Here is a 57,671-nt window from a genome sequence, read left to right on the forward strand (position 1 = left end):
CCGGCAACGGGGCGCTGGATATACAAGCCGGCGAACTGATCAACCGCACGGGTACGCTCAGCGGCGCCGGAACGGCTGACAGCGCGCTGCAGATTGACGGTGCGCTGGACAATCACGAAGGCACGATCGCCAGCAATGCCAACCGCCTGACGGTCACATCCGCACGGCTGGACAACAGGGGCGGCAGCATCCGCCAGGCCGGCAACCAGGGCCTGGACATCACCACCGGCCGCCTGGACGGCAGCAAGGGCACGCTGGTCTCCGCGGCCACGCTGACCCTGCGTGCTGGCGACGTGGATCATCGTGACGCGACGCTGGGCGCCGATCGCCTCGACCTTGAAGCAACCACGCTCGACAATGCCGGCGGCCGCATCATCGCCAGCGGTGAAGGCGTCAGTCGCATCAAGGCCACAACGCTGGGCAATGCCGGTGGCACGCTGGCCAGCAATGGCGACATGGCCCTGCTGGCACAGACGCTGGACAACCGTGCAGGCAGGATCCAGCACGCCGGCAGTGGCCGGCTGCAGGTCTCGGCGCAGACCCTGCTGGGCAACGGTGGCAGCGTGCTCAGCAATGGCAGCTTCGTGTTCGATGGCACCGCCCTCGATCTGAATGGAGCGACCACCTCTGCGCGGCGGATCGACATCGCCGCCGACACCCTGACCACTGCCGGTGGCACGCTCACCGCAACGGGTGAAGACGCGCTGCGCCTGCGCGTACAGGGGGTTCTGGACAATCGCGGCGGTTCGCTCGCCAGCAATGGCGCGCTGGATGTCATCGCGCGGCAGTTGATCAACGCGCAGGGCACGCTGCAGGGCGCAGGCAGCGGTCACTCCACGCTGGCGATCAGCCAGGCGCTGGACAACCAGAAAGGCCGCATCCTGCTCGGTGGTGCCGGCACCATCACCGCAGCCCGTCTGGGCAACCTGGGCGGCACCGTGCACGCGGGCGGCAGCGCGCTGGTGCTGGGCGTTGGCGGGCGCCTCGACAATGGCGAGCAGGGCCTGCTGTCCAGCACCGGTACGATGACCCTGGACGTCGGCAGCCTCGACAACCGCCACGGCACCCTGGTCGCTGGCCAGGACCTGACGGTCACCACGGCGGCAGGCGTGGACAACAGCGACGGCGCGATGCAGGCCGGCGAACGGCTGCAGCTGCAGGGCAACGGCCTGGACAACCAGCGTGGCACGCTGCTGGGTGGCCAGCTGGACATCGATACGCACGGCCAGCGGCTGGACAACCGCGCCGGCACGCTGGGCACGCAGAAGGGCGAACTGATCGTTCGCAGTGGCGCGATCGACAACCAGGGCGGTCGCGTGCAGTCAGCGGCCGACCTGACCATCAACACGGCCGGGCAGGACATCGACAACCGCGCCACCGCCGGCAGCGGTGGACTGCTGGCGGCCGGGAAGCTGCAGCTGGAAGGCGGTGTGCTGGACAACCGTGGCGGTGCAGTAAATGCACAAGGCGATGCGCGCCTGCTGCTGGCCCGCGTAGACAACAGCGCTGGTGGAACATTCGCCAGCGCTGCGAATTTGTCCTTGCAGGCGACGACCCTGGCCAATGCCAGTGGTCGCGTGCAGGCCGGGCGCAACCTCGACGTGGCCCTGGGCGGGCACCTGGACAACGCCGCCGGCGCGATCGCGGCTGGGCAGCGGTTGAGCCTCACTGCCGCCAGCGTGGACAACCGCAACACCCGTGGCGGCGACGGCACGCGGGGCCTGCAGGCGGGCCAGCTGCAGTTCGGCGCACAGTGGCTGGACAACAGCCAGGGCCAGGTCGTCACTGATGGCGGAGCGCGGCTGGAGATCAATGGCCAGCTGCAGAACACCGGCGGCGTGATCAGCACCGGCGGCAACCTGGACAGCCAGGCGGACAACGTCGCCAACAGCGGTGGCCTGCTGCGCGCCGATGGCAGCCAGACCCTGGTGGCACGTGCGCTCAGCGAAGACGGCCAGGTGCAGGCGCAGCGTGACCTCGGCCTTACCCTGCAGCAGGGCATGCGCCATCGTGGCGAATGGATCGCCAACGGCACGCTGTCGCTGAACCTGTCCGGCGACCTCGACAACCAGGGTGTCGTGCGCGGTGGCAACCTCGACCTCAACGCTCAGAACATCACCAACGCGACCTCGGGTGAGATCTCCAGCCAGGGCACGACCCACCTCAATGCCCGTGGCCAGTTGACCAACCGCGGCCTGATCGATGGCGCGCTGACCCACCTGGAGGCCGGCGAGATCGACAATCTCGGCACCGGGCGCATCTACGGTGATCGCGTGGCGATCTCCACCGGCGTGCTGAAGAACCGCGCCGAAGAGACCGGTGGTGCAACCCGCGTCGGCACCGTGGCCGCACGCGAGCGGCTGGACCTGGGCGTGCGCGAGTTGCAGAACACCGGCAAGGGCCTGATCTACAGCGACGGCGATGCGGCCATCGGCGGCACGCTCGGCGCCGATCGCATCGCCAGCGGCATTGCAGGGCGGATCGACAACATCAGCTCGGTCATCGATGTGAGCGGCAACCTGTCCATCGATGCGCAGGTGGTCAACAACATCCGCGAGAACGTGGTCGTTTCGCAGACCAGGACCGTGATGGATCCGGTGCGGCTGGACCGCCCGGCATGGTGGCGCAACGGCAAGAACGGCACCGAGAACATCCGCAGTACCAGCCACTACTCCGCGCACGAGGTGTACTACCTCGACCCGGCCGACATCCTCGAAGACACGCTGCACATCACGCCTGACGGCTTCACCGTGCATCGCGCGGTGGTGCGCCTGAGCTCGAAGACCAGTGCCTACTTCTTCGGGCGCGGTGGCCTGTACGCCGGCCTGGGCGAGCGCGCGCGCCTGAACGTGCAGGATGGCACGGTGGTGATGTACTACGTCGGTCGCCAGGACAACCAGGTCAATCCGGACCAGGTGCGCGTCGGCGCGGATGATCCGTTCGCCGAGCTGAGCGCCCTGCATCCCGATGCGCCGGCTTTCCGCTATGTCGACGACAAGCTGACCTATTCCAGCAACTACGGAACCTGCACCACCAACTGCGTGCAGTTGTGGACCTACAAGGACTACAACGATCCGGATCATACGCTGACCAATCCGCGCGGCTCCGGTGGCAACAACGTCAGCAGCAACGAGCAGTACCGCATCGCCACCCGGACAGTGACCGAGGATGTGCTCGGCGCCGGGGTAGGCGCCGATGCGGTGATCCGCTCCGGCGGTGCGATGCGCATCGGCACCGACACTCTGAAGAACCACTACGGCAGCATCGCCGCAGGGGGCAACCTGAGCATCGTGGGACTGACCGCGACGGCGAAGGTCGAGAATCTGGCGCAGACGCTGTTCCGCACCCATGAATTCAACAATGTGGGCCACACCTACAGCAACGAACGGGTGGCCTGGAGCAATGAGACGATCTCCGAGGAGATCGGCAGGATCGGTGGCAGCATCACCAGTGGAGGCACGCTGGTCATCGACGTCGGTGACCTGAGCAACCTCAACCAGGGGCGAAACGCGCCGAACGTGCAGAACGGTTCGGCGATGGCCAACCTCAACGTGCAGGGTCCCAAAGCGCTGCCGGATGGGCCGGGCCACGGCGGTGCGCAGGGGCCGGGCCAGTCCACCGGCACCGGTGCCGAACGCGCGCTGGCGCAGGCGGCCGATGCCGCCGGTACCCAGCAGAGCGGCAGCGTCGGCGGCGTGAGCGGCAACAGCGGCACGTCCGGGCCGCGCGTGGTCGCGGCCAGTGGCGGATCGCCGGACCGCATCGCGATGAGTGCACCGGACACGCGCGCGCCGAGCGCCAGCCTGTTCAACGTCAACCCCAACGGCGGCCACTATCTGGTCGAGACCGATCCGCGCTTCACCGACCACAAGACCTGGCTGAGCTCGGACCACCTGCTGGGCCAGATGGGCTACTCGCCCGATACCGTGCAGAAGCGGCTGGGTGATGGTTACTACGAGCAGAGGCTGGTGCGCGAGCAGATCGGCCAGCTGACCGGTCGCCGCTTCCTCGACGGCTACGCCAGTGACGAGGCGCAGTACCGCGCGCTGCTGGAGGCCGGTGCCACGGTCGCCAGCGAATGGGGCCTTCGCCCCGGCGTGGCGCTCACCGAAGCACAGATGGCACAGCTGACCAGTGACATCGTCTGGCTGGTCGAGCAGACCGTCACCCTGGCCGATGGCAGCACCACCACCGCGCTGGTGCCGCAGGTCTACCTACGCCTGCGCCCGGGCGACCTCGACGGCAACGGTGCATTGCTGGCCGGTGCCAATGTCGATATCAATCTGGGCAATGGCCTGGTCAACACCGGCAATATCGCCGGCCGCAAGCTGGTGACCATCGATGCCGGCAACATCGAGCACCTCGGCGGCAGCATTTCCGGCCAGTACGTCGGGTTGTCGTCGGACAAGGACATCCGCGTTGTCGGTGCCGCCGTGACGGCCACCGATGCGCTGTCGGTCAAGGCCGCGGGCAACGTCACGGTGGCCTCCACGGTGGAGACACAGCGGGGCGGTGGTACCTACCAGTACGAGACCAACCGCATCGATCGGGTCGCCGGCCTGTATGTAACCAACCCCAGTGGCGACGGCATGCTGTCGGTCGTGGCCGGCGGTGACATCAGCCTGCATGCCGCACAGCTCCGCAACGCTGGCACTGACGGCCTGACCCAGCTGGCCGCAGGCGGCAATCTGGAGGTTGGCGCGATTGCGCTGGAGGAACGCCGCGACGCCACCTTCGACGAGCGCAACCACCAGCGCAGCAGCAGGACGACACATGCCGCCTCGTCGGTGCAGGGCGCTGGCGACGTGGTGCTGGCCGCTGGCAAGGACATCACCCTGGCCGCCGCGCAGATCAAGGCGGGGGGCGGCCTGGCATTGCAGGCCGGTGGGGACATCAACAGCCAGGCACTCGTGGACGGCGAGAGCCGCGATCTTGCCAATGCGGGCAAGCGCAGCTCGCTGCAGGTCAGCCAGCGTGATGAGACGGTGCGTGGCAGTACGTTGCAGGCAGGGGGCAATCTGCTCCTGACGGCTGGCCGGGACGTCAACCTGACCGCCGCGTTGGTCGACAGCAATGACGGCACGGTAAGCGTGGCTGCGGGCCGCGACGTCAACCTGCTCTCAGCCAACGAGACGCACGACTACAGCCTCGACAGCTACGACAAGAAAAAGAAGACGCTCTCCAGTACCACTACCACGCGCAGCGTCGACGCCAGCGACAGCTATGCCATCGGCACGGCGATCCAGGGCGAGCGCATCAACATCACGGCTGGCCGCGATCTGACTGCGGTAGGTGCGGTGGTCGATGCCACCGGCAACGTGATTCTGGGGGCGGGCAACAATGTGCTGATCACTGCCGCCGAGGACCATCACAGCAGTGAGTCCAGCGAGAGCAAAAAGAAATCCGGCGTTACCGGAGGCTTCGGCAACGGCGTGGCATCGGTTGGCTACAGCAGCGCGAAGAACAGCAGCACCCGTGCCGAGCAGTCCACCACCCAGGTGGGATCGGCGATCGCCTCGCACGACGGCAATGTGCTGATCAACGCTGGCAACACACTGACGATCGAGGCCTCGGACGTCGCTGCAGGCGAGAACCTGACACTGGTGGGTAAGGATATTGCGCTGCTTGCGCGACAGGACACCACGAACAGCCAATCCAGCCAGGCCAGCAAGTCCAGCGGCTTCTCGGTGGGCGTGACCTACGACCCGACCAAGGCCTACCGCAGCGCCCGCGATTCGACCACCGACGGCATGGCCGACAGTGGCTCGGCAATGGGGCGGATCACCCGCACCGCTGAAGGCGCAGCCTCCGGCCTGCGCGCGGCCACCACGTCGACCGTGGTGACTGCGGGCAGCCAGCGCACCAACAGCGAGCAGAGCCATTCGACCAGTGATGCCCGTGTCAGCCAGTTGGCTGCAGGCGGCGATCTCACGTTGATTGCCAACGGCGGCTCGATCCTCAGCCAGGGCACGCAGATGTCGGCCGAGGGCAACGCTGTGCTGCTGGCCACCCAGGACATCGTGTTCGACGTGGCCCACAACACCGAGCGCAGCGACAGCAGCAGCCGCGGCAAGGGCTGGGGCTTTGCCAACAACACCAGCGGCCTGCCGTTCGGTACCAACAACGCGCAGAGCCAGGGCAGCGGCAGCAGTGACACCATCACCGGCACGCAGTTGTCGGTCGGCGGCGGCGTGCGCATGGCCACCACCGAAGGCAACATCCGCCTGACCGCAGCCAACATCGCGGCCGAGAAGGACGTCAGCATCCGTGCGGCCGGTGATCTACTGGTGCGCAGCGGGCAGGATACGGTCAGCAACGCCAATACGTCGGACAGCAAGGCGATCGGCACGGTACAGATATCGGATACCGAGAAGTTCTCTGGCTGGCACCGCGAGCAGCACCAGGACGACAGCGCGCAGGTGTCACAGGTGGCCAGCAGCATCGGCAGTCTGGGTGGCAGCGTGAACCTGACCGCCGGTGGCAAGTACACGCAGACGGCCAGCAACGTGGTGGCCGCCAAGGACGTGAACATCACCGCCGCCGAGATCGAGCTGCTGACCGCCGACGAAAGCGGCCACTACTCGCAGAGCGACAAGGACCTGAAGATCGGCGTGTTCGCGCGGGTGAAGTCGCCGTTGATCGATCTGATCAACAACGTGGACGCGGCCCGTCAGTCCGATGATCGCCTGCAGAAGATGCAGGGCATGGCGGCGGGCGCCAACGCGTACCAGGCAGCCAGTGCGATCTCGGCACTGTCCGGCCGTGGCGGCAGTGGCGAACTGTTCCGTGCTGAAGCAGGCATCGGCTTCAAGACTGCCAACAGCAGTGCCGATGGCAGCAGCATGGTGTCGCGTGGTTCCACCATCCAAGGCGGCGGCAACGTCAACCTCGCCAGCACCCAGGGCGACATCCATGTGGTGCAGGGCAACCTCAGCGCGGGCAACACCCTCAGCCTGGATTCGGCCGGAGATATCCTGCTGGAGGCTGGCAAGGCGCATGTGGCCGACCGCAGCAAGAGCAGCAATGCCGGCGCCGAGGTGGGCGTAGGCGTCTCTGTAGGCGCGCAGACCGGCGTGTATGTGTACGCCGAAGCGAGTGTTGGCAGCAGCAAGGCCAATGCCGAGAGCAGCACCTGGCAGAACACCACGCTGACCGGCAAGAACATCTCGATGAAGGCAGAGGGCGATACCACGCTGCGTGGCGCCACAGCGACCGCTGATCGCATCGACGTCAAGACCGGCGGCACGCTGACCATCGAGTCGTTGCAGGACATCGCCGAGAGCATGTCCAAGAACAGCCAGGTGGGTGGCCGCGTGCAGGTGTCGTTCGGCACTGCGTGGAATGCTGATGGTTATGCCAGTGCAGGCAAGGCCAGCGGCAGCTATCAGGGTGTTGGTCAGCAGAGCGGCCTGTTTGCCGGTAATGGCGGGTACCACGTCGACGCCGGCCACGTGAATCTGGTGGGCGGTGCGATTACCAGCACCAATGCGGGCAATAGTGATCTGACTGCGGGCTCGCTGACGTTCACTGACCTGCGGAACCACATGGACTACATGGCCAGCTCCGGCAGCATCAGTGGTGGTGCGGGCGGGGAGATGGATGGCTGGACGCCCAAGCCGGGAACTGCCGCACCCCGAGGTGGTCCGGGCCTGCCGATGATGGAAAAGGGCAGCGACAGCAGCTCCACTCTTGCCACCTTGACCGAGGGCAACATCACCATCGGTGGCAGACAGACGTCGGCGGCCGAGCTGGGCATCAACACAGATGCCAGTGGAGCGCATCGTGCGCTGGAGGCACTGCCGGATGCGAGCAAGCTGCTGGCGGACCAGCAGACGATGGCGGCTGCGGCGGGGACGGTGATGGCCACCAGCCAGCAGATTGCCTGGGATATTGGCAGTGCGGATGCGAAGAAGATCACGGACAAGTATCGGGAAGGGATGAGTCCCGAAGAGAAACGGGCATTCGATGCGCTTTCTCCGGACGAGCGATTCAACCGTCTGGTCGCGTTCGATGCATCCTACCCGGAAGCGCTGGTGACCCAGCAGAAGTGGGCCCCTGATGGCGTCTATGGTCGCGCACTCGGCGCAGTGACCAGCGCGTTGGTCGGTGGTGTTGAAGGGCAGGGGCTGGTTCAGCTGGGTTCCAACGCGCTGGCGCCGTATGCGGCAGAACTGATCGGCAAGACGTTTGACCCGAACAAGCAGAGTGCTGCGCCTAGCGAGGCCATGCAGATGCTGTCGCACGCGCTGCTGGGCGCGCTGTTGGCAGAGGCCAATGGTGGCAAGGCGGGGACTGGGGCGTTGGCGGCCGGTGGTGGTGAGCTGGCGGCGAAGGTTCTGGGCGACTACTACGCCAAACAGAATAACGGGCAGTTGTCGCCCGAGCAGGCGGAGCAAGTAAGGGTGCTCGGACAAGCGGTCGGCGCAATGGCGGGAGGACTTTCCGGTGCAGGAATTTCTGGCGCGACATCGGGCATGGGTGTCGCGAAAAATTCCGTTGAGAACAACTACCTGAATCACGACGAGCGGATGGAGTACCTTCAGGCGACTCTGATGTGTTTCGACTCTGGCAAAGATTGCGATATCAAAGAGAACTTCGAGCGGCTCTCCGCGGAGCGCGATTACAAGTTGTTGATGGCGTGCCAAGTGCCAGGGTCTATCGCGTGCAGTGAGCAGCGATCACTTGCGAAGATTGCGTTGGAATCGCATAACTCTCCTATATATAAGGGGGAGTACGACGCGTGGATGGCGGAGAACGCCAATAAGCTCATCGCTGCGAGCAAGAATGCCGGATCTGGGGTCAACCTTGAAGAAATTGCCATTCACTCTTCTACCGAAGATCTGCAAAGGAAGGTGTACTGTTCGCTGGTTGGTGAGTGTGGTTCGAACACTGTCGATCTATTGCGTGATGCAGGCTACGGTGCGGAAGCCGACTGGCTGTCGTCGACGAATCGAGCAGTCGCTGGTGCTGCCTTCGTAAACGGGCTCTGGAACGGGGGGGCGGGCCTGATAGCGGGTGCCGCAAGCATGAACCAGATCGGTCTTCTGTCGGGTTTGGTCTCGGATTACAAGGAGATGGACAAGCTTGGCTTGCAGGCCTTCTCCCAAAAGCGCAACAGCGCGATAAGTCAGGCCATCAATGAATACATGGAGAAGACCGCAGGCCTTGCGTATTACCTGACTGGTGGTAGGAACTCGTGGAATTTTGAAGATGTAGATCAAGCTGCTGACATTGGTGGAAAGCTCACGTTTGACATCGGAACTTCCTTGGTCGGGCCGGAGGCATTCCTCGCCAAGAGGACCACGGCGGCGGCTTCGGAGGTCCGACTTATCGCCGATGCGGAACAGCAGCTCATAAAGTACATCGCAGGTATTGGAAGGAACGCGCCAGCGACCGCAATCGGTGCTGTTGATCCTATAACTGGTAGAATTGTGACTATGTCGAGTGGCCCTGTTCCTGATGTGATCGCGCCGGGCCTGAAGGCGTACGCTGATTCGCTAGGAGGCCTTGGCGTCAAGACAGCATGTGGGAATACTATTGGTCGTTGCGCAGAATTCAGAGCTGCAAACGAACTGATGCTGGCAAATCCACGTCTAAAGCTTGAGGATATCAAATTTACTGCTGCTGTTCGGCCGAGAAGTGGGCTTCCTGTTCCTAGGTGTGATAATTGCAAAAATATATTTGGAGATGAGTAATGTATGGAAATGGATGAAGAATTTCTTGAGGTAAATGACATTGATTGGTTTGCGGTTGGTGCTGATGGGTATGTTTGTCATTTTGCTACGGGAGGGCGTGGTGTCGTTCCGCGTCAAGTTGCGTCGTCCATCGAGAGCTGGCAATTGGCGTGTGATTATATTTACTCGCTTCCTATTTGCTCGGGCGTTATCGTGGTTGAAGAGAGCTTGCCTGATTTCAGTGGGCTCGCTCAGCGCGAGGCCTATCTTGGCTCTTTCCTTGAAATGGCGAGTCGCGGGATTTTCAGTCATGACGTAAGTGGGGGGGGGTATCGCCTTATCGCCAAGCCGGAGCTTGCGCTTCGCGAAGGCGACCTCCCCGAGCGCATTCGAAATCATATTCCAAAGATCGCCATCGGTTCGGACGATGATCTGCTTCATTTGATGCGCTGAATGCGGCTTTTATGGGAGTGTGTGAAACGGGTGGTCGATGCCGGGCTAGGCATGTAGCACGATCTCGTTCATCCTTTCGCCGTTGCTGATGATCACCTTCGTGCTGATGGGGCTGCCATGATTGTCTTTGCTCTCATTCGTGGTGTTTCGCGTACCTGCTGGAATCCTGGCGAATCCGCTGTACCTGGCGCACTGCCGAAGGATTATCCGCAAGGTTGATGCCGAGCATCGCGGGGCACATCGGCGGCACCTTGAGCTGCAGAAGGCTGGCGGCGTCAGCTACACCGCTCTGGTGATCGCCTTGGCGGTAACGGACTCACAGAACACCCTGATCAATCTGATCGTTGGTTCGATATCAGAGCCAACGTTCCAACCGAGGGCAATGCCTGCATTGTCGAGCTGCGTCTGGCGCCCCCGGGGCGCGTGCTGGAGGCCACTGTTCTGGAGCCCTGCACGTTGAACGACGCCCAACGCGAGAGGATGCTGGGTGAAATCAGGCGCACGGACTTCACGATCGAGGGGAAGATGCGGTTCTTCAACCGGCATACCCTTATCGGCTTGAGTAAACAGTGAGCATTTCGCTGTTTCTCGAGGTCGAAGCCGGTGCCGACCTGGCTGCCGTGCTACACGCTCTGGATTCGATCCAGGCCGAGTACGCCGACGGTACTGACGGTCTGCACGGATATCTTCCAGCGTCCAACACCGGCTTTGGGTTCGGCATCGTCGATCCGCCGGAGGCGCTCGTAGCGGAAGGGATTGGAGCCGAATGGCAGGTGGGCCTGGTGGGTTCGTTTCATTTCCGCGCGAGCGGGTTTGAAAGCGCCTGGGAGGGAAACTGCCGCTTCATCAAGCGCTACGCCGCGACGTGCGGGTTCCGGTTTGTGCTCTCCTTCCAGTTCGAGAGCGTCTATGCGGCAAGGCTCGGGAAGGATCTGGTCTTCCCGGGGCCTGCTGCTCTGTAATGCTGGATACCGGGGCGGCTGGCCCCGGCCTGATCCCATTCTCGCTACCCGTGGCGATATACCTTGTGGATATGACGCCTTCGTGGGTTGTCTGATTTCACACCTGTCTGCACAGTTCCAGGGTTTTGGATCGATATAATAATATTGGCCCATAAAGTTTCCCCTGGCTGCGCCGCCATCGATCGTACGGCCATGATCAAGGGAATTGAGATGCTCGCCTTACGCAACCTCCGAGTGGGATCCCGGCTGGGTGCCGGGTTTGGATTGCTGCTGCTGTTCATCGTGGCCATCGTTGGCCTGGCGCTGTACGGAAATCATCTGAAGTCCGCCCAGTTCGAGAAAGTGGTGGACGTCAACATGGTGAAGATGCGGCTGTTGAACGACATGCTGGATACCAACAACGCGGTGTTGATGCACCGCCGGCTGATGGTGATCAAGCGCGGCGAGGATTTCGACAGGGATTATCAGAAGGCGCAGGAGCTGTCGCAGACCTACGACGGTATCTGGGCCCGGTACATCAAGATCCCGCGCGATGCCACCGGCGATACCCTGGTGGCGAAAATCGACGCGGCACGCAAGGCCACAGACGCCTCCACCCAGCATCTGCATGAGCGCATGAAGGCCGGTGATTTCGACGGTGCGGCCAAGGAACTGCTGGCCGAGCAAGGGCTGGCAACCGCGTGGAACGAGGCCATCTCGGCCCTGCTGCGGCATCAGGAGGCACTCACCGAGCGCAGCCGCGAGGAATACCGTTCAACCGAATCCTGGACCGGCACGTTGTCGATCGTGTTCGGTGTGCTGAGCCTGATACTGGGTTCGCTGGCCGCATGGGCCATCACCCGCAGCCTGACCCGCCCGCTGGAGGGTGCGGTGAAGCTGGCCGACGGCATCGCCAATGGGCGGCTCGACAACAGCATCGACGCGTCCGGCAACGATGAGGTGACGCAGCTGCTCAGGTCCATGCAGCGCATGCAGGCGCAGTTGCAGTCGGTGATGGCGGCGCAGGGCGAGCTGGCCCGCCAGCACGATGCAGGCAGCCTCAGCTATCGCATGGACGAGAGTGCCTTCCCCGGCGACTACGGGCGCATGGTGCACGAGACCAATGCGCTGGTCGGTTCGCACGTGCAGGTGCAGAACCGGCTGATCGAGGTGATGAAGCACTACGCCCGTGGCGACCTGTCGGTGGACATGGATGCGCTGCCGGGCGAGAAGGCGGCGATCACACAGGCCATGGACGAGACCAAGACCAGCCTGTCGGCGATCAACGGTGAGATTCGCCGGCTGGCGACGGCAGCGGCGGCGGGTGACTTCAGCCTGCGCGGCGATGAAGATCGCTTCGCCTATGATTTCCGCGACATGGTGGCCGGGCTCAATCGCCTGATGCAGACCACCGACGAGAACCTGCTGCAGGTGTCGACCCTGCTGCAGGCGATCTCGCGCGGTGACCTGACCGTGCGCATGCAGGGCGACTTCCACGGTGTGTTCGCCCGCATGCGCGATGACTGCAACGCCACCGTCGATCAGCTCACGCAGATTGTAGGCCGCATCCAGTCCAGCGCATCCAGCATCAACCTGGCAGCAGGCGAGATTGCCTCGGGCAACACCGATCTGTCACGGCGCACCGAGCAGCAGGCGGCGAACCTGGAAGAGACGGCTGCGTCGATGGAGGAACTGACCTCCACGGTGAAACAGAACGCCGAACACGCACGCCAGGCCAACCAGCTCGCGATCGGCGCGCACGGTGTCGCCTCGCAGGGCGGCGAAGTGGTCGGGCAGGTGGTCACCACGATGTCGGCCATCGAAGCTTCGTCGAAGAAGATCGCTGAGATCATCTCGGTCATCGATGGCATTGCATTCCAGACCAACATCCTGGCCTTGAATGCGGCGGTGGAGGCTGCGCGTGCTGGCGAGCAGGGCAGGGGCTTTGCGGTGGTGGCCAGTGAGGTGCGCACGCTGGCACAGCGCTCGGCCGGCGCGGCCAAGGAGATCAAGGGCCTGATCGAGGAGTCGGTCGGCAAGGTCGCCGATGGATCGGCGCTGGTCCGCCAGGCCGGCACCACCATGGGCGAGATCGTGGCCTCGGTGCAGCGCGTGACCGACATCATGGCCGAGATCTCTGCCGCATCGCAGGAGCAGAGCTCGGGCATCGAACAGGTCAACCAGGCGGTGGTGCAGATGGACGAGACCACGCAGCAGAACGCGGCGCTGGTGGAAGAAGCCAGCGCGGCGGCACGTTCCATGGAGGAGCAGGCCAACCTGCTGGCCGAGGCGGTTTCGGTGTTCCGCACCGGTGCGGCGACGGCGGCCGCTGTGGCGCGCCCGGTTCTGGCCGCGGTCACCGCGAAGGTGACGCCGGTACGTAGGCCGGCGGTGCTGGCGCCACGCATCGAGCCGACGCTGGCGGCCAACGCAGGGGGTTGGGAAGAGTTCTAGCAGGGGAGCATGCCATCAGGGAGACGGCGCCCATCACGATGGCTGATCGTGATGGGCGCGGATTTTTTCCTGAACGCGCGATGGCCGGTGAGCTGCCCGGCACGCGCATTTCACCTCCGGTTGCCAGGCCCGGGAGGACACTTGCGCCATACCGGAACTCAGGAGATGGCGATGAAGACCTCGACCCGATTGCTTGTGCTGGGCACCCTGCTGGCGGCATCGTCGGTCGCCGGCGCACAGACCTATGGGCCGCGCGACGAAGGACGCCGCTTCAACGACGGCAGCCGCGTGGTCTGCAAGAGCGTGGAAGTGCAGCGTAACTCACGCGATCCCAACCGTATCGCCGGTACGGCCACCGGGGCGGTGATCGGCGGCCTGCTGGGCAACCAGGTGGGCGGCGGCAATGGCAAGAAGCTCGCCACCGTGGCAGGCGCCGTGGCCGGTGGTGCGGCGGGCCGGCAGATCCAGGGCAACCAGCAGCAGAAGAACGGCGATCGCGTGGTCGAACGCCGCTGCGAACGCGTCTATCGCTGATCGGTTGCTGTCACACCATTCAGCCCTTCCACATTGCAGTACTCGAACGCCGGCCCTGCGCCGGCGTTCGTCGTTTCGGACCGGTATCGCTGGCTCCAGTGTCGTGCCTATACTGCGCCGACTCAACGGATGAACGCCCAGTGAACGAATCGGCTCCAGCTCCCCAACCGGCACCGATAGCCGGGCATGACCCGATACCGGAAGCGACTGCCCATCCCCATCGCGTGCGTGATCGCACTGATGAACTGGAGCTCTTCATTTCGGGCCTGCTGGCGTTCGCGCTGCTGGCCGTGCCCGGTTATCTGTTCGACGCCTGGGCGCGCAGCAGCCTGCATACCGAAGGCATGTACTTCCAGATGCTCTGGTTCGGTTTCAGCATCAGTGTTGGCATGTGCTATGTGCTGGCAGTGGCGTTGATCATCCACCTGACGGTGCGCGGCTACTGGATCGGGCTGATCGGCCTCAGGTCGCACTTCCCCGATGGCATTGACTGGGCGCGCCTGCCAAGAATGGGGGCGGTCACGCGCGCCTTCCTGCAGGCCCGGGACGGAGGCCTCGATGGCAGCATCGAACGTGCCGATCGGCTGGCGACGATGCTGTTCTCGACCACTCTGCTTGCGGTGCAGACATTGGCGGGCACGCTGGTGTTGGCCGTTCTGACGCTCGGTGTGTCGATGGTGATCGGCGCGCTGTCCGGTGGCGCCGATCATGTCGCCATGCTTGCCCTGTGCAGCGTGCTGGCCGCAATGCTGGCACTGGCCGTGGCCCCCGGTATCCTGGAAAAGATCGTGGCGCGGCGGCGCGCGCGCGGGCAGCCCCATGAACGACCGCAGCGACTGCTGGAGGGCATGCTGGCGGCACTGCAACGGGTTCCGCTGTTGCGTCTGATGCAGGCCATGCAGCTGACCATGCAGAGCAACCTGCGCTCGCGTTCGTTCATGGCCGCCTACCTGTTCGCGGTGCTGGTAGCGATGCTGCTGGCGGCCGTGCAGGTGATGGCGTCGTTGAAGTTCTCGCTGTTCAACCGCTATCAGATCGTCACGGAAGCGGCGGTTGAGCACGGCATGCTGAGTGCGCATTACGAATCGATGCGTTCGGCGCATGACCAGCTGCTGCCGTATCCGATGATCCCGTCGGACACGATCAGCGGTGCGCAGCTTCGCGTGTTCATTCCGCATCGCCCGCAACGCGACAATCCGCTGGCGCGCCAGCATTGCACCGCACTTCCGGACGCGCGCAATGAGGCGGCGGGGCAACAGGCCGCCAATGCCGCAGTGGAGTGCCTTTCCCGGCTCTGGCAGGTCAAGCTGGACGGCACCCCGGTCGACGTGCAGGGCTTCGTGCCCATGGAGCGGCGAGACCTCGATATGCGGGGCCTGGTGGGGTACCTGCCTACCCGGGGGCTCGCGCCCGGGCGCCATGACCTGGAACTGGTGTGGAATGCCACAGGCGGCGAGCGCGGGGGCGGACGGCGTCGCACGTTCCGCATCCCGTTCTGGTACGCCCCGGACCCTTGAACGTTGGCTCGAAGCGGCCATGCCGCGCCGCTTGAACAGGCCGCTTACGACTTAATCCCCTCCGTCCCTTTTTTTGCGAGGAGGCGCCAGGTGGCGAGGCTGCCGTAGAGCAGCAGCAGGACGGTGAGGGTGATCAGTTCGTGGCTGACGTCGGCCAGGCGGGCGTCCATCTGGTTCAGGCGCACCATCAGGTTGATGCCCGAGGTGGTCGGCAGCAGCTGTGCCAGCCAGACCAGCGGTTGCGGCGTCATCACCGCCGGCCATGACAGGTTGGCCAGGAAGAACAGCGGGATCGAGGTGGCGATGATGTACTGGAAGGCGCGCTCGCGGGTGCGGAAGAAGCTGCCGACGAACAGGCCGAAGGCCACCGTCGCCGCAATGAACAGCGTGCCACCCAGCAGCTGGCCCAGCGGGTTGCCACCGCGTGGATAGTCCTGCACCCAGGCAGTGAAACCGGCATACCAGAACAGGCCAAACAGGCCGATCAGGCCGAAGCCCAGTGCCGTGCCGGCCAGCGTCGGCAGGTCGAAGCGCAGGCGCCGGCCGAGTGCAAGGCGGCGGCCGCCGAGCAGGACGCCGATGCCCATCAGCAGCGTCTGGTGCACGATCAGTTCGGCCACGCCGGGTACGATGGCGCTGCCATAGCCTTCCTGCGTGTTGTACAGCGGGCGCTGCACAAGCGTGACCGGCGGTGCCTGCGGTGCACCCATGAAGGCGGCCTGGCCGACCACGGCATCACGCCCGAACGCACCCAGCGCATCAGCCACGCTGCCCAGCACCCAGCTGGCGCGGCCCAGGTAGGCACCGTTGCCAAGCAATACCAGCTTGGCCGGATGGCCGCGCAGGATGTCGCGCTCCAGGTTGGCCGGGATCACGACGATGCCTTCGGCATGGCCGGCTTCGAGCTGCCGGCGTGCGCTGTCGACGTCCGCCGGTTGCCCGACCACGCGCGCGACGCGCAGTGCGTCGAGCTTGCGCAGCAGCTCGCGGCTGGTCGCGCTGTGGTCTTCGTCCACCACCAGCACCGGCAGGTTGCCGGCCACCTGGTGCCGGTAGGCGGCTGGATAGAAGAACGAGTACAGGATCACCGCACCTACCATCACCACGATCGCGTAGCGGTCGCAGAGCACCGCCATCAGGGTCTGCCGCAGGCTGCGCCAGAGTGCGCTCATGCGTCGGCCCCTGCGGGTCGTGCGGCGGCGGGTGTGCGCGCAAAGGCGATCAGGCGCAGGCCGCCAATTCCACCTGCGACCCCCGCCATCAGCAGCAATATGGCCAACGGCCCCAGCGAAACCTGCAGCGGCGAACCGATGAACTGCTGCTGGGTCTGCAGCTTGATGTAGGCGCTGAGGGGCAGCAGCTGATGCCAGACGCGGGTGAACAAGGGACCGTCGAGCACCGGGAAGGTGGCGCTGGAGAATGCCAGCGCGGTGCCGACGCTGAGGCCGACCGCCGACAGCGCGGTACCCATGTCGCGGGTGACGCCGACGAAGAACAATGCGTAGGCGGCCGTGGCCAGGTAGAACAGCGGCTGTGCGAGCAGCAGCAGGAATACGCTGCCCGCCACGCCATCGCCACGCAGCCAGGCCAGGTAGCCGATGCCGAGCGCGCCATACACCGAGAACAGCAGGATGTACGGCGCGACCTTGCCGGCAATCGCCGCCCACGGCGCGCGGCCCAGCCAGGCGGGCAGTGTGCCGTCGCGGATCTCGCGTCCAAGGCTGCCGGCCACCGCAAGTGCCAGTACCAGCGACAATACCGCCGGGAAGATCAACGGCAGCAGGAACAGCTCGTAGCTGCGTGCCGGGTTGTACAGAATGTCCGACTGCACCGCGATGGGTGCCGCGCGCAGCTTGCCTGGGCCGACCTGCAGGCCGATGCGCTCGCGCAGCAGGCGCGCGTTCCATGCGGAAACCGCGTCGCCGATGTCGCGCGACGCCGACTGGCCGGTGGTCATGTAGGTGGCGTTGTAATAGGCAAACACCGTGCCCTGGCGCCCACGCAGCGCCTGCCGGGTGACATCGCGCGGCACCAGCACGATCGCGAACACGTCCAGCCTGCGCAGCTGCGAACGTGCTTCTTCCAGATCGATCGGCTGGCTGGCGACGCGCACGCCGGGACTGGCGTCGAGCATGCGCAGGAGCAGGCGGCTGTCACTGCTGTGGTCGAGGTCGACCACGGCGATCGGGATATCGCGCATCACCGAGGGCGTGAACATCCATGCCATCACCGCCAGCATCAGCAGCGGCAGCAGGGTGACCAGCATCAGGTCGGCGCGGTTGCTGCGCAGCGACCGCAGCTCGCGCCGCCAGGAAGCGGAGAAGCCAGCCTGGCCGGGGCTCAGTGCTGGGGCCATGCGAACAGCACGCTCATGCCAGGGCGGAAGCCCTCGATGCGGCGTACCGGGCGCACCCGCACCTCGAAGCTGCGGACATCGTAGCCGGACGACTGGCGGGTGGTACGCCAGGTCGCATAGTCGCCAGCCGGGTTGATGAAATAGACCTCGAACTCGCCGTCCTGGCCGAGCGCCGGCACGCTGCCTTTCAGCTTGCTGCCGACCTTCAGGCCCTGCATCTGCGATTCGCGCAGGTTCATCGCCACCCACATGCGGTCGATGTCGACCAGGGTGAACACCGGGTAGCCGGCCGGCACCAGTTCGCCCGGGTCGGCCATGCGCTTGTTGATCTCGCCCGCCACCGGCGCGCGTCCTTCCACTTCGACACGCGCGGCGTTGACTTCGGCCACCGCGCCCTGGGCCTGCTGCACCTGGCCCTGCGCGGCGCGCTTGTCCTGCTCACGCGCGCCGGCCAGGGCCATGTCGTACTGCGCGCGTGCGGCACGGGCCAGCTCACGCGAACTGGTGGCCTGGGCCTGCGCTTCATCACGCTTCTGCCGGGTCATCACCCCTTCGTTGAACAGGTTCTGCACGCGCTGGTAGGTCGCTTCGGCCAGCGTCGCGCCTGCTTCGGCCCGCCTCCAGTTCGCTTCGGCGGCGCGGATGTCTTCGCTGCGCGCGCCTTCGTCGGCCTTGTCGGCCACTGCCTGCGCAGCGGCCAATGCGCCATGCGCCTGCTGTTCCTTGGCGGCCACTTCGGGGCTGTCGAGCAGGAACAGCACCTGCCCGGCCTGCACGCGGTCGCCCTCGCGCACCTTCAGTTCGGCCACGCGCGCGGTGATCTTGGCGGCCACGTTGATCGTGTCCGCATCGGCCATGCCCTGGATCTGATCGCCAGGGCTGCGCCAGGCCAGCCACAGGCCGAGCACCACCACGACCAGCAGCACCACCACCAGGATCGGTCCCAACCGGCGCTTGCCCGGGGGCGTCGTCGCATCGTCGTGCAGCACATCACTCATGGTCGATCACCTCGTCCGCACGCCGCCGGAACTCTTCGAAACGGTCCATCTGTCCACTGACCTCCAGCAACTGTGCCAGCGCAATATCGTATTGGTAGGCGGCCTGTGCGCGCTCGACACGGGCGCCGCCCAGGCCGAGCCGCGCGTCGATCACATCCAGCGAGGTGGCCTGGCCTTCGCGGAACGCCAGCTCCTGCAGGCGCAGGTTTTCCTGCGCCTGGGCGATGCTGCTGTCGAGCAGCACGTACTGCTGGCGTGCGGTTTCCAGCTCGTTCCAGGCCTTGCGCACGCCCAGTGCGACCTGGTTCTCTGCCTCGCGCAGGCCTGCTTCGGCCTGGTCCTGCTGCGCACGCGCGGCGCTGATCTGCGCCGGCCGCGAGTTCGGCGACAGGAAGGTGTACTTCAGGCCGATGCCGAATGCCCAGTCCGGATCGGTCAGCATCTCGTCGCGGCGGCGGAAGTCGTACTGGCCGAAGGCGAAGATCTGTGGCTTCAGCTTGGCCTGCTGCACGCGCACGCCCTGTTCGGCCTGCGCCACCATCGCCCGCAGGCGCGCGATCTGTGGCTGCCGTGCCTGCGCGGTGCGCTCGAAGCTGGCAACCGGTTCCAGCGGCGCACGCTGCACGAACAGCGGCGACACCGGCTGCACCTCGCCGCCACTGCGCAGCAGCGTGGCCAGTGCGGCCTTGAGCGTGGCCAGGTCGTTCACTGTCTTCTGGTACTCACGCTCGGCCTTGTCGCGGGCCACGGTGGCCTGCAGGCGCTGGGCGCGGGTGGCGAAACCCTCGCGTTCCAGCTTCTCTGCGTCGGACAGGTGGCGGTTGAGGCCATCGCGCACATCGCGGCGCACGTCCACCGCCTGCTCCGCCAGGCGCTGCCCGAAGTAGGCCTGGGCCAGCTGCACGGTCAGCGATTGGCGTTGTGCTTCGCGCTCGGCGCTGGCCTGCTCGTGGGCGGCACTGGCCGCACGCTGCGCGGCCGGGATCACGCCGCCGGTGTACAGCGGCAACACTGCGGTGACCACTGGACGGGTGCGCCAGTCGCGCTCGGTGAACGACAGCGGCGAATCGATGCCGAAGGCTTCAGCCACCGGCGCCAGTGAGCCCAGCGGCAGGGTGAGCGTCTTCTGGAACTGCAGGCGGCGCACTTCGCCGGTGATCTCCGGCAGGCGCAGCAGCCGGGTGGCGTCCTGCAGGTCCTGCTTGTTGCGCACGGCGGCATCGGCAGCGGCCAACGCATCGGAGACCTGCTCCAGGCGTTGCCGTGCCTGTTCCCAGTCCAATGCCGGTGCGTCGCTGGTGGTCTGCGCGGGTGCCGCGAATGGCAGGCAGGCTGCCAGCGCCAGCACGGCCTTCGCGCGGTGCGTCCCTGTACGTCGGCCGATCACGCCCATGCCGTCCCAGTGGTAAAGAAGTGCGCAAAAGGTAGTGCGCCTGGTGTGAAGCCGGGGTCTGCGGTCATCGTTTCGTCCTCAACGAAGGGTGCCGCTGGCCGCAGTGCGCAGCGCCTGGGTGATGTGCTGCAGCGTGCTTGAGCGCACGGCGGCATGCTGCCAGTACAGGGGCACATCGAGCCAGCGGCGGGGTTCCAGTACCACCACGCGGCCGGCGCGCACGGCGGGCGCGACCAGGGTTTCCGGGGCCATGCCCCAGCCGAGTCCGCACGCAGCGGCTTCGACGAAGCCGGTGGAGGAGGGCAGGTAGTGTAGCTGCGGCTGCAGGCGGGCGCGGGTCAGCCGTCGCACGAAGCGCCATTGCAGTTCATCTTTGCGGTTGAACACCAGCATCGGTGCGTGCGCCAGGGTTGCGGCCTGCATGCCATCGCTGAAGTACCGGCGGGCGAAGGCGGGCGAAGCAATTGCCTGGTAGCGCATGGCGCCCAGCGGGTGCACGTTGCAGCCCTTCACCGGCCGGCCTTCGGCAGTGACCGCACCCAGCACGCTGCCATCGCGCAGCAGTTGCAGGGTGTGGTCCTGGTCGTCCATGCGCAGGTCGAACAGGTAGCCATGGCGCTGGTGGAGGTCGGCGACGGCCGGCACGAACCATGTATCGAGCGAGTCATCGTTGACCGCCAGAGGGATCGGCGTGCGCGCAGCGTCGCTGCCGCGTTCGGGCAGCAGCTCGGCCAGGGCCTCGGCTTCCAGCGCCTGCATCGGCCGCACGCGGCGCAGCAGCGCCTCACCGGCGGCGGTAGGCCGGCACGGGGCCTGGCGCACCAGCAGCACTTGGCCGAGCCGGTCTTCCAGTGCCTTGATCCGTTGCGACAGTGCCGACGGGCTGATCGACAGGCGGCGTGCCGCAGCCTCGAAGCTGCCTTCTTCCAGCACGGCAGCGAATGCGGACAGTTGCGGATGTACCAGGTCCACGCCGGCGCCTCTTCAGTTTTTCTGTACAGGATAAAGAAAAGCAAGATTGCCTGAAGGCGGCCATCGGCCGCACCCTGCGCGTCCTCCTGCTGCCTGGCCCGTTCCTGATGTGGATCACCGCTTTCGCTGCCGGCCTGTTCGCAGGCGCCGGCCTCATCATCGCCATCGGTGCGCAGAACGCCTTCGTGCTGCGCCAGGGCCTGCAGCGGCGGCATGTGGGCAGGGTGGTGCTGGCCTGCGCCGGCGCGGATGTCGCGTTGATCCTGGCCGGCGTGGGCGGCATGGGCGCACTGGTGCTGCAGTGGCCGCTGCTGCTGCAGGCGCTGCGCTTCGGTGGCGCGGCGTTCCTGCTCTGGTATGGCGTGCAGGCCGGGCTGCGCGCGTGGCGCGGTGGCAGCGTACTGGCCGCGGCCGAGGCGCAGGCCGGCAGTGCGCGCCAGGTGCTGCTGACCTGCCTGGCCTTCACCCTGCTCAATCCGCACGTCTACCTGGATACCGTGGTGCTGCTGGGCAGCCTGTCCACGCGCTATCCGGGTGACCTGCGCTGGGCCTTCGGCGCCGGGCGTGCCTGGCCAGCGTGGCCTGGTTCTGCACGCTGGGCTATGGCGCGCGACTGTTGCAGCCGGTGTTCCGCAGGCCAGGTGCCTGGCGGGTGCTGGATGCCGCCGTCGCGGTCTTCATGTTCTGCCTGGCGACACTGTTGCTGGTGCGCCCGCTCTAGGCCGCGTCCACCGCGCACAGTGGCGCTTCGCCGGGGCGCAGGGTCAGCACGCGCACGCCGTTGCGGGTTACCGCCACCGTGTGCTCGAACTGCGCCGACAGCTTGCCGTCGCGGGTGTAGACCGGCCATTGGTCCGGCTGCTGGCGGATGGCCGGCTTGCCCTGGTTGAGCATCGGCTCGATGGTGAACACCATGCCTTCTTCCAGCACCAGGCCGGTGTTTGGATGGCCGTAGTGCAGGACCTGCGGTTCCTCGTGCATCTCCTGGCCAATGCCATGGCCGCAGTACTCTTTCACCACGCTGTAGCCGTGGCTGCGCGCGTGGCGGGCAATGGCGTGGCCGATGTCGCCCAGGCGCGCGCCGGGGCGCACTGCGGCGATGCCTTTCCACATCGCCTGGTAGGTAGCCTGCACCAGCCTGCGCGCGGCGTAGTCGACCTCGCCCACCAGGTAGGTGGTGCTGGAGTCGGCGATGTAGCCGTTCTTCTCCAGGGTGATGTCGAGGTTGACGATCTGGCCATTGCGCAGCACGTCGCTGGTGCTGGGCACGCCGTGGCAGATCACGTTGTCGATCGAGGTGTTGAGCACATACGGGAAGCCGTACTGGCCCTTGCTCGCCGGCCGCGCCTGCAGCTCGTCAACGATCATGCGCTCGACGAAGTCGTTGATCTCCATCGTGCTGCGTCCTTGCAGCGGCAACCGGTCGAGCGCGGCGAACACCTGTGCCAGCAGGCGCCCGGATTCGGCCATCAGCTCAACTTCTTCCGGCCGTTTGATGATGCCCATGGACTCAGGCCTGACCTGGCGCCAGCAGCGGCGGCTGCACCCCGGCCGCGCGCAGTTCACTGGCGACGATGTCCTGGAAACTCAGCGTCGGGTTCATTTCGCACAGCATGCCGACCCGGATCCAGAAGTTGGCCTGGGCATTGATCGAGCGGCTGGAAACGGTGCAGGCACGGCGCAGCTGGTCGTGCAGGGTGTCATCGATGTTGACGATGCCCATGGGTGGTCCTGGAGGGGTGAATATACGAATCGTATATGTTTCGTATATCCAGCTCAAGGCCGCATCGTTCAGTCCACGTCGGTAGCAAAGCGCAGGTGGTTGCCGTCGGGGTCGCGCAGCCGCATCTCGCGGCTGCCCCATTCGGTGTCATGCGGCGGCTGTTCGATCGGCACGTTGGCAGCGCTGAAGGCGCGGTGCAGGGCGTCTACGTCCTCGACGATGAAGTACACCGCGCCGCCGACTTCACAATCGCCGCTGTGCTCGGTGAGGAAGATCGTCTGGCCGTCGCGGGTGAGCTGGGCGAACAGTGGGAAGTCTGGTTCGAAGCGGTGTTCCCAGTCGACCACGAAACCCAGTCCCTGCACGTAGAACGGCAGGGTGGTATCGGCGTGGCGCATGCGCAGTTGCGGGATGACGGTCTGGGGCATCGCGGCGGCTCCGGGGCGGGAGTCCAGTGTAGTGCCGGCCGCTGGCCGGCACCCGCATGCGCCCGGGAACAACGAGGTTGACGGCCAGCGGCCGGCACGACCGGAGCTACGCTGGCCAGCGGCCGGCACGACCGGACGCGGTCAGCAGGCGGTTGGCACCGAAGCCATCGCCGCCAGCAGCTCGCGGTTCACCTGCTGGTGCCGTGCCTGCCACGCGGACAGGTCATCGGCACGGATGTCGGGCTGGCCATCCAGCGAGGACAGCCAGCGCTTGAAGCGGCTGCGGTAGTGGGCCAGCGACACTTCGCCGGTGATGTCACTGCCGACCAGGCCACCGGCGCGCAGTGCTTCGATCACCACCAGCGCGTGTTCCAGCTGGAAGCGGCCCTGGTCCCAGTTGCTGCGGGCAACGTCCTCGGCAAACACATCCTTGTCGATCGACAGGTAGGTCGGCTGCGGTGACTTGGCCTGCTCGGCGGCGAACGCGGCGACCAGGGCCTCGGGATGCTCGAAACGACGGAAGGCATGGCCCATGCCGAGGCGATGGCCCCAGCCCACGTCCACATCCATGCACCAGTAGGTCAGGCGCGCGCCCATCAGCGGGCGCCAGTGGTTCTCCCAGGCGTGGCCGAGGCCGATGTCACTGGAGGTGATGCCTAGCACATGGACGTGCGAGACTTGCGGCAGCTTGCTGGCGGCATTCACCCAGGAACCGCAGTGCATGCCAAACGGGAAACGCATGTTGTCCGGATGGTTGTCCAGCACCACCAGCTGGAACGGCGCCTGCGCGCGCATGCGGCGCAGCAGCGGCAGGCTGAGATGATGGAAATCACCACTGCCGAGCATCACCGTGCCGAGCTGGGCCGGCAGCGGTGCCAGCACTTCAGCGGCGAAACGATCGAGGGTGGCGTTGCTGCACGCGAAGCGCAGTGGATCGTGCCATTGCGGCAGCGCCAGGGTCTGCGCTTGGGGCAGCGGCAGCACGCCACCGTCCAGGTCCAGGATCAGCGGGGAACGCAACGGCATCGTTCAGCCGCCTCCATCGGGTTCGCCCTGCAGATAGGGCGCCAGCCTGCGCAGCGCGACGCGCAGCAGCGGGGAGCGTGCGTGGATCGCGTGCCGGGTAGAAGTGAAGCGGGCGCCCAGCTCGGCCTTGATCCGCGAGTCGGTCCAGCCGGCCACGTAGTGGCTCAGGCCGTGCTGCAGCGCGTACTCCAGGTTGTGCATCCAGCTGACCGCGTACAGGTTGTGCTCGCGCGACTGCGGATAGGCCAGGCCGATGTACTTGTCCACCAGTTTGCCGGCATGCACGTAGCACAGGTTCCAGCCGATCAGCCGGCCCTGGTGGCGGTACAGGAACATCCGTCCCTGGCCCTGGCTGTCGGCCAGCAGGTACTGGAAATAGGGCAGGTCGAGCTGGTCGAAATGCACCGCGCTCTGCGCGTATACGCCCAGGTACAGCGCGTACAGCTCGGCCTGCAGCTTCGGGTCGGCCAGCGCCGGATCACCGGTGGCGATGCAGTCGACCTGCAGGTCGTCACGCGAACGCAGCTTGCGGCGGATGTTCTTGCGGCGCGAGGACGACAGGCGGCCAAGATAGCCATCGAGCGAATCGAAATTGATCGCCACCCAGGCCAGTGGCATGCCTTCCAGCTCGACGAAGCCGCGTGCCAGCAGCGCCTGCAGGAAGGCGCTGCTGTGGGCGTTGGCGGCGTCGTCCAGCAGCGGCGAATCGACCGCCAGATCCTTGACCACCAGCAGGCGCGCATCGCCGATCGCGTGACGCGTCACGTCTTCGGCCAATGCCTCCGGCGCCACGTGCGCCGGCAACGGGGTGTACTCGGTGCTGGTGGCACCGACGAAACGGGTCTTCCAGGTGATCCATGGCCGCCACAGGCGCGACAGCGGCAGGCCGAGCAGCCTGCCGCGCAGCCCGTCGTCCATCGTGGTGGTCAGGTCCAGCGGCGCACGGAAGGTCGGCAGGCCGCTGGGAAGGCGGCCTGCCTCGAATCCGAGCGGCGGATGGGCCAGGAAGCCCTCCAGCAGCGCGGCCGGTTCCAGCGCGGTGCTGGATGCGCGTGACGTCATCTCCATCGGCACGGGAACCGGCGGCGCACCGGCCTCAGCCCTTGGCCTTGGTCAGCGCCTGGTCGAGCAGGGTGATGGCCAGGTCGATCTCTTCGTAGCTGATGTCCAGCGACGGCGCGAAGGTGATCACGTTCTTGTACCAGCCACCCACGTCGAGCACGAGGCCCATGCGCTTGCCGTCATGCAGCAGGTCACCGGCCAGGCCGATGTCGACCATGCGGTCCAGCAGTTCCTTGTTCGGGGTGTAGCCGTCGGCCTGGCAGATCTCGGCGCGCAGGGCCAGGCCAAGGCCGTCGACGTCGCCGATTTCCGGGTGGCGCTTCTGCAGGCCACGCAGGCCGTCGAGGAAGTAGGCGCCCTTTTCCGGCACGGTGCGCTCGTAATCCATTTCCTTGCCCAGCTTCAGCACTTCCAGGCCCAGGCGGGTGCCCAGCGGGTTGGAGTTGAAGGTGGAGTGGGTGGAGCCCGGCGGGAACACGGTCGGGTTGATCAGCTCCTCGCGCGCCCACAGGCCCGACAGCGGGTTCAGGCCATTGGTCAGCGCCTTGCCGAACACCAGCACGTCCGGGGTCACGCCGAAATGCTCGATCGACCACAGCTTGCCGGTGCGCCAGAAGCCCATCTGGATCTCATCGACCACCATCAGGATGCCGTACTTGTCCAGCACGCGCTTGAGGCCGGTGAAGAAGTTGCGCGGCGGGATGACGTAGCCGCCGGTGCCCTGGATCGGCTCGACGTAGAACGCGGCGTACTCGGCCTGGCCGACCTTGGGATCCCACACGCCGTTGTACTCGCTTTCGAACAGGCGCTCGAACTGCCACACGCAGTGGTCGGAATACTCGTCCGGGGTCATGCCCTTCGGGCGACGGAAGGGGTACGGGAACGGGATGAACATCGCACGCTCGCCGAAGTGGCCGTAGCGGCGGCGGTAGCGGTAGCTGGAGGTGATCGACGATGCACCCAGGGTGCGCCCGTGGTAGCCGCCCTCGAAGGCGAACATCAGGCTCTTGCCGCCGCGCGCGTTGCGCACGATCTTCAGTGAGTCCTCAATGGCCTGCGCGCCGCCGACGTTGAAGTGCACGCGGCCGTCGAGGCCGAACTTCTCGTGCATGTCCACGGCAATGGTCTTGGCCAGCTGCACGCGGGTCGGGTGCAGGTACTGGCTGGCGACCTGCGGCAGGGTGTCGATCTGGTCCTTCAGTGCATCGTTCAGGCGCTTGTTGCTGTAGCCGAAGTTGCAGGCCGAGTACCACATCTGCAGGTCGAGGTAGGGCACGCCCGCACCGTCGAACATGTAGCTGCCTTCGCCGCGCTGGAAGATCTTCGGCGGGTCGACGTAGTGGACGGTATCGCCGAAGGAGCTGTAGCGGGCTTCGTCGGCCAGCAGCTGCGCATCGGAGGCAGCCGCGTCGGCGTTCTTGTCAAAAATGTTCATGCAGTTCGGTTCCGTGGAGGACGTTCGGAAGGGCGCAACAGGGGAGCGTGCGTGGAGGAGAGGGCTCAGGCGGTGGCCAGCAGCAGGGGCAGTGCGGCGGGCTGTGGGCTGGCGTCGAGGCGACGTGGCTGCAGCAGGCTGCCATCGAGCAGGCGCGGCAACAGCGCGATTGCATCGTGGAAGGTATCGATGGCGGCATGCGCGATGCCGGCATTCGTGCAATGGGTGATCAGGCGGCGCTTGGCGAACACGAAGTCGGCGTCTTCAGAGACGCAGAAGTCCGAGCTGCCGTCGCCGATCATCAGCACGCGGGGGGCTTCGTTGGCGCGCGCCTGCGCAGCGCAGGTGCACTTGCAGGTCCCGCTGCGGCACCCTTCGGCCTGGTAGGGCGACTCCAGTTCCCAATGGTCTTCGCACCAGCGCAGGTGGTTGGCCACCACCGGCAGCGGTGGCAGACCATGGTTGGCAAGGATGCGGTGGATCGCGTAGTCCAGGCCGTCGCTGACGATGCGCAGCGGCAGGCCCAGCTTTTCGGCGCGGCTGACGAAGGCCGCGAAGCCCGGATCGATCTGCACCTGGTCCAGGTGCGCGTCGAGCGTGGCCGGGTCCAGCTTCAACAGCCGCACCTGGCCCTGCATGCACTCACGCGAGCCGATCTTTCCCGCCTTCCACTGGTCTTCCAGTTCCTGCCAGCCCGGCTGGCCGTACTTTTCCAGCAGCGAGTCGATGACATCTTCGAGGCTGATGGTGCCGTCGAAGTCACACAGGATGCTCCAGTGCATGGGCAGGTCCGTCGATGAGAAAGGCGTCCGGCACGGTGCCGGGGCAGGCTCAATGTAGGCAGGCAGCCTTTCTCGTTCCTTTCCTGTTGAAAGCCTGCACCGCAGGCTGGGGAAAGTGTTCAGGAATCGCGCTTGCTGAATGGGTGTAATGCCCTGGAAACCGCGGTTTCAGGGCTGCGCAGCGGCCAGCGCCCGCAGGATCTCCGCAGTTTCCTCACGGCTCTGCCAGGCGCTGTTGCCGAGGGTCAGCATGCGTGCGGCGAAGTCGCGTGCGTTGGGCATGTCGTCCTGCGGCACGATGCCACGCAGGTAGGCGTAGTCGGGCAGGGCATGGATGAACATGCGGCTGGCACCGAGGCCGCGCGGCCACAGTTCGTCCAGCGCGGCATCGCGGGCGCGCTGGCTGGGCAGCAGCAGCATCAGCATCGGCCAGGTGCCGCCGGTACCTGCCAGGCCGTCGACCACCTCCACGGCCGGCAGTTGTGCTAGCTGCACGCGCAGCTGCAATGCGCGCAGTCGTCCAGCCTGCAGGAACGCAGGCAGCCGCCGCGCCGCGTTGGCACCGATGTTCTGCCGCCAGTGGCTGACCCGGTGCTGCGGTATGTTCAGCGGGAAAATGTCACCGACCGCTTCTTCCAGGTCGCCGCGCTGCAGCGCGTTGCGCAGGGGATTGCCGTACACCAGCGACAGCAGCGAGGGCCGGTAGCAGGCGGCAAGGCCGAGCAGCTGCACGCTGCGCAGCAGCTCCCAGCGCAGGCTGGAACGCACCTGTTCGGCGGCATGCTCGGCCAGCGCGGCGCGCAGCTCGTCATCGCGGCTGACCAGCAGGCCGCCTTCGTGCAGGCTCAGCCCCTTGCCGGCGGCCAGGCTGAAGAATCCGATGTCGCCACGCAGGCCGACGCTGCTGTTGCCGATCCGGGCGCCCAGCGCCTGTGCGGCATCTTCGATGACCCAGGCCCCGGCGCGGCGGGCGATGTCGCAGGCCCGTTCGACATCGGCGATGCGACCGCCGAGGTGGGTCGGCAGGATGGCCAAGGTGCGCGCATCGGCCAGGCGCGAGAGCTGTGCCGGATCAAAGTCGAAATGGCCGCGGCGGGTATCGCACAGCTGCACGCGCAGACCGAGGCTGTGTACCGCGATCGGCACCAGCGGGCAGGTGTAGGCCGGCAGGATCACGGTATCGCGCTTGGGCGCACGCTTGCGCAGGGTGCGCAGCGCGATCAGCAGGGCATGGGTGCCGGAGCAGGTCAGCTGCAGGGGAGGCGTGCCGAGCTGGCGGGCCAGGATCTCGCGCAGGTCGCCGCCACCGGGCAGGAAGTCGCTGGCCTGCATCGGCAGGCCGGCCGTCGGCGGCAGTTCGCGCGCGAACAGGCTCATCGCCGCGCGCTCATGGCGTGCTTGCGGCGGGGCTGTGTGGATCGTCTGCTTCGGCGCGACCGAGGCAGACGATGCCGGCCACGATCAGGACCGCACCGACCAGGTGGTGCAGGGTCAGTGGCTCGTTCAACAGCCACGCCGACAGCAGCAGCACACTGATCACTTCCAGGTGCGAGGCCGCGAACGCCGGGCCGATCGGCGCATGGCGCAGCAGGCTCATCCAGGTGAAGAACGCGCCGACGTAGCCGAGGATGGCGCCGTACACCCACGGCTGCGACAGCACGCGCAGCAGCCAGGCGGTGTTGGCCTCGACCGGCAGGGCCGCCTCGCCGGCGTACTTGAAGCACAGCTGGGCCAGCGTGTCGAAGGCCATCAGCAGCGGGAAGCCGATCACATACAGGCGCCTCATGAGCCGGCCCCCACCACCGCCACGCCTGCCGTGACCAGCAGCATGCCGGTCACCCGCAATGGCGTGAGCTTCTCGCGGAACAGGATGCGGCCAGCGATCATCAGCGCAACGATGTTGATCGAGCCCAGCAGCACGCCCTTGGACAGCGGCACAAGTGACAGGAACGCGATCCAGGCGACGAACTCAAGCACGTAGCAGGCGATACCGATCCACAGCCAGGGTCGGCTGAGCATGTGTTTCCAGCGTTGCAGTCCTTCGCCATCCTGCGGGTCGCTGGCGGCGGCCTTGAAGGCGAGCTGGCCACCGGTATCGAGCACGACATTGGCCAGCCACAGCAGCGTGGCGAGTGCCCCCATCTCAGGCCACCGCCTTGAGGACGCCGCTGCGCTCACCGATTTCGGTGAAGAAGCGCGCGCTGCGGCGGATCACGTCGCGGCGTTCGCGGTCGATCGTGATCATGTGATAACTGTCTTCCAGTACCACCAGTTCCTTCGGGCCGCTGACCCGCGACATCACCAGCTCGGCATTGCCCATGCTGGCCACGTCGTCTTCGCGGGCGTGCATCACCAGGCAGGGGGCGGTGACCTGGTGCAGGTGGCGGCGGGTCCAGATGCTCAGGGCGCGCATCTCGGCCAGTGCATGCCAGGGGTTGCCCGGGAGGCCGGCGGCCGCGCTGTCGCCGGACAGCATGGCGGCGCTGACCTGCGCGCGCAGGCGCTCGTCACGCAGGCCGTAGGGTGGTTCTTCCATGAACATGCGGTCGCGGCCGATGTTGAAGCGCTTGAACCACGGCAGCAGGAACGACAGGCGGGCCACGGCGGGAATGTTCCAGCCGTCGTAGCGGAACGTGGCGCCATACACCCCGACCCCGGACACCCACTCGGGGCGGCGCGCGGCCAGCGCCAGCGACAGCACCGCACCCATCGACAGGCCCCCGACGAACAACTGGTCGACCTTGCCACGCAGGCTTGCCGCCGCGTCTTCCACGCCCTGGTACCACTGTTCCCAGGTGGTCGCCAGCAGGTCGTCCACGCTGCCGCAATGACCGGGCAGCTGCACGCCGTGTACGGTGAAGCCCGCGTTGTTCAGGCCCTTGCCCAGCATGCGCATTTCCGCCGGGGTGCCGGTCAGGCCGTGGACCAGCAGCACGCCCTGCGGGCCACCAGGGAGGAAGAAGTCATGCGATTGGGTCACCTGGCGGCTCCGGCGGCGGCAGTGGGGAAGGTCAGGATCGCAAGCGCGATTTTCACCAGCCTTTCAGCCCCCGGTCCGGGTCAGGGGGCCTTCAGCAGCGGCAGCGTGATGGCAACTTTCAGGCCACCACCGGCACGGTTGAGGAAGGTCAGGCGGCCGCCGAGGTGCTCCACCGCTTCATGGGCGATGGCCAGGCCCAGGCCGGTGCCGCTGGCGGTGGTGCCCGGGGCGCGGAAGAAGCGCTCACCCAGCCGCGGCATCACATCCTCGGGCACCCCCGGCCCATTGTCCTCCACGTACAGTTCGACGTCATTGTCGTCCAGCGCGTGCACGCCGACGGTGACGGTCGCATCGCGGCCGGCATAGCGCAGTGCGTTGTCGATCAGGTTGTCCAGTGCCTCCTGCAGCTGGGCACCGTTGCCCAGGATGCGCAGCGGCTGGGGACTGCCGCGGTACCCCAGATCAATGCCATCGCGGATGGCTTCGGGCACGCGCATCCCGACCCAGTGCGGCACCCGTTCGCTCAGGTCCAGCGCTTCCACGGTTTCCGGAACGGTCTGCGCCCGGCTCAGCGCCAGCAGCTGGGTGCTGACCCGCGCGGTACGCTGGTTGAGGCGGCGGATGTGCTGCAGGGCCTCGCGTACCGTGTCCGGGTCACCATGGGCCAGCGCCTGGTCCACGTGCAGGGCCATGCCGGCCAGCGGCGAGCGCAGCTGGTGCGCGGCGTCGGCGATGAAGCGGTTCTGCAGCGTGATCATTTCCGCCTGGCGGGCAAACAGGTCGTCGATGGTGCTGATCAGCGGCTGGATCTCCTCGGGTACATCGGCGTCGGAGATCGGTGCCAGTTCGCCCCGGCGCTGCGCCAGGCGGGTCCGCAACGGGGTCAGGATGCGCAGGCCGTAGGTCACGCCGAACCAGACCAGCGCGGCGGTGCCCAGCGCCAGCATGGTCATCAGCGGGATGATGATCATCAGGATCTCGCGCGCACGCTGGCGGCGGTCGGCCATGCTTTCGGCCACCGTCACCGCCAGCTCGTCCTGCGGGTCGTTCATCGCCCGCGTGCAGACAGTGGCCATGCGTACCTGCTGGCCGTTGAGCGTGCCGTCGTACAGCGCCGGATGCACGCCGGTGCAGTCCTGCGAAGGCGCATACGGGCTGAAGTCCGCATTGCCGCTGAGCGTGCCCTTGCGGCTGCTGTCGACGTTGAAATAGCGGTGGCCGTCGGGGTCGTACTCGATCAGGAAGCGCGCCTGCGGTGACAGATCGCTGGTCACCGGCATGGTGCTCAGCATCTGCGCGAACGAGTGCGTGTCGTCGATCAGGTTGCGGTCGTGGATGCGGTTGGAATAGTCCAGCGCAACGTAATAGGCCAGGATCGTGTTGAAGATGAGCAGGCCAAGCATCGGCAACGCCAGGAAGGCGAGCAGGCGCCGGCGCAGGCTCGGGGGGCCGCTGATCACGGGGCGCTGTCGTCCTGTGCGTCTTCCAGCATGTAGCCCAGCCCACGCACGGTGCGGATGCCCATGCCGCCCGGCTGCAGCTTGCGGCGCAGGCGGTGCAGGGCGATGTCCAGGCCGTTGTCGGTCAGGTCCTGTCCCCAGTCGCACAGGGCTTCCACCAGCTGCGCGCGCGACACAATGCGCTCGGCGCGTACCGCCAGCGCCGACAGCAGCCCGAACTCGCGTGCGGTCAGTTCCAGTGACTGGTCGTCGATCCACACCCGGTGCCCGGCCAGGTCCAGGCGCAGGCGGCCGATGCGCAGGTCCGGGGTGCCGTTGCTGGTGACCCGGCGCAGCTGTGCGCGCACGCGTGCTTCGAATTCGTCCAGTGCAAACGGCTTGACCAGGTAGTCGTCGGCGCCGAGGTCGAGCACGCGCACGCGCTCGGCCAGGCCGTCGCGGGCGGTCACCACCAGCACTGCCAGGCCATCGCCGCGCTGGCGCAGGCGTTGCAGCACGTCGCGGCCATCCAGTTGCGGCAGGCCCAGGTCCAGCACCAGCAGTGCGTACTGGGTCGAGCCCAGCGCGGCGTCGGCGTGCGCGCCATTGTCGACGTGGTCGACCACGTGCCCCTGCCGGCGCAGCGAGGCGCACAGGCCGGAGGCGATGTCCGGGTCGTCTTCAGCAATCAGTACGCGCATGCGCGGAGGCTCCTTTAACGGTCAGGCCCACCGGCTGGACGGGGCAGGCCTCTCGGCTGCCGAGGGTAGCCGCAAACCGGGGGAAGGTGGAGCGGGCCGGCACCTGCCGGCGCCGTCACGCTGTCCTGCCATTCAGTCCTGCAGGCCCGGTTCACCGAGCGCCAGCGGCACCCGCGAGCCATCCAGCAGCCCACGACTGAGCACACCGTTGTCGATGAACAGCAGCTCGCCGTTCTCGCCGTTCTTGATGCTGCTGTCGATGGCGATCACGCGGTCACCGTGGAAGCTGCTGACGTGTGGCATCGAGGTATGGCCGACCACGATCCGCTTGAGCTGCAGCCGGTCGAGCACGGCCTGCACCCCCGCGGTGTCGAGGCGGCCGTCGAAGTAACCGCGGTACCAGATCGGGCTGGTCTTGCCGTCGTACAGCGGTGCGGTGGCCGGGTCGGCCTTCACTTCGGCCTTGGGCAGCCCCAGCGAGGCCTGGTAGGCCGCGTTGGTGCGCGCCGGGTCCAGCGCCAGCTGCACCGCTTCGGGCGAGATGCCGCCGTGCAGGAACAGGGTGTCGCCGATCTTCAGCAGCACCGGGCGGGTGCGCAGCCACTGGCCGATCACCGAGTCCTTGCCGTACAGCTGCGGGTAGCTGCGGCCCAGCAGCTGGGCGCTGCGCAGGTACTTCGGGTTGACGTAGCGCAGGTCGTCGTACAGCACCATGGTCTCGTGGTTGCCGAGCACGAAGTGCACCGCACCGCCGGCGGCAGCGGCCTGCTGCTGCAGGCCATACAGCAGCCAGAAGGCTTCGGTGACCTGCGGGCCGCGGTCGAACACATCGCCGGCGACGACCAGCGTGTCCTTGCCCAGTGCCCAGCGGTCCTGGGCGTTGATGACCTGGTGGGCACGCAGCAGGCGCACCAGCAGCCCGTACTGGCCATGGATGTCGGACAGCGCGACGATGCGCGGCGCGGCCGGCAGTACGGAAATCGAAGGCGCATTCGGCGCGGCCACATGCACGGTGTGCTCGTAGCCGCAGCGTGGGGCGATGTCGGTGCCTGCGGTCTGCGTGGCCAGCGTGCGCGATTCGACCCTGTCGGCGCAGATCCATTGGACCTGCAGCTGGTCGCCCTGGCGGAACACATACGGGCCATCGGCCTGCACGTGGTCGGCGGGCGCGGCGACCTCGCGCGCCTGCGTGGCTGTCGCGCAGGCCAGCAGCGGCAGCAGCAGGGCGGTCAGCAGGGAAGGGCGAAAGCGCGGCATCGGCGGCATCCAGCGGCGGAAAGACCCGATGCTAACCGGCGCCGCCGCATCGCGGTGTGCGCGAATGGGCGGGTCAGGCGCCGCGCCCGTCGCCCTTGAGTTTGCGCACACGCGTGGCGGCGGCCTGCAGGGCCTGACCGTCGCGCCCGCGCGGCTGCATGTACGGCAGCGGCCGCCGCGTCGCCGATTCGATCAGCTGCGAGTGGGCTTCGCCCGCCCCGAAGCGATGGCGCTCGCCCCATTGGCGCAGCGCCACCAGCAGCGGGAACAGATCCTGGCCCGCGTGAGTGAGCACGTATTCCTGGTAGGCCGAGCCATCGGAGGCCGGCTGCAGTTGCAGGATGCCGGCCTCGACCAGTTTGCGCAGGCGATCACTGAGGATGTTGCGTGCCGCGCCGACGCTTCGCTGGAAATCGCCGAAGCGGGTGATGCCGTCGAACGCGTCGCGGATCACCAGCAATGCCCAGCGGTCACCAAGCAGGTCGGCACTGCGGGCGACGGGGCAGGGGCTGTCGGCGTGCATGGCGGTCTCCGTTCTATGTGGTTGCAGTTTAAAACCAATGGAGCTAGCCTGCATCGGGTTTCAATATGCAACCAGTTCGTGAATGCCATGCCGATTCCCCGCTCCCTGCTGGTCCTGCTCGCGGTGGCCGCCGGTGCCAGCGTCGCCAATGTCTATTACGCGCAGCCACTGCTGGATCGGCTGGCACAGGCGTTCGCGCTGGAGCGGGCGGCAGCGGGTGCCGTGCTGGCGGCCACCCAGGCCGGCAGTGTGCTGGCACTGCTGGGCGTGTTGCCGCTGGCTGATCGAGGGGACCGGCGGCGCCTGTTGCGCGTGCAGCTGGCGGCACTGGTGGCCGCGCTGCTGTGGCTGGCGGCGGCACGCACGGCCAGTTGGCTGTTGTCGGGCATGCTGCTGGTCGGGTTGTTGGGGACCGCGCTGACCCAGGGCTTGATCGCCTGCACGGCGGCGATGGCAGCGCCCGCGCAGCGCGGGCGCGTGGTGGGCACGGTGCAGGGTGGCGTGTTCATCGGGCTGCTGCTTGCGCGGGTGCTGTCCGGCAGCGTGGCGGCCATTGCCGGCTGGCAAGCGGTCTATCTGCTGTCGGCAACGGTGATGGCGGCGCTGGCCGTGCTGCTGTGGCGGCGCCTGCCGGCCGTGCCGGTACCGGCGGTGCCTCCGCGTTGGGGCGAGCTGCTGGGCTCGATGCTGGGCATGCTGCGCGAGGACCGGACGCTGCGCGAGCGCGGTCCACTGGCGCTGCTGCTGTTTGCCGGGCTCAATGTGTTCTGGGCGGCGGCACCCTTGCCGCTGTCGGCACCGCCGCTGCAGTGGTCGACGGCGGCCATCGGTGCGCTCGGTTTGGCCGGGGTGGCCGGTGCGTTGATGGCGGCGCGGGTCGGGCACTGGATGGACCGCGGCCTCGTGCATCGGGTCAGCGTTGGCGCGTTGCTGTTGATGCTGGTCGCGTGGTGGCCGCTGCTGGGGTTGCCGCAGTCGCTGCCGTGGCTGCTGCTGGGCGTGATCGTGCTCGACCTCGGCGGCCAGGCGTTGCATGTATCGAACCAGGCGCTGCTGCTGCGTGCACCGGGTGAGCAGCACGGACGCCTGGTGGCGCTGTACATGCTGTTCTACGCAGTGGGCAGCGGCGCCGGCGCGGCGGCCGGGCCCTGGATGCAGGCCCGGCATGGCTGGCCTGCGGTGTGCCTGCTGGGTGCCGGCATCGCGGCGCTCGCCCTGCTGTGGTGGGCAGCGTGGCGGGTGGGGGCGGTGAAAGCAGCGGCTGGCGCGCGAACCGGTAGAGTCGACTGTTAGTCGACTGCTCTTCGTTCCGACGGCGAAAAGCTCCGCGCTGCGCGCGATAGCCGACTGGCAGTCGACTCTACACCTGGGTTGCCGTCCGCGTCGGGCTACCGCTGCAATGCCCGCCGTCCCGGGGCGTCCTGCAAGGCTTCGCTGGCTACCACCACGCGGTTGCGGCCGCTGCGCTTGGCCTCGTACATCGCTGCGTCGGCCCGTGCCATCAGCCGCTCGTAGTCCGGATGGCCGTCATGGCCAGCCACGCCGATACTGGCGGTCAGTGCCAGCACCTGGCCATTGGCCAGCGCAACGGGCGATTGTGCGATCTGCCGGCGCAGGCTCTCGGCGATCACGGTCGCCTGCGATTCGCTCGCCGCCACCAGCACCACCACGAACTCCTCGCCGCCATAGCGGAACAGGTAGTCGCTGCCGCGTGTCAGCTGGCCGAGCAGACCAGCCACGTGCTGCAATGCGCGGTCGCCGGCATCGTGGCCGTGGCCATCGTTGATCGCCTTGAAATGATCCAGGTCGAGCAGCAGCAGCGAGAACGGCGTGCGGTTGCGCGTGGCCAGCTCGATCTCCCTGCGCAGGACCGTGGGCAGGAAGCGGCGGTTGAGCAGGTTGGTCAGTGCGTCGCTGCCGGCGTCCAGTTCGCCGATGCGCTCGAACAGCAGCGTCATCAGGGTGCGAATGGCCGCCAGGTCCTCGCGGATGGCAGGCAGCACCGCCAGGCGCTGCGCCGGCTCATCGCTGCGTGCACGCTGGAGATGGCTGTCGATGCGGGACATCAACTGGCCGACCTGCTGGGTCTCGCTGCTCTCGCCGAAACTGGGAATCCCCTTGTGGGTGAACCACAGGCCGAATTCCGAGGTGGCCAGGCGGGCGCTGTCACTGGCCTGCACATGGCCTGCCAGCGCGTAAAGTAGGGTGTTCTCCCAGTCCAGCAGCAGCGCACGCTGGCGCTCGCGTTCGGCGCCGACGTTCTGCACCAGAGAGAACAGGCGGTATGCCGCATCGGCACGGGTCGAGCGCTCGCGTGCATGGGTGTACGCCAGGGTCATGCCTTCCATGGCGATGTCCATGATCGCGCTGAGGCAGTCGATGGCGGCGAACGCGGTGGCACTGTCGGGCGCGTCGTCGCGCAGGCGCACGAACAGGTCGTGCTTGAGCACGCGCGCGCCGCGGGTGACCAGGTCGACCGGAATGCCGACCCGGGCATGCACATCGCCGATCACCCGTTGCGAGGCAACCGCGCTGGCAATGCCGTCGGCACCCGTGGTCAGCAGCTGCACCAGCCAGCGCTGCATGGCCGGCTGCAGGCGCTGCTTGACCTGGTCGTGGGACAGGAAGCGGCGCGCGCGCGGGTCCTGCAACAGGACGTCATAGAAGCGCTGGGCCAGCGCAGGGGGCGCATCGGCAGCGGCGGCGTGCAGCAGCGCGGTGGCGGTGGGGCCGGCCTGCAGCAGGCACTGCTGCCAGGCGTCGGCCAGCGGCTGGCTGGCGTCGTCCAGTTGGGGTGTTTCCACGTCGTTCTCTGACTGCGTACGGCAAACCACCGATATCGGCCGGGCTGGCGTGCGGTTGATGGCGGGTTGGCCCGCCAGTTTAAGCGTGATGCAGGCGCGTGCCGTGCGCGCAGCACATCGGCATCGCCGCTGCAATGAGTGAACGCATTTGAGAATCACTCGCATTGATGGGACAATGCGCGCACGGATCGGGCCGCAGGCGACTGCAGCGACGCTCCGCCTCCCTCCTCGTCGTTGCCTCAAGCCCTTTGCCAGAGGCCCCGTTGCCCTGCCAGAAGGTCCAGATCATGTCTCCTGCCGTTGTCCTTTCGCCGCGCCCGCTGGCGCTCGCCGTTGCCGCGTTGCTGGCCGGCAGTGCCATGGCCGCCCACGCGGAAACAGACGCTACCGATATCGATACCGTGCATGTCACCGCTTCGCAGATTGCCCGCCAGGCGTTGGGCACCTCGACCATCACCGCCGAGGACATCGCCCGGCGCCCACCGGCCAACGACATCGCCGAACTGCTGCGGACCATGCCGGGCGTCAACCTCACCGGCAACAGCGCCTCGGGCCAGTACGGCAACAACCGCCAGATCGACCTGCGCGGCATGGGCCCGGAGAACACCCTGATCCTGGTCGATGGCAAGCGCATCGGCGCGCGCGATGCCGTGCGCATGGGCCGCAGTGGCGAACGCAATACGCGCGGCGATACCAACTGGGTGCCGGCGGAAATGATCGAGCGCATCGAAGTGCTGCGCGGCCCGGCGGCGGCACGCTATGGTTCCGGTGCGTCCGGCGGCGTGGTCAACATCATCACCAAGCGCCCGACCGGCGACCTGACCGGCGCGGTCGACCTGTATGGCCTGGTGCCCGAGCACAGCGCCGAAGGCGGCAGCGAGCGCGTCGGCCTGCAGCTGAGCGGGCCGATGACCGATACCCTGTCGTTCCGCCTGTACGGCAACCTCAACAGGACCGACGCCGACTCACTGGACCTCAACCGCCAGTACGCGACCAACCCGAACGCGGTGCCGCCGGCTGGCCGCGAGGGCGTCAAGAACCGCGACGTCAACGCGTTGCTGCGCTGGGACGTGACCGCCGACCAGGTGGTGGAGTTCGAAGCCGGCACCAGCCGCCAGGGCAACATCTATGCCGGTGACCGCGCGGTCAGCACCACCGGTACCTCGACCGGCGTTGACCTGGCGGCGCTGGCCGAAGGCGAAGCGGAGACCAACCGCATGTACCGCACCACCGGCGCGATCACCCATCGTGGGCGCTGGGGCGACGTGACCTCGCGGGTGACGGCTGCGGTGGAGGCGGTCAACAACTCGCGCATCAACGAAGGCCTGGCCGGTGGCCCGGAGGGCAGCTTCAACGGCACCGACTGGTCGACCTCGCGCCTGCGCAACTACCAGCTGGATGGCGAAGTGAGTTTCCCGACCACGCTGGGCGGCGCCGAGAACGTCTGGACGCTCGGCTTCGAGTACCTGGACAGCCGCTTGACCGATCCCTATTCGATGAGCCAGTCCAGCAGCAGCGGCGGCGGCATCCCGGGGCTGTCGGCCGATCGTGCGCGTGGCAAGGCCGACGCGCAGACCACCGCGGTGTTCGTGGAAGACAACATCTACCTGGGCGAGCGCTGGATCGTCACCCCGGGCCTGCGCTTCGACCACCACAGCCAGTTCGGCAACAACACCAGCCCCAGCCTCAATGCGCAGTTCCGCATCAGCGGCGACTGGGTGGTGAAGGGCGGTATCGCCCGTGCATTCAAGGCGCCGAACCTGTACCAGTCCAATCCGGACTATCTGTACTACACCCGTGGCAATGGCTGCCCGAATGCACTGCCGAGCCTGGGCGCCGGCTGCTACATGCGCGGCAATGCGGACCTGAAGGCGGAAACCAGCCTGAACAAGGAACTGGGCGTCGAGTGGGCACCGCAGAGCGGCTGGCAGGCGTCGTTGACCTACTTCCACAACGACTACAAGGACAAGATCCAGGCCGGTTACACCCAGATCGGGCTGACCGCCGACACCAAGGGCCGCATCTTCCGCTGGGAGAATGCGCCGAAGGCGATCGTGCAGGGCCTGGAAGGCAACCTGGTGATCCCGTTGCTGGGCGAGCAGGGCAGCCGCCTGAAGTGGAGCAACAACTTCACCTACATGGTGGAGAACGAGAACAAGACCACGCGCCAGCCGCTGTCGGTGATTCCGAAGTACACGATCAACACCATGCTGGACTGGCAGGCCACCGACAGGCTGTCGCTGCTGCTGACCGGCACGTTCTACGGCAAGCAGGAACCGGCCACCGCCAACATCAACAATGATCCGCGCTGCACCGGCAGCTGCGATCCCTCGATCGCGCTGCAGGACCGGGGTGCCTACAACATCTGGGGCGTGAGCGCCCGCTACAGGGTGACCGGGACCGTCAGCTTCGGCTTCGGCGTCAACAACCTGGCCGACAAGCGCCTGTTCCGCGAGGCCAACAGCAGCGATGCTGGCGCGGCGACCTACAACGAGCCCGGCCGCGCCTACTGGGCCAGCCTGCGCTTCGGGTTCTGAGCATACGCAAGCGCAGATCCGCCGGTGCCGCCGGGTCCTGCCCGGCGGCACCGGTGCTGCACGCCTGCAATGTTATAAACACCGTAATAGTCTCCCCCGCCAGCACGGCGTAGCCTGCACCGCATCGCAAAGGAGCTGTTGCCATGGGCCACGACCACGATCACCTGCCGTCCCAGATCCGCCACGAGAAACCCTTGTGGTGGGCGCTCGGCCTGACCTCCACCTTCCTCGTCGTCGAGGTGGTGGGCGCGTTCTGGACCAACAGCCTGGCGCTGCTGTCCGACGCGGCACACATGGCCACCGACGCGCTGGCGCTGATGATCGCGCTGGTTGCGGTGCGGCTGAGCCGGCGCCCACCCGATGCGCGCCGCACCTACGGCTATGCACGGCTGGAGGCGCTGGGCGCGATGATCAACGGTGCCATGCTGTTCGTGGTCGCCGCCTACATCCTGTGGGAAGCGGTCGGCCGTTTTCGCCAGCCGCAGGAGATCGCGTCCTCCGGCATGCTGGTGATCGCGGCCGTCGGTCTGGTCATCAACCTGATCTCGATGCGCCTGCTGCAGGCCGGCAGTGGCGAGAGCCTCAACGTGAAGGGCGCCTACCTGGAAGTGTGGGCGGACATGCTCGGTTCGGTGGCGGTGATTGCCGGCGCATTGTTGATCAAGTGGACGGGCTGGAAGCCGATCGATCCGATCCTGGCGGTACTGATCGGGCTATGGGTACTGCCGCGCACCTACGTGTTGATGCGCGAGGCGATCAACGTGCTGCTGGAAGGCGTGCCCAAGGGCATGGACGTGGCCAAGGTGCGCGACAGCCTGTCCGGCCATGCCGCGGTGATGGACGTGCATGACCTGCATGTGTGGGCGCTGGCCTCGAGCACGCCGGCGCTGACCGCGCACATCGTGATGCGCGACGGCACCGATGCCGATGTGCTGCGCCGCGAGCTGGGCGGGCGCCTGCACGATGACTTCGGCATCGAACACGTGACGCTGCAGATCGAAGCGGACCACTGTGGTGAAGCCTGCGCTGGACCGGCGTCGGCCAAGGGCGGCGCGCAGCAGGGCCATGAAGGCCACGACCACGGCGAGGATGCGCAGGGCCATCGCGGCCACGTGCATCGTTGAATGAAAATGAAGGCCGCACCGGGGAATGCCCGGTGCGGTCATTCGTCGCGTCGCGAGGCCAGCCGATCCGCCAGCCGGGTCGGCTCCGGCAGCCGGTAGCCGCGCAGCGTGCGCTGCACCCAGTCCAGCGCGGTATCGGCACTGACCCGATGGCCACCGGCCACGAACAGCGGCTTGCAGCGCACCTTGCTGCGCAGCACCCAGCCCAGTTGTTCGTCGCCATCCTGCAGCGGCGCATGTGCACCCGCCTCGGCGCCCGGTTCGACGAACCGCCCCACCAGCTTCGACTTCGCTACCCCGATGCTCGGCAGGTCGGTGACCACGCCCAGATGCGCGGCCACGCCCAGCCTGCGCGGATGGCTGATGCCGTGGCCATCGACGAACACCAGGTCCGGCACACGTGGCAGCAGCGCCAGTGCGGCCAGCAGTGCCGGCAGCTCGCGGAAGCTGAGCAGGCCGGGGATGTAGGGCATCACCGTGGGGATGCGCGCGATCTCCTGCGCCACGGGCTTCAGCGTCTCCGCGTCCAGCAGTACCGCCGCGGCGCGGGTGATGGCGCCGTTGTCCTCGAAGCCGACATCCATCCCGGCCAGCCAGCGCACGTTGCGTGGCAGGCGGTCCTGGCGCTCCACGCGGCCTGCCAGTTGCAGCTGCTGCGCACGGGCGGCAGCGACGCTGCCTTCCCAGCGTCCGGGGTCGATCACCGTATTCATGGGTCACAGCATCGCACGGGCGGCGCCACGGCCCGGTGAGCGGCGGCCGGGCTACAATGGCGGCCTGCCTTTCCTCGCGTTGGAGACCCTGCAGTGACCCGTAGACTCGTACTGTTGCGCCATGGCCAGAGCCAGTGGAACCTGGACAACCGCTTCACCGGCTGGGTCGATGTCGACCTGACCGAGCAGGGGCGTCGCGAAGCGGCCGCCGCCGGCCGCCTGATGCGCGAGGAAGGCCTGCAGTTCGACGTTGCGCACACTTCCGTGCTCAAGCGCGCCATCCACACCCTGCAGGGTGCGCTGGCCGAGCTGGAGCAGGACTGGCTGCCGGTGAACAAGTCCTGGCGCCTCAACGAGCGGCACTACGGCGGCCTGCAGGGGCTGGACAAGGCCGAGACCGCGGCCAAGCACGGCGAAGAGCAGGTCAAGGTCTGGCGTCGTTCGTACGACATCCCGCCGCCGCCGATGGACCTGGAAGATCCGGGCCACCCGATCCATGACCGCCGCTACGCCGGCCTGGACCGCAACGCGCTGCCGGGCACCGAGTCGCTGGCCATCACCCTGGACCGCGTGCTGCCGTACTGGCACGACGCCATCGCACCGCAGCTGAAGGACGGCAAGACCGTACTGGTCACCGCGCACGGCAACTCGCTGCGCGCGCTGTACAAGTACCTCAACAATGTCTCGCGCGAGGAGATCCTCGAGCTGAACATCCCCACCGGCATCCCGCTGCTGTTCGAACTGAACGATGACCTGACCGTGCAGTCGTTCCGCTACCTGGGCGACCCGGAAGCAGCACGCGAGGCTGCCGAAGCCGTGGCCAACCAGGGCAAGGCGAAGTAAGAAGCAGAAGGCCGGCGCAAGCCGGCCTTTCTTTTTCTAGAGCCGAGCCCACGCTCGGCCGCTTTGGGCTTTCGCCGCAGGAAGCATGAACCCGGAACGGAGAGCAGTCGAGCATGGCTCGACTCTACAGAAGCCGCGTGCTGTGACCTTTGGCCGGTCCCCGGCGTCGCTCCCCCGGCTACCCTGTGAAATTACCCGCAGGAGAGCCTCATGAACGTCCGCAACCTGGTCCCGCTGGGCCTGACCATCGCCATCGCTGCCTCACTGGCGGCGTGTGGCAAGAACGAAACCGCCCCGGCGGCCAGTGCCGACGCCAAGCCGGCCTTCGACCTGTCGCAGATCAAGACGCCGCTGATCTCGCTCAACAGCGCCGACCTCGATCCGGCCATTTCGGCCTGTACCGACCTCAATGGCTTCGTCAACAGCAAGTGGCTGAAGGCCAACCCGGTGCCGGGCGACCAGACCACCTGGGGCAGCTTCGAGATCCTGCGCGAGCGCTCGCTGGAAGTGCAGCACGCGCTGGTGCAGCAGGCCGCCGCCAGCCAGGCCAAGGCCGGCTCGGTGGAAGCCAAGATCGGTGACATCTGGAAGACCGGCAACGACGAAGCGAAGATCGAAGCTGCCGGCCTGGCGCCGCTGCAGCCGCAGCTGGACAAGATCGCCGCGCTGAACGACACCGCCGCCATCACCCGGTACCTGCGCGACAGCCAGGCCGAGGGCAAGGGCGTGCTGTTCTCGCTGTTCGCCAATGCCGACTACAAGGATTCGGCCAACGTCATCGCCTACGTCGGCCAGGGTGGCCTGGGCCTGCCGGAGAAGGGCTACTACTTCGACGATGCGCAGGCCAAGATCCGCGATGCCTACGTGGCCTACATCGCACAGGTGCTGACCCTGTCCGGCGTGGACGCGGCGCAGGCCGCCGAGCAGGCCAAGGCCGTGATGGCCTTCGAAACCCGCCTGGCCAAGGCCTCGATGTCGCGCATCGAAATGCGTGATCCGGCCAAGCGCTACAACCCGCTCAGCGCCGCCGACGCCGACAGGCTGACCCCGAACTTCAGCTGGACCGCGCTGTTCGACACCCTGAAGGTGCCGGCCGCGCAGAAGTTCTCGCTGGCCCAGCCCGGCTTCTTCAGTGAAATGGACAAGATGCTCGCCGACGTGCCGGCCAGCACCTGGCAGGCCTATCTGCGCTTCCACACCATCGACGACGCCTCGCCGTACCTGAGCAGCCAGTTCGAGAAGGCCAACTTCGATTTCTACGGCACCACCCTGCGCGGCCAGAAGGAAATGCAGCCGCGCTGGAAGCGCGTGCTGGAGTCGGTAAACGGTGGCATGGGTGAAGCGCTGGGCCAGCTGTACGTCGACGCCGTGTTTCCGGCCGAGTCGAAGGTCGCCATGCAGCACCTGGTGGAGAACCTGTCGCAGGCGCTGAAGGCGCGCCTGGAGCAGCTGCCGTGGATGGGCGAAGAAACCAAGAAGAAGGCGCTGGAAAAGTGGGCCAGCTTCACCCCGAAGATCGGTTACCCGGACAAGTGGCGTGACTGGGCGGGCCTGCAGACCAACGGCGACAGCTACCTGGGCAACATGCAGGCGGCGCGGGCGTTCAACTACCGCTACATGCTGGACAAGATCGGCAAGCCGGTGGACAAGACCGAGTGGGGCATGACCCCGCAGACCGTCAACGCGTACTACAACGCCACCAAGAACGAGATCGTGTTCCCGGCGGCGATCCTGCAGGCGCCGTTCTTCGACGCCAAGGCCGATCCGGCGCTGAACTACGGCGGCATCGGTGCGGTCATCGGCCACGAGATGATGCATGGCTACGACGACTCGGGCAGCCAGTTCGCCGCCAACGGCAACTTCGACAACTGGTGGACCGACGCGGACCGCAAGGCCTTCACCGAGCGTACCGACCAGCTGGTCGCGCAGTTCGACGGCTATGAAGCGGTGCCGGGGGTGAACGTGAAGGGCAAGCTGACCCTGGGCGAGAACATCGGCGACCTGGGCGGGCTGACCGTGGCCTATGACGCGCTGCAGATGGCGCTGAAGGAAGACCCGAAGGCGAATGTCGAGGTCGATGGCCACAGCCAGGACCAGCGCTTCTTCATGAACTGGGCCACGGTGTGGCGCCGCAATTTCACCGATGGTGAGCTGCGCGTCCGCCTCAACACCGATCCGCATGCGCCGGCCAACTTCCGTGCCAACGGTGCGCCGTCGAACATGCCTTCGTTCGCGGCCGCCTTCCAGTGCAAGGCCGGCGATGCAATGGTGCGTGCCGACGACAAGCGCGTGGTGATCTGGTAATCGATCACCCGTGAACGCGTGATGCGAAAGGCCCGGCGAATGCCGGGCCTTTTGTCGTCCAGGCCGGCAGCACAGCGCCGACTGGTAGAGTCGACTGTTAGTCGACTATCGCGCGCAGCGCGGGATTTTCGCGATCTGGACGAAGAGCAGTCGACTAACAGTCGACTCTACCGGCGGGTTGTTTCACCGTCGGGAAGATCTCAGGCCAGCGCCGGCGCGCGCGCCAGCATGCGATGGAAGCGCTGCAGCACGTAGGGGTCCACCAGCCCGCCGGACTGCGCTTCGATGATCCGCAACGCGGTTTCGTGCTCCATCGCATCGCGATACGGGCGTACGCTGGTCAGCGCATCGTAGGCATCGACGATGGTGACGATGCGCGCGCCCAGCGGGATGGCCTCGCCGCGCAATCCGTCGGGGTAGCCGCTGCCATCGAAGGCTTCGTGATGGGCGCGGATCAGCCGTGCTACCGGTGCGGCATCGCTGCGGCCGGTGGCCAGGAAGATATGCTCGCCGCGCACCGGATGCTCGCGCATGATCGCGCGTTCTTCTTCGGTATGCTGGCGCGGCGCCAGCAGAACATCGTCGGGTATGCCGATCTTGCCGATGTCGTGGAAGCGTGCGGCCAGGCCGATCTGTGCACAGGCCGGGGGGGCGAGATCGCAGTGCGTGGCCAGGCAGCGGGCCAGCAGGCCCACGCGGTCGCAGTGGTGACGGGTGTAGGCGTCGCGCATCTGCAGCGACATCGAGAGGGCATCGATCAGGCAGGCCTGCGCGTGCAGCAGGTCGGGGGCGGGTACGGCGTCAGGAAACATGGTCATCAGCCCGCACCGGCTGCGCGCCGATGCGGGTGTGCGGGGGGGGCGATCAACCCGGGGCGAGGGTGGTCAGAAGGGCGCGGGCCGCGTTGAAGCGGTCTTCCGGCAACGGCAGCGGATGCTTGATGCGCAGCTTGTCAGGCCCTTCCATGGCGTAGAGGTTCGGTTGCTTCTGGATCAGCTGGATCACCGCCATCGGGTCGATGTTGGGCTTGGACTCGAACACGATGCGGCCACCGTTCTCGCCCAGGTCCAGCTTGCGGATGCCCAGCGTGTTGGCCTTCAACTTCAGCTCGGCGATGGCGAACAGGTGCTTGGCCGCATCCGGCAGCAGGCCGAAGCGGTCGATCATCTCCACCTGCAGCTCACGCAGCGCGTCGCTGTCGCGCGCGCTGGAAATACGCTTGTACAGCGTCAGGCGGGTGTGCACGTCGGGCAGGTAGTCTTCCGGGATCAGCGCCGGCACATGCAGCTCGACCTCGGCGCCGCGTACTTCCTCGCCGGCATCCAGGTCGGGCAGCTTGCCCAGCCTGATGCTGCGCACCGCGCGCTCCAGCAGCTCGGTGTACAGGCTGAAGCCGACTTCGGCCATCTGCCCGCTCTGGTCCTCGCCGAGCAGTTCACCGGCGCCACGGATCTCCAGGTCGTGCGTGGCCAGGGTGAAACCGGCACCCAGCTCGTCCATCGAGGCGATCGCTTCCAGGCGCTTTTCGGCATCGGGCGTGATCGCGCGGCGGTCAGGAGTGATCAGGTAGGCGTAGGCGCGGTGGTGTGAACGCCCGACGCGGCCGCGCAGCTGATGCAGCTGGGCCAGGCCGAAGCGGTCGGCGCGGTTGATGATGATGGTGTTGGCGTTGGGGATGTCGATGCCGGACTCGATGATCGTGGTCGACAGCAGCACGTTGAAGCGCTGCTTCTGGAAATCCAGCATCACCTTTTCCAGCTCGCGCTCGGGCATCTGCCCGTGCGCGATACCGATACGGGCTTCGGGCACCAGCTCGGACAGCTCGCGCTGCATGCGGCCGATGCTCTCCACGTCGTTGTGCAGGAAGTACAGCTGGCCACCACGCGCCAGCTCGCGCTGGAACGCCTCGCGCAGCAGCGCGTTGTCCCACTGGGTGATGAAGGTCTGCACCGCCAGCCGGTTCGGCGGCGGCGTGGCGATGATCGACAGGTCGCGCAGGCCGGCCATGGCCATGTTCAACGTGCGCGGGATCGGCGTGGCGGTCAGGGTCAGCAGGTGCACGTTGGCGCGCAGCGCCTTCAGCGCTTCCTTCTGGCGCACGCCGAAACGCTGCTCTTCGTCGACGATGACCATGCCCAGGTCCTTGAACTTCACGTCCGGCTGCAGCAGGCGGTGGGTGCCGACGATCACGTCGATGGTGCCGGCGGCGACCTTCTCCAGTTCGGCCTTGATTTCCTTGCTGGTCTTGAAGCGCGACAGCACCTCGACCTTCAGCGGGTAATCGGCGAAACGGTCGCGGAAATTGCGGTAGTGCTGCTCGGCCAGCAGCGTGGTTGGCACCAGCACCGCCACCTGCTTGCCGGCGCTGGCCGCGGCGAAGGCAGCCCGCACCGCAACCTCGGTCTTGCCGAAGCCGACGTCGCCGCAGACCACGCGGTCCATCGGCTGGCTGCTGGCCAGGTCACGCAGCGTGGCATCGATCGCCGCCAGCTGGTCCGGGGTTTCCTCAAACGGGAAACCGGCCGCGAACGGCTCGTACATCGCGCGGTCCACCTGCAATGCCAGGCCGGCACGCGCCTGGCGGCGGGCCTGGATCTCCAGCAGTTCGGCGGCAACGTCGCGCACCTTCTCGGCGGCCTTGCGCTTGGCCTTGCTCCACTGCTCGCCACCGAGCGAGTGCAGCGGCGCGGTTTCCGGCGACGCACCGGAGTAGCGGCTGATCAGGTGCAGCTGCGCGACCGGCACATACAGCCGGTCGCCCTTGGCGTACTCGATTTCCAGGAACTCGCCGGGCATGCCGCCGACATCCATTGCGATCAGGCCACGGTAGCGGCCGACGCCATGGTCCTCGTGCACGATCGGCGCGCCTTCGGTCAGTTCGCCGAGGTCGCGGATGATCGCTTCCGGCTCGCGCCCGGCACGGCGCGTGCGGCGGGTGCTGCCGGCGCGCTCGGGGAACAGCTGGCGCTCGGTCAGCACCGCGATGCGCGGGTCGTCCAGCGCGAAGCCATCTTCCAGCGGCGCCACCGCGATCGCGAAGCGCGCATCGTCGGCGAGGAAGCCGGGCAGGTCGGCCACCACCGGCGGCTTCAGTTCAGCGGCCTGCAACACTTCCAGCAGGGCCTCGCGGCGGCCGGGCGAATCGGCCGCGATCAGCACCCGGCCCGGGTAATGGCCGAGGAAGGATTTCAGCGCTTCGCCGGCCGGCGCATCGCGCGCCGCCACCGGCAGCGGTGGCAGCGGCTGGTCGCCCAGCGCGTGCGCGTCGGCGATGCGCGCATGGTCAGCCGACCACACCTCGATGCGCGGGGCATCGTTCAGGCGCTCGCGCAGCAGCTCCGGCGACAGGTACAACGCCGACGGCGGCAGCAGCGGGCGCTCCACATCATGGCGGCGCTGCTCATAGCGGTCCGCGGTCTGCGCCCAGAACGCGACGGACGCTTCATACGCACCGGCACAGACCACCGGCAGGCTGCCGCTGGGCAGGTAGTCGAACAGGGTTGCGGTGCGTTCGAAGAACAGCGGCAGGTAGTACTCGACGCCGGCCGGCGCCAGTCCGGACTTCAGGTCCTGGTACAGCGAACTGCGCCGGGTATCGACATCGAACCGCTCGCGCAGCGTGGCCAGCACGCGGGCGATGCTGGCTTCATCCATCGGCACTTCGCGGCCGGGCAGCATGTGCACGGCGTCGACCTTGTCCAGCGAGCGCTGGCTTTCCGGGTCGAAGGCGCGGATCGAGTCGATGTCCTCGTCCAGCAGCTCGATCCGCAGCGGCTCGTCGGCCCCCATCGGGAACACGTCGAGCAGGCCACCGCGCACGGCGAAGTCACCCGGGTCCATCACCTGCGGCACGTTGCGGTAGCCGGCGCTTTCCAGGCGCCGCCTCTCGGCGTCCAGGTCCAGGCGCTGGCCGACTTTCAGGTCGAAGCTGCCACCGATCACGTAGCTGCGCGGGGCCAGCTGCTGCAGCAGGGTCTGCACCGGCACGATCACCAGGCCGCGCTTCAGCGTGGGCAGGCGGTGCAGGGCGGCCAGGCGCTGCGAGATGATGTCCGGGTGTGGGCTGAAGCGGTCGTAGGGCAGGGTTTCCCAGTCCGGGAAGGCGACCACCGGCACGGCCGGGTCGCCGCCGAGCAGGGTCTGCAGGTCGGCTTCGAGCTGGTTGGCCCCGTGGTTGTCACGGGCGATCACCAGCAGCGGGGCATCGTGCGCGCGCGCGGCCTGGGCCAGGTACCAGGCCAGGGCGGTCGGCGATGCGGGAGCGCGCCACCAGGCGCGGAGCTGGCCGGCGCGCGGCAGCGGCGGGGCGGGGTATGAGGTACGCGACATGGACCGCCGATTTTAGCAGAAGCCCGGTCAACGCCCGTCGGGTCGTGCCGGCCGCTGGCTGGCCGCCTCATGTACCGTTGGGGTTTGGCAATGCCGGCCAGCGGCCGGCATTACCGGAATGCGTCGGCGGGCAAGGCCCGGCGCCTCCGTCAGTTGTCCAGCTCCAGCACCATGCGCACCAGCCCCTCGGCACCGGCCGGGTGCGGCACCGGCTTGAAGCCCAGCGAGGCGGCCAGCTGCTTCATCGGCTCGTTTTCGGCGGCAACATCGCCGTACAGGCGGTCCAGGTACTTGCCACGGCCCCACTTCACCAGCTTGCGCATCAACTGCCGGCCCAGGCCCTGGCCGATCAGGAAGCGGCTGATCAGGATCGCGTACTCGGCCTCGCGGGTACCGGGGATGATCGAGGCCCGGGCAACCGCGCCGACCACCGCTTCGCCCGCAGGCAGCGATTCGGCTGCGACCAGGGTGATCTCGGTCTTGGGATTGGGATGGGTCAGGCGCTGGGTGGTTTCCGGCGACAGCTCGGTCACCGCCTGCAGGAAACGATCGCGGATTTCTTCCGGCCCGAACAGGCTGAACGCCGCTTGCAGCGGTGCGCCATCTTCCGGGCGGATGGGGCGGATCAGCAGCTCGTGGCCGCTGGGAGCCTTGAAGATCTCATGCCAGGGCGGCATGCGGTTGCGAGTGGCCATACCGGGTGATTCCTTGGTGGTCCATCGATTGTGGCATCACCGGGGCTGCATTCCGTGAACGAAAGGCTCACGGCGGTACAGCCTCGTGAAGGCCGCTATTCGGGGGCTTTGAGCCAGTCCAGGCGGGTGCTGGCGCCGGGTTCGCCCAGGTGCTGTCGCAACGCCGGCAGGGCCGGGCCGACCACCCGGTCGAACTGCCACGGCGGGTTGAGCAGCAGCATGCCACTGCCATTGAGGCGCAGCGGCGAGTCGTCCGGACGCACCAGGAACTCGATCGTCATCGCCGATTTCACCGGCAGGGCGGAGGCCTTGCGCAGGAAATGCAGGATGGTGCGGCGCTGCTTGATCGGGAACCAGACCGCACAGGTCGCCTGCGGCCAGCGCGCCAGGGTCTCGGCCAGGGCGGCCAGGATGTTCTGGTATTCGGCGTCCTGCGCCTCGTACGGCGGGTCGATCAGCACCAGGCCCCGACCGATCTTGCTGCCGTTGAATTTCGGCGGCAGCAGCGAACGCAGCAGGGCGTAGCCGTCGCCGGCGCGCACGTCGACACGACTGTCATGGGCGAACAGTGCCTTCAGCGTGGCCATTTCAGCTTCCTGCAGCTCGCACACCGCCATCCGGTCCTGCGCACGCATCGCCTGGGCGCTCAGCAGCGGCGAACCGGGGTAATTGGTCAGTGCCCCCACCGGATTGTCGGCCTGCACGGCCTTCAGATAGCGCTCGACCACCTCCGGCAGCCTGGGCTGTGCCATCAGCCGCATGATCCCCGATTCGGCCTCCAGGGTCTTGCGGCTCTCTTCGCTGGCCAGCAGGTAGCGGCCGGCACCGCCGTGGGTGTCCAGCACGAAGAACGGGCTGTCCTTGCGCTTGAAGCTGTCGATCAGGGCCAGCTGCACGATGTGTTTGAGCACGTCGGCGTGGTTGCCGGCATGGAAGGCGTGGCGATAGTTCATGGGCGGCAGTGTACGGGGCGGCGGCCGCAGCGGCTATGCTGCGCGCCATGACAGCTCCCGTTGCCCATGTCCTGGTGGTCGAGGACGAAGCCGCCATCGCCGAAACCGTGCTGTACGCGCTGCGCAGCGAAGGCTATGCCGCCAGCCACTGCCTGCTCGGCGGGGAGGCCCTGCAGCGGCTGCAGGCCGGCGATATCGACGTGGTGGTGCTGGACGTGGGCCTGCCCGACCTCGGCGGTTTCGAGGTCTGCCGGCGGCTGCGCGCGCAGCCCGGGCCGGCGGCGCAGCTGCCGGTGATCTTCCTGACCGCCCGCAATGATGAAGTGGACCGCGTGCTCGGCCTGGAGCTGGGCGCCGACGACTACATGACCAAGCCGTTCTCGCCGCGCGAACTGGTGGCGCGGGTGCGCGCGCGGCTGCGTCGTGCGGCACCGGCGTTGGCAGCAACCAGCGCCGAGGCGGGCTGGCAGGAACATGGCGCCTTCGCCATCGACCGCGAAGGCCGGCGCATCCGCTTCCGTGGCCACGCGCTGGACCTGACCCGTTACGAGTACGCGCTGCTGGAGGCCCTGCTGCAGCGGCCGGGGGCGATCCTCAGCCGTGCCCAGCTGATGGATCGCGGATGGGACAGCAGTGCCGACAGCGCCGACCGAACGGTCGACACCCACGTAAAGACCCTGCGCGCCAAGCTGCGCGCGGCCGGCGCCAGCGACCCGATCCGCACCCACCGTGGCCTCGGCTACGCGCTGGAGGTCTAGCCATGCGCCTGGTACTGAAGCTGTTCCTCGGCTTCTTCCTGATCACCGGCATCGCCGCGTTCTTCGTGATGCGCGTGTTCGTCAACGAGGTGAAGCCCGGCGTGCGCCAGGCGATGGAATCGACCCTGGTCGATGCTGCCAACGTGCTGGCCGAGATGGCGGCCGCCGACGTCAAGGCGGGCACGCTCCGCAGCGGCAGTTTCACCCGCAACCTGGCCAAGGCGCGGCAGCGCGACCTGAAGGCGATGGTCTGGCGCTTCCCGAAGCGCTCGCTGGACTATCGGGTGACCATCACCGACGCCAAGGGCATCGTCATCTATGACTCGCTGGGCCGCGACCTGGGGCGCGACAACTCGCGCTGGAACGACGTGTACCGCACCCTGCGAGGCGAGTACGGTGCCCGTTCCAGCCCCGAGATCCCGGGTCAGGAAGGCGATACGGTCATGCATGTGGCCGCGCCGGTATACGACCCGGCCGATGGGCGGACCCTGATCGGCGTGCTCAGCCTGGCCCAGCCCAATCGGAGCATCGATCCGTTCATCGCCGCCAGCCAGCGCGCCATCATCGAGCGTGGTGCCTGGCTGATCGGATTGTCGGCACTGGTCGGCGTGCTGGTGACGATGTGGCTCACCACCGGCCTGGGCCAGCTGAGCCGCTATGCGCGCGCGGTCACTGCCGGCGAACCGGTGCCGCCGCCGCGGCGGCGCCGCGACGAGATCGGCGACCTGGGCCAGGCACTGGAAACGATGCGCCGCAAGCTGGAAGGCAAGGCCTACGTCGAGCAGTACGTGCAGTCACTGACGCATGAAATGAAGAGCCCGCTGGCGGCGATCCGCGGTGCTGCCGAGCTGCTGCAGGAACCGTTGCCGGAGGCTGACCGCGTGCATTTCGCGCGCAGCATCGTCGACCAGCAGGAGCGGCTGACCGAGACCATCGACAAGCTGCTGGCCCTGGCCGAGGTGGAACAGCATGGCTGGTTGCAGACCCGCGACCCCATCGCGCTGCCGTCGCTGCTGGCCGATGCGGCAGCGTCCGCGCAGGTGCGCGCGCAGGCGGCCGGCGTGCAGGTCAGCATCGGCAGCGCGCCCGACCTGCGCGTGCAGGGCGACGCCTATCTTCTGCGGCAGGCGCTGCACAACCTGATCGACAACGCGATCGCCTTCTCGCCGGCCGGCGCGGACATCGCGCTGCAGGCCGAGGTGGATGGGCAGGGCGTGCGCCTGCAGGTGGCCGACCGCGGTACAGGCATTCCCGACTATGCGCGCGAACGCGTGTTCGAGCGCTTCTATTCGCTGGCGCGACCGGGCAGCGGCCGGCGCAGTTCCGGCCTGGGCCTGCCGTTCGTGCAGGAGGTCGCGCGCCTGCATGACGGCCGCGCCAGCGTCGACACCCGCGACGGCGGTGGCACCGTGGCCAGCCTGTGGCTGCCGTTGGCGAACCCGGGCCAGCGCCCGCGCCGCTGACTTCACCCTCGCTTCAAATTCGCCACAAACCCCGCTCACCGCGGCGGTCCATCCTGCAGCCCTCTCCAACGAGGATGGACCATGAAATCCCTGAAGATGCTGCTGCGGTTCGCCATTGTCGGCGGGCTGATCCTGTTGCTGCTGGTGCCGCTGATGATGATCCGCGGCGTCATCAACGAGCGCAGCCAGTACCGTGACGAAGCCTTTACCCGGGTGGCCGACAGCCGCGCCGGGGCGCAGCAGCTGGTGGGGCCGGTACGGGTGGTGCCGTGGGTGGAACGCAAGCAGGTTGAACTGGTTGACCCGCTGGGCGTCAAGAAGACCGAGATCCAGGTGACCGAGGGCCACTGGCTGCAGATGCCGGCGTCGCTGGAGGTGGGAGGCGAGATGCTGCCGAGCCAGCGCGAGGTCGGCCTGTTCAAGGTGCCGGTGTACAGCTGGAACGGCCGGCTGAAGGCGAGCTTCGCCGCCGACGACTATCCAGTGAAGGCGGGACGCACGTATGGGCAGCCGTACGTTGCGCTCGGGGTTTCCGATGTGCGTGGCCTGGTGGGAACGCCGAACCTGCGGGTGGACGGCAAGCCGCTGCGACTGTTGCCGGGCGTCGGCGCGGCCAGCGAGATCGGGCGTGGCCTGCATGCGCCGGTAAGGGGGTTCGCGGTGGATCAGGGCGGCACCCTCGCGGCCAGTACCGTTGAGCTGGACCTGCGCCTGGATGGCAGCCGCATGCTGTCGGTGGTGCCGGTAGGTGACGACACCCGCATCGCGCTGCGGTCGAGCTGGCCGCATCCGTCGTTCAGCGGTGCGTTCCTGCCCAACGAGCGCCGCGTCGATGCCGGCGGCTTCGATGCACAGTGGGCGGTGTCTTCGCTGGCCTCCGACGCACAGCGCCAGCTGCGTAGCGACGGCGCCATCGATTCGCAGGCAGTGACGGTGTCGCTGGTCGATCCGGTCGATGCCTACACGCAGGCCGACCGGGCCTCCAAGTACGGCGTGCTGTTCGTGGTGCTGACCTTCGTCGGCTTCATCCTGTTCGAGCTGATCAAGTCGCTGCGCATCCATCCGCTGCAGTACCTGATGGTCGGGCTGGCGCTGGCGATCTTCTTCCTGCTGCTGATCAGCCTGTCCGAGCACATCGCGTTCTGGAAGGCCTACCTGGTTTCGGCGGTGGCCTGTATCGGCCTGCAGGCGGTGTACCTGGCCAACGTGCTGGGCCACTGGAAGCGCGGCCTGGGCTTCGCTGCGCTGCTGACCGTGCTGTACGGCGCGCTGTATGGCCTGCTGGTGTCGGAGAACAACGCTCTGCTGATGGGGTCGCTGCTGCTGTTCGTGATCCTGGCGCTGGCGATGTGGGTGACCCGCCGGGTCGACTGGTACGCGCTCGGCGCGGACCTGAAGTAAGGAGCGCGCCATGGGCTGGCGCCAGAGTTTCCGGCAACGGGCGCGGCAGGGCATTCCGGCCCTGCTGGAAGTGGATGTACTGCTGCAGGCACATGGCGTGCTGGCGGCCCTGCCGGGGGCACGGATCGCCCCCGGCCTGGTCCGCTTCCAGCTGGCGGCGGTGACCTGCGAGGGACTGCGGGGCCAGGGACTGGCCTGGTTGCAGGGCGCGCGGCAGGGACGCGGCGCGTTGGCGGGGAAGGTGCCGCGCTACCGGCCATGGAAGGCCGGGGCGGACGCGCTGGCCGAGATCGGCATCGGCGGCCTGCCCGATGACTGGCCTGCGCATGCGGCGGTGTACGGTTGCAGCAGCTTCGACCGGCGGCACTGGTTGCTGCTGCTCCCGGAGCGGGCGCAGCTGTGGCTGGGGTGGAGTGGGTGAAGCGGCTCGGCAGGTGCGAACCAAGCACTCTTCTGTGGGTGCGAACCGTGGTTCGCACGCTTCTACCGCTGTCCATGACCGATGGGACGGTATCCGCCCGTCCCCGCTGGCTAGACTCGGTGGGTTGATGATCGAGCCGAAGGGCAGGGGTGCGATGTGTTGAAGTGGGGTGTGCTGGCCGTAGCGCTGGCGATCGGGGGCAATGCCGTGGCGCAGCAGCGCGAGGCGGTGGACCTGGACATGGTCAGCCGCATCCGGCAAGAGGCGTTCCACCGTTCGCAGGTGATGGACACCTTCAGCTATCTCACCGAGCGCATCGGCCCGCGCCTGACCAACTCGCCGGCGATGGGCCGCGCCAACGCATGGACCCGCGGCAAGTTCACCGAATGGAAGCTGGACAACGTCCACGATGAAGCCTTTGATGACTTCGGCCGTGGCTGGGAGTTCACCTCGGCCAGCGTGGAAATGCTGGGTGACCGCATCCAGCCGCTGCATGCGCTGCCGAAGGCCTGGACGCCGGGCACGAACGGGCCGGTCGAAGGCGAACTGGTGCAGGTCGACATCAAGAAGCCCGAAGACATCGAGAAGTACCGCGGCAAGCTGCGCGGCAAAATCCTGCTGCTGGGCGAGGCGCGCGAGTACAAGCGCGGCACCGAACCGGATTCGCACCGGCACGACGCGACCTCGCTGGAAGGCCTGCAGGCGTTCACCGTGCCCAAGGACCAGGACGCCACCGCCGAGCGCGCCAAGCGGGTCAAGGAATACCAGGAGCGCCAGCTGCTGGCGAGCAAGGTCAACGCCTTCTTCGTCGAAGAGGGCGCGCTGGCCTCGATCAGCGTCAGCAGCTGGGACAACGGCATCATCCGCGTCGCCGGTGGCGGTTCGCGCAAGGCCGGCGAGGCGGTCGGCATTCCCGAGCTGGCGATGATCAGCGAGCACTTCAACCCGCTGGTGCGCGCGCTGAAGGCCAAGCAGACCGTGCGCCTGCGCGTGGACGTGGCCGCGCGCTTCACCGACGAGGCCGACCAGCCCGGCTACAACACGCTGGCCGAGATCCGTGGCAGCAGCAGGCCCGATGAAGTGGTGATGATCGGTGCGCACCTGGATTCCTGGCACAGCGGCACGGGCGCAGCCGACAACGCCGCCGGCGTGGCGGTGATGATGGAGGCGATGCGCATCCTCAAGGCCACTGGTGCCAAGCCCAAGCGCACGATCCGCGTGGCGCTGTGGAGCGGCGAAGAGCAGGGGCTGATCGGCTCGCAGGCTTATGTGGCCAGGCATTTCGGCCGGTTCCCGGAGCCCACCGACCCGGCCCAGAAGGCGCTGCCGGCGTCGCTGCGCGAGCCAACCGGTGCGCTGCAGAAGACCCGCGATTACAGCAGGTTCCAGGTCTACTTCAACATGGACAACGGCTCGGGCCGGTTCCGTGGCATCTACGCGCAGGAAAACCTGGCGGCGATGCCGATCTTCGAGGCCTGGCTGGCCCCGTTCCATGACGTGGGCGCCACCACCGTGGCCACCCGCAACACCGGCAGCACCGACCACATCAGCTTCGACCGCATCGGCCTGCCGGGCTTCCAGTTCATCCAGGACCGGCTGGACTACTTCACCAATGTCCACCACAGCCACCTGGACACCTGGGACCACGCCGAGCCGGAAGACCTGAAGCAGGCCGCAGCCATCGTCGCTTCGTTCGCCTACAACGCCGCGATGCGCGAGCAGCCGTTCCCGCGCAAGGCCGAACCCTAAAAGGGGACGGAGGGGATTAAGTCGTATCTCCCCTCCGTTGCCGTAGACCCTGTCAGTCGGGTATCGAGACGATCTGGTTGATGGCCGGATCGATCGCGAACACTGCCCGGAGTGATGGCCTGCCGTCGAGGGTCTTCACCTGATCTGACACACTCGCCGCCTGAAAGTAGGTCGTTCCGTCATGCTGCATCAGGGGCCGGAGATCCAACGGCACGCTGGCAGAATCTGACAGCTGTGCCAGACACAACCGTCGCCCGCAGCTGAAGTCCAGCACTGTCCGGGCGTGGCCTTCCGCCGAAAGGCCACTCTGGAGGTGGCTGGCAAACAGAGCGGTTGATTCCGACAGTTCCCTGTCTGTCGAAGCTGCCGTGTGCATGGCGTTGCTCATGGCAGCGAAGGCGTCGGCGCTTGCAAGCAGCCGGTCGATTCGGTTTTCATCCAGTGCATTGTCGTAGATCAGATCGGCCTCCTTGGGCACGTCACCCGGGAGGCGAGTCGCTGGGCGGCGATTTGCACCCGAACGACCCGCTACGCTGGCGGGCTCTCGCTCAGTGGCGGTGGGCGCGTTTGTGGAAGAGCGGTGTGAGTTCTGCGCGGCAGAACTATGTGCAGGGTCGTTTATCGAAAAGTGCCATGCCAGTGCACCGGCCAATGCCAAGGTCACCAGGAGCCAGAGAGCTGTTGCTTTCGCCTTCATATGGAGCGCTCAGGTTACTGGCCCGGTTTCCACAAGCGCTTCGCCCTTCTCGGCCGTCTTGGTTACCCAGCCACCCCTGCTGTCCCAGACGGAAAAGCCTCCTCCTGGCCGCGTGGAAACGACGCACGAATTCCGGCACGTGTAGTAATGGCTGTTGATTTTGACTGTTGTTGAAGCCTTCGATTCAGCCAGTCCAAAGAGGCTAACTGCAGACAGGCTCGCCAGCACGCAG

The 57,671-nt window shown here is 67.0% G+C and carries 44 protein-coding genes and 1 pseudogene (2 of these 45 running past the window's edge); 17 read left to right on the top strand and 28 right to left on the bottom strand.

The window, feature by feature from the left end:
- From BLS66_RS15435 to BLS66_RS15465, 6 genes are all read left to right on the top strand, one after another.
- On the top strand, positions 1–9,695 hold the 3' portion of the coding sequence (locus tag BLS66_RS15435; RefSeq protein ID WP_244153007.1) for a hemagglutinin repeat-containing protein. It extends 2,980 nt beyond the left edge of the window; 9,695 of the gene's 12,675 nt are visible here — the last part of the coding sequence; its start codon lies beyond the left edge, outside the window; it ends in the stop codon at positions 9,693–9,695.
- 3 nt (positions 9,696–9,698) lie between these two features.
- Positions 9,699–10,127, top strand: a complete 429-nt coding sequence (locus BLS66_RS15440) for a hypothetical protein (RefSeq protein ID WP_074726245.1) — start codon at positions 9,699–9,701, stop codon at positions 10,125–10,127.
- Between the two features lie 569 nt (positions 10,128–10,696).
- Complete coding sequence (locus BLS66_RS15450) at positions 10,697–11,089, top strand: hypothetical protein (protein WP_074726246.1); 393 nt, start codon at positions 10,697–10,699, stop codon at positions 11,087–11,089.
- A gap of 210 nt (positions 11,090–11,299) precedes the next feature.
- A complete protein-coding gene (locus BLS66_RS15455; RefSeq protein ID WP_074726247.1) occupies positions 11,300–13,522 on the top strand; it encodes a methyl-accepting chemotaxis protein in 2,223 nt (740 codons plus the stop codon).
- A gap of 165 nt (positions 13,523–13,687) precedes the next feature.
- On the top strand, positions 13,688–14,056 hold the full coding sequence (locus BLS66_RS15460) for a glycine zipper 2TM domain-containing protein (protein WP_074726248.1): 369 nt from the start codon (positions 13,688–13,690) through the stop codon (positions 14,054–14,056).
- A 389-nt stretch (positions 14,057–14,445) separates the two neighbouring features.
- A complete protein-coding gene (locus tag BLS66_RS15465; RefSeq protein WP_208596528.1) occupies positions 14,446–15,573 on the top strand; it encodes a hypothetical protein in 1,128 nt (375 codons plus the stop codon).
- Positions 15,574–15,617: 44 nt separating this feature from the next.
- Here BLS66_RS15465 and BLS66_RS15470 read toward each other — a convergent pair whose 3' ends face one another.
- From BLS66_RS15470 to BLS66_RS15490, 5 genes are all read right to left on the bottom strand, one after another.
- Positions 15,618–16,745 (bottom strand): ABC transporter permease, encoded by a 1,128-nt coding sequence (locus tag BLS66_RS15470; RefSeq protein WP_074726249.1) that lies wholly within the window; start codon positions 16,743–16,745, stop codon positions 15,618–15,620.
- Positions 16,742–17,929 carry an ABC transporter permease gene (locus tag BLS66_RS15475; protein WP_074726250.1) on the bottom strand — a complete coding sequence of 396 codons (1,188 nt, stop codon included), beginning with the start codon at positions 17,927–17,929 and terminating at the stop codon, positions 16,742–16,744. Before BLS66_RS15475 ends, BLS66_RS15470 begins: the two co-directional genes overlap by 4 nt.
- The gene (locus BLS66_RS15480) at positions 17,914–18,927 is read right to left on the bottom strand and encodes an HlyD family secretion protein (protein WP_074726251.1); all 1,014 of its coding nucleotides are present in this window, start codon (positions 18,925–18,927) and stop codon (positions 17,914–17,916) included. Before BLS66_RS15480 ends, BLS66_RS15475 begins: the two co-directional genes overlap by 16 nt.
- The gene (locus BLS66_RS15485; RefSeq protein WP_053462495.1) at positions 18,920–20,320 is read right to left on the bottom strand and encodes a TolC family protein; all 1,401 of its coding nucleotides are present in this window, start codon (positions 20,318–20,320) and stop codon (positions 18,920–18,922) included. The genes BLS66_RS15480 and BLS66_RS15485 overlap by 8 nt, the downstream gene beginning before the upstream one ends.
- A gap of 78 nt (positions 20,321–20,398) precedes the next feature.
- A complete protein-coding gene (locus tag BLS66_RS15490; protein ID WP_074726252.1) occupies positions 20,399–21,292 on the bottom strand; it encodes a LysR family transcriptional regulator ArgP in 894 nt (297 codons plus the stop codon).
- Positions 21,293–21,399: 107 nt separating this feature from the next.
- On the opposite strand from BLS66_RS15490, the pseudogene BLS66_RS15495 reads away from it, so the two are divergent.
- Positions 21,400–22,013: pseudogene (locus tag BLS66_RS15495) on the top strand (LysE/ArgO family amino acid transporter).
- Here the strand turns inward: BLS66_RS15495 and map are convergent.
- The 15 genes from map to BLS66_RS15570 all read right to left on the bottom strand — a co-directional run bounded on the left by map (position 22,010) and on the right by BLS66_RS15570 (position 34,648).
- Complete coding sequence (gene map / locus BLS66_RS15500; RefSeq protein WP_208596529.1) at positions 22,010–22,792, bottom strand: type I methionyl aminopeptidase; 783 nt, start codon at positions 22,790–22,792, stop codon at positions 22,010–22,012. The pseudogene BLS66_RS15495 and the gene map sit on opposite strands and share 4 nt — an antisense overlap.
- A 10-nt stretch (positions 22,793–22,802) precedes the next feature.
- Complete coding sequence (locus tag BLS66_RS15505; protein WP_019659200.1) at positions 22,803–23,015, bottom strand: ParD-like family protein; 213 nt, start codon at positions 23,013–23,015, stop codon at positions 22,803–22,805.
- 68 nt (positions 23,016–23,083) lie between these two features.
- Positions 23,084–23,443 (bottom strand): bleomycin resistance protein, encoded by a 360-nt coding sequence (locus BLS66_RS15510; protein WP_074726254.1) that lies wholly within the window; start codon positions 23,441–23,443, stop codon positions 23,084–23,086.
- Positions 23,444–23,584: 141 nt separating this feature from the next.
- The gene (locus BLS66_RS15515) at positions 23,585–24,469 is read right to left on the bottom strand and encodes an arginase family protein (protein WP_074726255.1); all 885 of its coding nucleotides are present in this window, start codon (positions 24,467–24,469) and stop codon (positions 23,585–23,587) included.
- 3 nt (positions 24,470–24,472) lie between these two features.
- Entirely contained in the window at positions 24,473–25,537 is a 1,065-nt protein-coding gene (locus BLS66_RS15520; protein WP_074726256.1) for a GNAT family N-acetyltransferase, read from the bottom strand.
- 28 nt (positions 25,538–25,565) lie between these two features.
- Positions 25,566–26,966 (bottom strand): aspartate aminotransferase family protein, encoded by a 1,401-nt coding sequence (locus BLS66_RS15525; protein ID WP_005408663.1) that lies wholly within the window; start codon positions 26,964–26,966, stop codon positions 25,566–25,568.
- A gap of 65 nt (positions 26,967–27,031) precedes the next feature.
- Entirely contained in the window at positions 27,032–27,748 is a 717-nt protein-coding gene (locus BLS66_RS15530; protein ID WP_074726257.1) for an MtnX-like HAD-IB family phosphatase, read from the bottom strand.
- A gap of 168 nt (positions 27,749–27,916) precedes the next feature.
- Entirely contained in the window at positions 27,917–29,125 is a 1,209-nt protein-coding gene (locus BLS66_RS15535; RefSeq protein ID WP_074726258.1) for a DegT/DnrJ/EryC1/StrS family aminotransferase, read from the bottom strand.
- Positions 29,126–29,135: 10 nt separating this feature from the next.
- A complete protein-coding gene (locus BLS66_RS15540; protein WP_064237949.1) occupies positions 29,136–29,534 on the bottom strand; it encodes a DMT family transporter in 399 nt (132 codons plus the stop codon).
- Positions 29,531–29,890, bottom strand: coding sequence for an EamA family transporter (locus BLS66_RS15545; RefSeq protein ID WP_014646430.1), 360 nt, complete (start codon positions 29,888–29,890; stop codon positions 29,531–29,533). Before BLS66_RS15545 ends, BLS66_RS15540 begins: the two co-directional genes overlap by 4 nt.
- Position 29,891: 1 nt before the next feature.
- The gene (locus BLS66_RS15550) at positions 29,892–30,728 is read right to left on the bottom strand and encodes an alpha/beta hydrolase (protein WP_049464873.1); all 837 of its coding nucleotides are present in this window, start codon (positions 30,726–30,728) and stop codon (positions 29,892–29,894) included.
- An 80-nt stretch (positions 30,729–30,808) separates the two neighbouring features.
- The gene (locus tag BLS66_RS15555) at positions 30,809–32,188 is read right to left on the bottom strand and encodes a sensor histidine kinase (RefSeq protein WP_049464872.1); all 1,380 of its coding nucleotides are present in this window, start codon (positions 32,186–32,188) and stop codon (positions 30,809–30,811) included.
- On the bottom strand, positions 32,185–32,868 hold the full coding sequence (locus BLS66_RS15560; RefSeq protein ID WP_049464871.1) for a response regulator: 684 nt from the start codon (positions 32,866–32,868) through the stop codon (positions 32,185–32,187). Before BLS66_RS15560 ends, BLS66_RS15555 begins: the two co-directional genes overlap by 4 nt.
- A gap of 132 nt (positions 32,869–33,000) precedes the next feature.
- Entirely contained in the window at positions 33,001–34,125 is a 1,125-nt protein-coding gene (locus BLS66_RS15565; protein ID WP_074726259.1) for a metallophosphoesterase, read from the bottom strand.
- Positions 34,126–34,198: 73 nt separating this feature from the next.
- A complete protein-coding gene (locus BLS66_RS15570; RefSeq protein ID WP_074726260.1) occupies positions 34,199–34,648 on the bottom strand; it encodes a winged helix-turn-helix transcriptional regulator in 450 nt (149 codons plus the stop codon).
- 87 nt (positions 34,649–34,735) lie between these two features.
- Between BLS66_RS15570 and BLS66_RS15575 the strand changes: the two genes are divergently transcribed.
- Complete coding sequence (locus BLS66_RS15575) at positions 34,736–35,941, top strand: MFS transporter (RefSeq protein ID WP_074726296.1); 1,206 nt, start codon at positions 34,736–34,738, stop codon at positions 35,939–35,941.
- A gap of 95 nt (positions 35,942–36,036) precedes the next feature.
- Here the strand turns inward: BLS66_RS15575 and BLS66_RS15580 are convergent, their stop codons facing one another.
- The gene (locus tag BLS66_RS15580; RefSeq protein WP_074726261.1) at positions 36,037–37,452 is read right to left on the bottom strand and encodes a GGDEF domain-containing protein; all 1,416 of its coding nucleotides are present in this window, start codon (positions 37,450–37,452) and stop codon (positions 36,037–36,039) included.
- Between the two features lie 287 nt (positions 37,453–37,739).
- Between BLS66_RS15580 and BLS66_RS15585 the strand changes: the two genes are divergently transcribed.
- Both BLS66_RS15585 and BLS66_RS15590 read left to right on the top strand, forming a co-directional pair.
- Complete coding sequence (locus BLS66_RS15585) at positions 37,740–39,989, top strand: TonB-dependent siderophore receptor (protein ID WP_074726297.1); 2,250 nt, start codon at positions 37,740–37,742, stop codon at positions 39,987–39,989.
- Positions 39,990–40,132: 143 nt separating this feature from the next.
- Positions 40,133–41,113, top strand: coding sequence for a cation diffusion facilitator family transporter (locus tag BLS66_RS15590; protein WP_049464861.1), 981 nt, complete (start codon positions 40,133–40,135; stop codon positions 41,111–41,113).
- Between the two features lie 38 nt (positions 41,114–41,151).
- Here BLS66_RS15590 and nfi read toward each other — a convergent pair whose 3' ends face one another.
- Positions 41,152–41,826: a deoxyribonuclease V gene (gene nfi / locus BLS66_RS15595; protein ID WP_049464859.1), complete on the bottom strand. Its 675-nt coding sequence runs from the start codon at positions 41,824–41,826 to the stop codon at positions 41,152–41,154.
- Positions 41,827–41,919: 93 nt separating this feature from the next.
- On the opposite strand from nfi, the gene gpmA reads away from it, so the two are divergent.
- Positions 41,920–42,669 (top strand): 2,3-diphosphoglycerate-dependent phosphoglycerate mutase, encoded by a 750-nt coding sequence (gene gpmA / locus BLS66_RS15600; RefSeq protein WP_074726262.1) that lies wholly within the window; start codon positions 41,920–41,922, stop codon positions 42,667–42,669.
- A gap of 210 nt (positions 42,670–42,879) precedes the next feature.
- Positions 42,880–44,973: a M13 family metallopeptidase gene (locus tag BLS66_RS15605; RefSeq protein WP_053505390.1), complete on the top strand. Its 2,094-nt coding sequence runs from the start codon at positions 42,880–42,882 to the stop codon at positions 44,971–44,973.
- Positions 44,974–45,173: 200 nt separating this feature from the next.
- Here the strand turns inward: BLS66_RS15605 and BLS66_RS15610 are convergent, their stop codons facing one another.
- The 4 genes from BLS66_RS15610 to BLS66_RS15625 form a co-directional block, all read right to left on the bottom strand.
- Entirely contained in the window at positions 45,174–45,791 is a 618-nt protein-coding gene (locus tag BLS66_RS15610; RefSeq protein WP_049466880.1) for an HD-GYP domain-containing protein, read from the bottom strand.
- Between the two features lie 46 nt (positions 45,792–45,837).
- Complete coding sequence (mfd, locus tag BLS66_RS15615; RefSeq protein WP_074726263.1) at positions 45,838–49,302, bottom strand: transcription-repair coupling factor; 3,465 nt, start codon at positions 49,300–49,302, stop codon at positions 45,838–45,840.
- A 149-nt stretch (positions 49,303–49,451) separates the two neighbouring features.
- Positions 49,452–49,997 carry a GNAT family N-acetyltransferase gene (locus BLS66_RS15620; protein WP_014646444.1) on the bottom strand — a complete coding sequence of 182 codons (546 nt, stop codon included), beginning with the start codon at positions 49,995–49,997 and terminating at the stop codon, positions 49,452–49,454.
- 95 nt (positions 49,998–50,092) lie between these two features.
- Positions 50,093–50,950: a 23S rRNA (adenine(2030)-N(6))-methyltransferase RlmJ gene (locus BLS66_RS15625; RefSeq protein ID WP_074726264.1), complete on the bottom strand. Its 858-nt coding sequence runs from the start codon at positions 50,948–50,950 to the stop codon at positions 50,093–50,095.
- 35 nt (positions 50,951–50,985) lie between these two features.
- Here BLS66_RS15625 and creB point away from each other — a divergent pair, with 35 nt between their 5' ends.
- From creB to BLS66_RS15650, 5 genes are all read left to right on the top strand, one after another.
- A complete protein-coding gene (gene creB / locus BLS66_RS15630) occupies positions 50,986–51,708 on the top strand; it encodes a two-component system response regulator CreB (protein WP_074726265.1) in 723 nt (240 codons plus the stop codon).
- Between the two features lie 2 nt (positions 51,709–51,710).
- Positions 51,711–53,171: a two-component system sensor histidine kinase CreC gene (gene creC / locus BLS66_RS15635; RefSeq protein ID WP_057493898.1), complete on the top strand. Its 1,461-nt coding sequence runs from the start codon at positions 51,711–51,713 to the stop codon at positions 53,169–53,171.
- Between the two features lie 81 nt (positions 53,172–53,252).
- Positions 53,253–54,572: a cell envelope integrity protein CreD gene (creD, locus tag BLS66_RS15640; RefSeq protein ID WP_074726266.1), complete on the top strand. Its 1,320-nt coding sequence runs from the start codon at positions 53,253–53,255 to the stop codon at positions 54,570–54,572.
- A 10-nt stretch (positions 54,573–54,582) separates the two neighbouring features.
- The gene (locus BLS66_RS15645; RefSeq protein ID WP_074726267.1) at positions 54,583–54,993 is read left to right on the top strand and encodes a hypothetical protein; all 411 of its coding nucleotides are present in this window, start codon (positions 54,583–54,585) and stop codon (positions 54,991–54,993) included.
- Between the two features lie 156 nt (positions 54,994–55,149).
- Positions 55,150–56,742: a M20/M25/M40 family metallo-hydrolase gene (locus BLS66_RS15650; protein WP_074726268.1), complete on the top strand. Its 1,593-nt coding sequence runs from the start codon at positions 55,150–55,152 to the stop codon at positions 56,740–56,742.
- Between the two features lie 52 nt (positions 56,743–56,794).
- Here BLS66_RS15650 and BLS66_RS15655 read toward each other — a convergent pair whose 3' ends face one another.
- Both BLS66_RS15655 and BLS66_RS20620 read right to left on the bottom strand, forming a co-directional pair.
- A complete protein-coding gene (locus BLS66_RS15655) occupies positions 56,795–57,220 on the bottom strand; it encodes a hypothetical protein (protein ID WP_074726269.1) in 426 nt (141 codons plus the stop codon).
- 228 nt (positions 57,221–57,448) lie between these two features.
- Positions 57,449–57,671 carry the 3' portion of a hypothetical protein gene (locus BLS66_RS20620; protein WP_143025183.1) on the bottom strand. 116 nt of this gene lie beyond the right edge of the window, so 223 of the gene's 339 nt are visible here — the last part of the coding sequence; its start codon lies off the right edge, out of view — the gene reads right to left on this strand; the stop codon is at positions 57,449–57,451.

The sequence above is a fragment of the Stenotrophomonas pavanii genome, assembly GCF_900101175.1.
GTDB lineage: Bacteria > Pseudomonadota > Gammaproteobacteria > Xanthomonadales > Xanthomonadaceae > Stenotrophomonas > Stenotrophomonas pavanii.

Excerpts from the sequence above, each read along its gene's own strand:
- BLS66_RS15565 (WP_074726259.1), bottom strand. The coding sequence starts at position 34,125 with ATGCCGCGCTTTCGCCCTTCCCTGCTGACCGCCCTGCTGCTGCCGCTG.
- BLS66_RS15515 (WP_074726255.1), bottom strand. The coding sequence starts at position 24,469 with ATGCCGTTGCGTTCCCCGCTGATCCTGGACCTGGACGGTGGCGTGCTG.
- nfi (WP_049464859.1), bottom strand. The coding sequence starts at position 41,826 with ATGAATACGGTGATCGACCCCGGACGCTGGGAAGGCAGCGTCGCTGCC.
- BLS66_RS15510 (WP_074726254.1), bottom strand. The coding sequence starts at position 23,443 with ATGCCCCAGACCGTCATCCCGCAACTGCGCATGCGCCACGCCGATACC.
- BLS66_RS15505 (WP_019659200.1), bottom strand. The coding sequence starts at position 23,015 with ATGGGCATCGTCAACATCGATGACACCCTGCACGACCAGCTGCGCCGT.
- BLS66_RS15575 (WP_074726296.1), top strand. The coding sequence starts at position 34,736 with ATGCCGATTCCCCGCTCCCTGCTGGTCCTGCTCGCGGTGGCCGCCGGT.
- BLS66_RS15645 (WP_074726267.1), top strand. The coding sequence starts at position 54,583 with ATGGGCTGGCGCCAGAGTTTCCGGCAACGGGCGCGGCAGGGCATTCCG.
- BLS66_RS15585 (WP_074726297.1), top strand. The coding sequence starts at position 37,740 with ATGTCTCCTGCCGTTGTCCTTTCGCCGCGCCCGCTGGCGCTCGCCGTT.
- BLS66_RS15540 (WP_064237949.1), bottom strand. The coding sequence starts at position 29,534 with ATGAGGCGCCTGTATGTGATCGGCTTCCCGCTGCTGATGGCCTTCGAC.
- BLS66_RS15440 (WP_074726245.1), top strand. The coding sequence starts at position 9,699 with ATGGAAATGGATGAAGAATTTCTTGAGGTAAATGACATTGATTGGTTT.
- creD (WP_074726266.1), top strand. The coding sequence starts at position 53,253 with ATGAAATCCCTGAAGATGCTGCTGCGGTTCGCCATTGTCGGCGGGCTG.
- BLS66_RS15470 (WP_074726249.1), bottom strand. The coding sequence starts at position 16,745 with ATGAGCGCACTCTGGCGCAGCCTGCGGCAGACCCTGATGGCGGTGCTC.
- BLS66_RS15610 (WP_049466880.1), bottom strand. The coding sequence starts at position 45,791 with ATGACCATGTTTCCTGACGCCGTACCCGCCCCCGACCTGCTGCACGCG.
- mfd (WP_074726263.1), bottom strand. The coding sequence starts at position 49,302 with ATGTCGCGTACCTCATACCCCGCCCCGCCGCTGCCGCGCGCCGGCCAG.
- BLS66_RS15530 (WP_074726257.1), bottom strand. The coding sequence starts at position 27,748 with ATGCACTGGAGCATCCTGTGTGACTTCGACGGCACCATCAGCCTCGAA.
- BLS66_RS15480 (WP_074726251.1), bottom strand. The coding sequence starts at position 18,927 with ATGAGTGATGTGCTGCACGACGATGCGACGACGCCCCCGGGCAAGCGC.
- creB (WP_074726265.1), top strand. The coding sequence starts at position 50,986 with ATGCTGCGCGCCATGACAGCTCCCGTTGCCCATGTCCTGGTGGTCGAG.
- BLS66_RS15590 (WP_049464861.1), top strand. The coding sequence starts at position 40,133 with ATGGGCCACGACCACGATCACCTGCCGTCCCAGATCCGCCACGAGAAA.
- BLS66_RS15525 (WP_005408663.1), bottom strand. The coding sequence starts at position 26,966 with ATGAACATTTTTGACAAGAACGCCGACGCGGCTGCCTCCGATGCGCAG.
- creC (WP_057493898.1), top strand. The coding sequence starts at position 51,711 with ATGCGCCTGGTACTGAAGCTGTTCCTCGGCTTCTTCCTGATCACCGGC.
- BLS66_RS15625 (WP_074726264.1), bottom strand. The coding sequence starts at position 50,950 with ATGAACTATCGCCACGCCTTCCATGCCGGCAACCACGCCGACGTGCTC.
- BLS66_RS15460 (WP_074726248.1), top strand. The coding sequence starts at position 13,688 with ATGGCGATGAAGACCTCGACCCGATTGCTTGTGCTGGGCACCCTGCTG.
- BLS66_RS15605 (WP_053505390.1), top strand. The coding sequence starts at position 42,880 with ATGAACGTCCGCAACCTGGTCCCGCTGGGCCTGACCATCGCCATCGCT.
- BLS66_RS15545 (WP_014646430.1), bottom strand. The coding sequence starts at position 29,890 with ATGGGGGCACTCGCCACGCTGCTGTGGCTGGCCAATGTCGTGCTCGAT.
- BLS66_RS15620 (WP_014646444.1), bottom strand. The coding sequence starts at position 49,997 with ATGGCCACTCGCAACCGCATGCCGCCCTGGCATGAGATCTTCAAGGCT.
- BLS66_RS15520 (WP_074726256.1), bottom strand. The coding sequence starts at position 25,537 with ATGGAGATGACGTCACGCGCATCCAGCACCGCGCTGGAACCGGCCGCG.
- BLS66_RS15560 (WP_049464871.1), bottom strand. The coding sequence starts at position 32,868 with ATGCGCGTACTGATTGCTGAAGACGACCCGGACATCGCCTCCGGCCTG.
- BLS66_RS15475 (WP_074726250.1), bottom strand. The coding sequence starts at position 17,929 with ATGGCCCCAGCACTGAGCCCCGGCCAGGCTGGCTTCTCCGCTTCCTGG.
- BLS66_RS15570 (WP_074726260.1), bottom strand. The coding sequence starts at position 34,648 with ATGCACGCCGACAGCCCCTGCCCCGTCGCCCGCAGTGCCGACCTGCTT.
- BLS66_RS15485 (WP_053462495.1), bottom strand. The coding sequence starts at position 20,320 with ATGGGCGTGATCGGCCGACGTACAGGGACGCACCGCGCGAAGGCCGTG.
- BLS66_RS15455 (WP_074726247.1), top strand. The coding sequence starts at position 11,300 with ATGCTCGCCTTACGCAACCTCCGAGTGGGATCCCGGCTGGGTGCCGGG.
- BLS66_RS15535 (WP_074726258.1), bottom strand. The coding sequence starts at position 29,125 with ATGAGCCTGTTCGCGCGCGAACTGCCGCCGACGGCCGGCCTGCCGATG.
- BLS66_RS15465 (WP_208596528.1), top strand. The coding sequence starts at position 14,446 with ATGTGCTATGTGCTGGCAGTGGCGTTGATCATCCACCTGACGGTGCGC.